Source organism: Amycolatopsis pittospori (assembly GCF_013870525.1).
GTDB lineage: Bacteria > Actinomycetota > Actinomycetes > Mycobacteriales > Pseudonocardiaceae > Amycolatopsis > Amycolatopsis pittospori.
On record NZ_JACBXD010000018.1, the window covers coordinates 1 to 56190 of the forward strand.

Sequence of the window (56190 nt, forward strand, 5' to 3'; positions counted from 1 at the left end):
TCGGCGGCGCCGAACCAGGCCGCGGGGCCGGGCTGCGCCCGCGAGAAGACCGGCTACCCGCAGGTGGACGTGAAGAACGCGATCATCGGCTTCTCCCAGTCGGAGAAGGAGGCGAACCCGTTCCGGATCGCCGAGACCCAGTCCATCAAGGACGAAGCCACGAAACTCGGTATCCCGGCGGACAAGCTGCTGGTCACCAACGCACAGAGCGATCTCAACAAGCAGGTCAGCGACATCAAGTCGTTGCTGGACCGGGGCGCGCAGCTGCTCATCGTGGCGCCGCTGAACTCCGACGGCCTCCAGCCCGCCCTCGACGCGGCGAAGGCCAAGAAGGTCCCGGTCATCACGATCGACCGCAAGGTGACCTCGCAGCCGTGTGCCGATTACCTCACCTTCATCGGGTCGAACTTCGTCGAGCAGGGCAAGCGCGCGGCGCAGGAGATGGTGAAGGCGACCGGTGGCAGCGGCAAGGTCGCGATCCTGCTCGGCGCCTCGGGCAACAACGTGACCACGGACCGCACCAAGGGTTTCAAGGACGAGATCGCCGCGACCACGGGCATCCAGATCGTCGCCGAGCAGACCGGTGAGTTCGACCGCTCCAAGGGCCAGGCGGTGATGGAGCAGCTGATCCAGAGCAACCCCGAGATCACCGCCGTCTACGCGGAGAACGACGAGATGGGCATCGGCGCGGTCACCGCGCTGAAGGCCGCGGGCAAGGTACCGGGCAAGGACGTGAAGGTCGTGTCGATCGACGGCACCCGCAACGCCGTCCAGCTGATCGCCGACGGCAGCTACAACGCGGTGATCGAGTCCAACCCGCGCTTCGGTCCGCTCGCCTTCTCGACGCTGCAGGACTTCGCCGCCGGCAAGGAGATCCCGCCGACCGTGGTGATCTCCGACGACCAGTATGACTCGGCGAACGCCGCGCAGAAGCTCGGGAACGCGTACTGACGATGGAATCGGTTCTCGAGGTCGAAGGCGTGACGAAGACGTTCGCCGGGGTGCGCGCGCTCGACGACGTGTCGTTCGCGCTGCGACCGGGCGAGGTGCACGCGCTGGTGGGGGAGAACGGCGCCGGGAAGTCGACGCTGATCAAGGTGCTCACCGGCGTGCACCGGCCCGATTCCGGCACGATCCACGCGCGGGGCGCGATCTCCACGATCTACCAGGAGGTCAACCTCATCCCGCTGATGAGCGTGGCGAGCAACGTGTACCTCGGCCGCGAGCCGAGGACCCGGTTCGGCTTCGTCGACTGGGCGCGGATGAACTCCGACGCCGCGGCGTTGCTGGCGGACTACGGGATCGAAGCCGACGTCCGCCGTCCACTCGGGACACTCGGCGTCGGCGCCCAGCAGATGGTCGCGCTGGCCCGCGCGGTTTCGGTCGACGCCGACGTCGTGATCATGGACGAGCCGACGTCCTCTTTGGAACCGCGTGAGGTCGAGACGCTGTTCGAGGTCATCGGCAGGCTGCACGAACGCGGGATCGCGATCGTGTACGTCAGTCACCGGATGGACGAGCTGTACCGGATCTGCGACCGCGTGACGGTGCTGCGGGACGGCAAGCGGGTCCACACCGGACCGCTGGCCGACCTGCCGCGGCTGGAACTGGTGTCGATGATGCTCGGCCGCAGTGTCGGCGACATCCGATCCCACGGTGCGACGGCGTTCGAGGGAGACCACGAGGCGGGCCGGGAACCGGTGCTGCGCGCCGAGAACCTCACCAGCGGGAACCGGCTCGCCGACGTCTCGGTGTCGATCAAACCCGGCGAGATCGTCGGTCTGGCCGGGCTGCTCGGCTCCGGGCGGACCGAGACCGCGCGGGCGATCGTCGGCGATCTCCCGCTGTCCGGCGGGACCGTGCTCGTCGGCGGAAAGGCGGTCCCGCAAGGGAATGTGGCGGCCGCGATGCGCGCGGGCGTCAGCATGCTCGCCGAGGACCGCAAAACCGAAGGCATCATCCCGCATCTTTCGGTGCGGGAGAACATCGTGCTCGCCGCGTTGCCGAAGCTGTCGCGCTTCGGTCTGGTCAGCCGTGCCCGGCAGGACCGGATCGTCGAGACCTTCATCGAACGGCTGCGCATCAAGGTGTCCAGCCCCGATCAGAGGGTCGCCGAGCTTTCCGGCGGGAATCAGCAGAAGGTGCTGCTCGCCCGGTGGCTGTGCACGGAACCCAAGGTGCTGCTGCTCGACGAGCCGACGCGGGGCATCGACGTCGGCGCCAAGGCGGAGGTACAGGCGCTGATCGACGAACTCGCCCGTGACGGGCTGGCCGTCCTGCTGATCTCGTCGGAGATGGAGGAACTCCTCGACGGCGCGGACCGGCTCGTGGTGCTCAAGGACGGCGCGGTGGTCGGGGAACTGGCGGGGGAGAACCTGACCCAGGATCACGTGCTGGCCGCGATCGCTTCGGGCGGGAGCGGGGAATGACCAGCACCCAGCGGAGAACAGAGGAACCGGGAACCACCATGACGGACACGGCGAAGACGGTGGACCGGACCAGGGTGGCGCGGTGGCTGCAGGAGTACGGCGTGTACGTCGCCGTCGTCGCGCTGGTGTTGTTCAACATCGCGTTCACGGCGAACTTCCTGACCGTGGGGAACTTCCGCACCCAGCTCATCCAGGCGGCGCCGGTGCTGGTGGTCGCGCTCGGGATGGCGCTGGTGATCGGCACCGAGGGAGTCGACCTCTCGGTGGGTGCGGTGATGGCGTTGTCGGCCGCGCTCATCCCGCTCTACCTGGGAGCCGGGACGCTGCCCGCGGTCGCCATCGCCCTCGCGGCGGGCCTGGCGGCAGGAGCGCTCAACGGCGTTCTCGTGGCGAAAATCGGCATTCAACCGATCGTCGCCACCCTCGCGTTACTCGTCGGCGGGCGCGGTCTCGCACTCGTGCTCGCCGACAGCCAGCTCGTCCAGCTGCACGACGAGACGTTCCTGGCGCTCGGCACCGGCGAGGTGCTGGGGATCCCGGTGAGCGTGCTCATCGCGGCCGTCCTGGCCGTGCTGATGGCGGCGCTGGTCGGGAAGACGGCGTTCGGCAGGCGGCTGGTCGCGATCGGCGGCAATCGCCGGGCGAGCGTGCTGGCCGGATTGCCGGTCACCCGCGTCCTCATCGGCGTCTACGCGATCTGCGGGCTGCTCGCCGCACTCGCCGGGGTGCTTTCGACCGCTCGCCTCGGCGCCGGCGACCCCGCGGACGCGGGACTGCTGATGGAACTGTCCGCGATCACCGCGGTCGTGGTCGGCGGGACCCCGCTGACCGGCGGGCGCGTCCGCATCCTCGGCACGGTGATGGGCGTCCTGCTCATGCAGCTGGTGCGCGCCACGCTGATCAAGCACAACCTGCCGGATTCGACCGCGCAGATGATCCAGGCCGCGATCATCGTCGGCGCGGTGTACGTCGCACGGGAACGGAGCAGCCGATGACCGCGGCGCCCACCTTGGCCGGGCAGGACTCCACCCGGCGCGAGCTGATGACCGGAGTGCTGCAGAAACAGGGCGCGGCGATCGCGCTGGTGCTCATGGTCGCGGTGGCGTGGCTGTTGTTCCCGCGCTTCGGCAGCCTCGACAACCTGCGTGACATCGCGTTGCAGAGCTCGTTCCTCGCGATCATCGCACTCGGGATGACGTTCGTGATCATCACCGGCGGCATCGATCTCTCGGTGGGGTCGGTCTACGCGCTCGGCGGTGTCCTCGCGGCCTACGGGTCGCAATGGGGTTTCCTCGTCGCGCTGCTGCTCCCGCTGGCGGTGTGCGGGCTGATCGGGCTGATCAACGGCCTTCTCGTGGCGAAGACCGGGATGGCGCCGTTCATCGTCACGCTGGCGACACTGCTGTTCGCGCGAGGTCTGCTCCTGGCGATCACCAGCGAGGGCGCGACGACGTACAAGATCCCCGAGGGCGAGGCGTTCGTCGAACTCGGACGCGGCACGATGTTCGGCTTCGGCTATCCGGTGTTCATCGCGGCGGCCCTCTGCCTGATCGGCGGGCTGCTGCTGCGGCGGACCCGGTTCGGGCAGTCGGTGTTCGCGACCGGCGGTTCGGAGCAGTCCGCGAAGCTGATGGGACTGCCGGTGGCGCGCACCAAGGTCACCGTCTACGTCATGAGCGGTGTCCTGTCCGGGCTCGCGGGTGCGCTCACCGCGGCCTACCTGCAATCCGGTGTCACGGTGATCGGTGTCGGCCTCGAATTGGACGCCATCTCCGTCGTCGTCATCGGAGGCACCCTGCTGACCGGCGGGATGGGCACGATTCTCGGAACGGTCATCGGCGTGGGCATCCGAACGGTCATCCAGAACGTCATCAACCAGATAGGAACTCTCGACAGCAACTACCAGTCGGTGGTCAGCGGCGCGTTCCTGCTGGTGGTCGTTGTTCTGCAGCGGTCGCTGGCCCGTACGACCACCCGGAGATAGGGAGATCGCATGCACCGAAGAACCGCACGCGTCCTGAGCGTCGTGGCCGGTCTGCTGGCCGCCGCGACGACACTCGTCCCCGTCGCCCAAGCCGCGCCCGTTCCGCTCCCGACCCCGTGGACGGACCAGGTCTCGCCGTCGAACGCGCTGCCCGAGTACCCGCGCCCGCAACTGGTGCGCTCGGAATGGCTGAACCTCAACGGCACCTGGGGATTCACCGGCGCGCCGAACCTGAACTCGCCACCGATCGGCAGACCGCTGAGCGAGAACGTCCTCGTGCCCTACCCGATCGAGTCGATGCTTTCGGGGGTGAAACGGCACGAGGACAACATGTTCTACCGCCGGACCTTCACCGTCCCGTCCACTTGGGACGGACGCCGGGTCAAGCTCAACTTCGGCGCCGTCACCTGGGAGACCCGGGTCTGGGTCAACGGGACGTCCATCGGGAGCCATACCGGCGGTTTCGACGCCTTCTCGTTCGACATCACCCCGGCGCTGAAGGCAGGGGAGAACGAGATCGTCGTCGGCGTCGCATCGCCTGTCGACGGCAGCCGGTATCCGGTCGGGAAGCAGCGCAAGGTACCCGAGGGCATCTTCTACACGGCGGCGTCCGGGATCTGGCAGACCGTCTGGCTCGAACCCGTCCGGGCCGAGCACATCACGCGGCTCGACACCACACCCGACGTCCCCGGTGGCGCGCTCGACCTCGTCGTCCAGGGCACGGCCGGGCAACAGGCCACCGCCGAGGTCCTTTCCGGCGGTCAGGTGGTCGGTACCGCGACCGGTGCCGTGGGCTCGCATCTGCGCGTGCCGGTCCCGAACGCGCGGCTGTGGTCTCCGGACGACCCGTTCCTCTACGACCTGCGGGTGCGGCTGCCCGGAGGCGACGTCGTCACCGGGTACTTCGGCATGCGCTCGCTGGGCAAGGCGATGGTCGGTGGCGTGATGAGGCCGCTGCTCAACGGGAAGTTCGTCTTCCAGCTGGGCACGCTGGATCAGGGTTACTGGCCGGACGGCATCTACACCGCGCCCACCGACGAGGCCCTGCGGTTCGACCTGGAACGCCAGAAGGCGCTGGGCTTCAACATGGTCCGCAAGCACATCAAGGTCGAGCCGGCGCGGTGGTTCTACCACGCCGACCGGCTCGGGCTGATGGTGTGGCAGGACATGCCCGCGCTGAACTCGGTCGACGAGGTCCCCAATGGACACGCGAACTTCGAGTCCGAACTGCGACGGATGATCGACCAGCACAAGGGGATCACGTCGATCGTGCAGTGGGTCCCGTTCAACGAGGGCTGGGGCGAGTACGAGGCCGGGCGCATCGTCGACCTGGTCCGCTCGATCGACAACACGCGGCTGATCAACCACAACTCCGGTTCCAACTGCTGTGTGTCCGATCCGGACCCGGGCAACGGTGACGTGATCGACGACCACGCCTACCAGGTTTCGACCGGGACGCGGCCACCGGATGCCCGCCGGGTCGCGGTGCTGGGCGAGTACGGCGGCCTCGGCAGACAGGTCGTCGGGCACGAATGGGAACCGGGCGAGGGATTCGCGTACGGCGCGCTGTACCCGGACGAGACGTCGCTGACCAACCGGTACGTCGAGATCACCAAGCAGGTCGGGCGGTTCGTGCACGGGCGTGGTCTCTCCGCGTCGGTCTACACCGAGCCGTACGACGTGGAGAACGAGGTCAACGGCTTCTACACCTACGACCGTCGCGTGCTGAAGATGACCGAGGCGCGGGTGCGCGAGATCAACCAGCGGGTGCTCGCCATGGCCAAGGGCACCGAGGTCGGCAAGGGCGAACTGGTGTCGCTGCGGGTCACCACGGCCGGGTACACCGACCGGTACCTGCGGCATCAGGACTCCTTCGTCCGCACCGACGTCCTCGGCGAAGGCAGTGCGGACGTCGCCAAACTGGACGCGACGTTCTGGGCCCGGCAGGGGCTCGCGGACGCGTCGTGCCTGTCGTTCGAGTCGAGGAACTACCCCGGGCAGTTCCTGCGGCACGCGTCGTCGCGCATCCGCAAGGACGCGAACGACGGCTCGGCCCAGTTCGCGGGCGACGCGACCTTCTGCGCGCGGGAAGGCGCCGGGGGCACGGCACTGGAGTCGTTCAACCAGCGGGGCGCCTACATCCGCCACTACGCCGAGACCGTCTATCTCGCACGCAGTGGCGGAACGAACCCGTGGGACACCGCGGCCGGCTTCGCGGCGGACACCACGTGGGCGGCTTCGGGTCCGCTGTGGCGCAGTGGCGCCGACCTGCCGCTGAACCAGGCGCGGTCGTTCAAGGTGACCACGCCCGGCTTCACCGACCGCTACCTGCGGCACCGTGACGGCCTCGCCCGGACCGACGTCGTGAACGCGTCGAGCCCGGCGTTGCTGAAGGCGGACGCCACGTTCGTCGTCCGGCGTGGGCTGGCGGATCCGTCGTGCTACTCGCTGGAGGCACGGAACTATCCGGGCAATTTCCTGCGGCACGCGGACTTCCGGGTGCGCCTCGGCGGAGTCGAGAACACCGACCTGTTCCGGAAGGACGCGACGTTCTGCGCCCAGCCCGGATCCGGCGGGGTACGGCTGGCGTCGGTGAACGAACTGGGCACGAACATGCGGCACTACCAAGAGGAGGTGTTCGTCGCCGCGAGCGGCGGCGGCCACCCCTTCGACAATCCGGTGTCGTACGACCAGGACGTGAGCTGGGCGGTCTCGGGGGCTTGGACTCCGTAACCGGCTCGTGAGTGGTAAGGATGGTTAGGGCCAACCGTGTCTTAGGTACCTACGGTCGGGCGGGTTGGCGTGGCCGGACGGACGTCACCGAGTGTCGTCCGTCTGATCACGGGCGTCGTCCGTCCGATCACATGTGCCGTCCACCCAGTCACGCGAAAGCACCGACCCGGCCCGGCTGGTCGTGAGTGGTGAAGGCGGTGAGAGCCAACCCGGGTCTTGGGTACCCACTGGGTTCTGGCTGCGGCGGGTCGTAGGTCCGGTCCGTGAAGGCCTCCTTCCCTACCCTGAAAGTAGGCAAGGAGGCCTTCACGGACTTCTGGGTCGTCAACGTGCACCAGCAGCGCGGGTGGCCAGGGCGCCGCGCCGTAGTCGGTCAAGGGGCTCGTGAGTGGTAAGGATGGTTAGAACCGTCCTTACCACTCACGAGGAGTCACGCCACGCCCGGTAACCTTGCCCCCATGACCGGCCCGGACGTACCTCTCTCCTTCAAGCTCGCGTACGTCCCCGGCGTGACGCCCTCGAAGTGGGTGCGGATCTGGAACGAGCGTTCGCCCGGCGTCCCGCTCGAACTCGGCCAGACGACCGCCGCCGAGGCCGCAGCGCTGGTGCGGGACCGCGAGGTGGACGCCGTCCTGCTGAGGCTTCCGATCGACCGCGAGGGCCTGCACGCGATCCCGCTGTACACCGAGACGACCGTGGTCGTCGTGCCCAAGGACCATCTGGTCGCCGCGGCCGACGAGGTCTCGGCCGACGACATCGCCGACGAAGTGGTGCTGCATCCGCTCGACGACACGCTCGACTGGACGCTGCCACCGGGGAAACCCGCGCTCGAGCGGCCCGCCACCACGGCGGACGCCATCGAACTGGTCGCCGCCGGTGTCGGACTGCTCGTCGTCCCGCAGTCCTTGGCGCGACTGCACCACCGGCGTGACCTGACCTACCGGCCGATCTCCGGCGTTCCGGAGTCCGGTGTCGCGCTGTCCTGGCCGGAGGACGAGACCACCGATCTGATGGAACAGTTCATCGGGATCGTCCGGGGCCGGACCGTCAACAGCACGCGCGGGCGGCAGCAGGCCCCGGAAAAGCAGGCGAAAGAGAAGCAGGCCAAGGACAAGAAGCCCAAACGCCCCGAGTCCGGTGGCCGAAAGCCACCGGCGGGCGGCCGGGCAGGTCAGCGAGGCGCCCCCAAACGAGGGAAACCCCGCCGCCGGGGCTAGGTGCCGTCCGCCTGATCACGCGTGCCGTCCGCCTGATCACGCGTGCCGTCCATCTGAACACGAGTGTCGTCCCTTGGCGACCATCGGACCGACGAGACCTAGGACCGCTCCGAACCGGTAAGCCGTGATCAGACGGACGCCTCACGTGATCAGACGGACGCCTCACGTGATCAGATGGACGGCATGCGTGATCAGACGGACGGCACGGGCTAGTCGGTGTCGGTGCGAGCGGCCTTGACGCGAGCCTCTTCCTTACGGACCTCGGCCTGGGTCTCGCGCTCCCGCTGCAGCCAGTCGGGGTTGTCGGTCTTGACCGCGTCGATCTGCTCGGTGGTGAGGGCGTCGGTGATCCCGCCACGCGCCAGCCCGCTGATGGAGATGCCCAGTTTCGCCGCGATGACCGGGCGCGGGTGCGGCCCGTTGCGGCGCAGGTCGCGAAGCCACTCGGGCGGCTCGGTCTGCAGCGCGTTCAGCTCGTCGCGGGAGACGACACCCTCCTGGAACTCCGCCGGGGTGGCTTCGAGGTACACACCCAGCTTCTTCGCCGCTGTCGCGGGCTTCATCGTTTGAGGGGTCTTCTGCGACGTCATTGCCTCAGGGTAACGCCCTGTGATCAGGCGCCCTTGGCGGGCAGCGTGACGACGCCGAGCCCGGTCAGCACCCCGGCGACGGCGACCGCGGCGACGACCACCCACGCGATCGGATGCCCGAGGTTGAGCGTCCAGTAGGTGCCGACCCGCCGGTGCACCAGTAGCGCCGGGTCGTTCCGGTTCAGGTAGACCATCCCGGCCGCGTACCAGTAGCGGTCGTCGTCACGTTGTTCGTACCGGGTTTCGGGGCCTTCGCTCGACGGTGACAGCCGATGTCCGGCGTCACCGTTCCGGACGGCGAAGACGGTCCATGCGAGGAACGCGGTGACGAGTGGGAGGTAGCCGACGATCGTGATCGGCACCGTCGTCTCGAAGACGCCCCAGAGCTGCAGCGAAACGATCAGCAGGGTCGCGTTGACACAGCCGGCGGAGATCAGCAGGAGGCTGACCACGCCGTGCAGATATTCCCGATACCGCCGGGCCGACGAGGCGGGCCTCGCGGCGTCGATCTCGGGACGGGCCCGAGGGATCGCGACTGCCAGAAGTCCGAGCATCAAGACGACCAGGACCTGGGCGAAGACCGTCGAAAAGCTCTCGAATTCCCCGAACAGGCCGACGATCGCGGTGACCGCCGCCAGCACCATCGCGGGTACCAGAAGAATCCACTGTGGACGGACCGGATCGGAACGCAGCGAAGTGTCCGCGACGACCGCTTGCCGCGTTCCGGCGTACCAGTCGCCGTCCCGTCTCGCCGCGACGATCGACCGGTGCGCCAGGCTCCCGAGCAGCGAATAGACCACCACGAGCGCGACCAGGACGACGTCGTGTGTCGTCCAGCCGAAGAGGACGGCCGCGCAGGCGATGAGGGCGGTCGTCACGACACCGCGGTCGTAGCGGCGGCGCACCAGGGCGATGACGGGTTCGCCGACCCGGCCCGCCGGAATCCGGACGCCGAACGGGAGCGTCGGTCTGGCCAGCGCGGGCGCGGAGCAGAACACGGCGGCGATGAAGCCGACGAGCGCGAGCTGCAGCCAGACCGGAGCGCTCACGGTCGCGTTCCGCTCTTCACCGCGAACGAGCCGAGCACCGTCTCGCAGCGGCCGGTCACCTCGCGTGGTTCCAGGCCGAGCACGACGGCTTCGGCGAGCAGCGTGCGCAGTCGCTCCTGCCACTCGTCCGCGTAGCCGTCCTCGGCGGGGCCGGAGGTCGTGTCCCGCCGGACGACGGCACCGGTCTTGCGGTTGATCCGGATGAATCCCTGGTTCCGAAGCAGGTCGTAGGCCTTGTTGACGGTGTGGAAGTTGATCCCGAGATCGGCGCCGAGATGCCTGGTGGAGGGCAGGGCGCTGCCTTCGGCCAGCGCCCCGTCCGCGATCGCTTCGACGATCCGATCGCGGATCTGCTGGTAGATCGGCACCTCGCTGTCGAGGTCGAGTGTCAGCAACACGCCTCAAGGATATCTGCTATACATTTGCTATAACAACTACATCAGCTAGAAGACGGGGAAGGTGGTCGTGATGGCGAGGCTGGACATGGTCGGTGGCGAGGTCCGGGTGAGGTTCTCGGCGTGGGAGCGACTGGCCGTATGGCGTGAGGACGTCGTCGTGCCGCCTGCGGCGATCCGGGCCGTCGAGTACGTCGAATCGCCGGTCGGGCGAGCGCGTGGCGGCCGGGCCGGGGTGCTGGTCAGCGGTGTGCTGAAGGTGGGTTTCTGGGGGCTGGGGACTGGGGTCCGTCAACTGGTGTCGGTTCGCAGGGGAGTCCCGGCGGTCCGTGTCGAGGTCGATCGAGCCGCCTCGGGGCTGCACTTCGACGAGTTGCTGATCAGTACGCCGAACGCGGTCGAGGTCGCCGACGCGCTGGCCGTCCGCGTCTAGAGATAGTCGAAGAACCGGTCCCACCACGACGGTGGCCGGTCCGGCGGGTAGAGGGCGTCGAAACCGCTGATCCCGGTGTACTTCGTCCACAGCGGATGTTCGGAGACGGGCAGGTAGCCGAGTGCTTCCAGCTCGTCTTCGACCCGTCTTCGGTCCTGCGGCCGGAAGAGCTCGCGTTCCTCGTCTTCGTCGTAGCTGCCCGGGTTTCCCAGTGTCACCGCGACAAGGCCGCCGAAATTGCTGACCGTGACGGTCAGATGGGCCGGCCCCGCGGTCGCGCTCGCCGGGATCTCGATCCTGCCGAGGTGGCTGGCGTCCTGGACGTGGCGGTCGACCCGGCACGAACAGCCGAACCGTTGTTCCAGCCGGACGGCCAGCCGCTCGAACCGCGCCCTCGCGGCAGGTCCGTCGAAGTCGTGCGGGGTCTCCCAGTGACCCGGTTCGTCGAGTTCCCGCAGCATGGCCCAGGTCTGCTGTTCGTCGAGGGGCATCGTCGCCTCCCGGCCTCGGTGGTCTAGTCCACTTATCGAATTGACCTTAACCATCCGGATCCCGCTCGGACAATGGTGGGACGAATGTTGGCCAGAAGAATTTTCCCGAGGGCCGGGTAGCGCCTGCGCTACCCGGGATCCGGCAGACAGCCCTGCTGATCTTCGAGCCCGATTCCACCATCGTCGTAGGTGTTGATCCGGTCGACGAAGGAGTGCGAATGACGAGCAAGACACGCAGGGGCGTCGTGGTCCTCACCGTGGCGGGGCTGCTGGGCGCCGCGTGGACCACCACGGCGGACGCGGCGCCATCGCGGGGATCCGAGCTGCAGAAGGGGCTCGACTCGTTGGTGAGTCAGGAAAAGTTCCCGGCCGCGCTGGCGTCGGTGACCGGCAGGGGACGGACGACGTCGCTGGTGGCGGGGTCGTCGCGCATCGATCGCCAGGTCCCCGTCCCGCGTGACGGCACCGTCCGGGCCGGCAGCAACACGAAGACGTTCACCGCGGTCGTGGTGCTGCAACTGGTGGCCGAGGGCAAGGTGGAACTGGACGCCCCGATCGAGAGGTACCTGCCCGGCATCGTGCGAGGTGAGGGCATCGACGCCACCAAGATCACCGTCCGGCACCTGCTGCAGCACACCAGCGGGCTGCCGAACTACAGCGAATACCTCGGACTGCAGGATTTCGAGAAGGTGCAGCACCGGTACGTCCCGAACCACGAACTACTCGCCGCGGCGCTGAGCCACCCGGCGAAGTTCGCCCCCGGCACCAAATGGGAGTACAACAACACCGGCTACCTGCTGGCGGGCATGATGATCGAGAAGGTGACCGGACGCCCGATCCACGAGCAGATCACCGACCGCGTGATCAAGAAGGCCGGTCTGCGGAACACCTACTGGCCGCAGGTGGGCGATCAGACCATCCAGGGACGGCATCCGCAGGGATACGCGATCGGGAACGCCGCCACCGGCAAGGTGATCGACGCGACCGAAATGGACCCGTCCTGGGGAGGCGCCGCCGGTCAGCTGATCTCGACGCCCAGCGACCTGGGGAAGGTCTTCCGCGTCCTGCTCGACGGCAAGCTGGTGCCCGCCGCGCAGCTCGCCGAAATGCGGAAGACCGTCGACGCGCCCTTGTTCCCGGGGACGAAATACGGTCTCGGGCTGATGAGCAATCCGCTCAGCTGCGGCGGGGTGTACTGGGGACACGGTGGGGACATCCACGGATTCGAAACGCGCGGCGGGGCAACGGAAGACGGTCGCGCCGTCGGGCTCGCGGTGACCGCGATGCCGGGAACGTTCGGCGATGCCGAGCGCGGCGCCAAGGCCGTCATGGCCACTGTGGACACCGCCTTCTGCAAGTGACCTGAAAGGACAGTGCTCGGCTCGTATGGGCCACCCGCGGAAGTACATGCAGGCCCCCTTCCTTGCGTCTAGCGCAAGGAAGGAGGCCGCCATGTACTTGGCAGGGGGCCCGTACGGGCTACAGCTTCTCGATGGCGGTCTTGAACTCGGCCAGCGCGGCCCGATAGAAGCGGGGACCGTACGAGACCCTGGCCACGCCGATTTCCCGGAGCGTGGCCAGATCCAGTTCGTCACCGGTGTTCCCGTTGACCGGGCACCCGAGTTCCGTGACCAGCGCGGCGAGATCGTCCCGGCGCCGTACGCCGATCGGGTAGACGCAGTCCGCCCCGGCGTCCCGGTAGAGCCGTCCGCGCCGGATCGTTTCGGCGAGCCGGTCCTGTTCGGCGACGCCGCGGTCACCGAGGAAGGTGTCGACGCGGGCGTTGATCACGATCGGGACGCCCGCGTCCGTCGCCGCGGCCCGGATGTCGGCGAGCCGCTGGGCGTGCTGGTCCGCGTCCACCAGCCCGCCTGCGCGGTGATCGGTGTCCTCCAGGTTGCAGCCGACGGCGCCGGTCTCCAGCAGCTGGCTCACGAATTCCCCCGGAGCCAGGCCGTAGCCGGCCTCCGCGTCCACGGTGACCGGCACCGAAACCGCGTGGGCGACCCGGCCGGCCGCCGCGAACATCTCCTGCCACGGCGCGCGTTCGCCGTCGGGGAAGCCGAGCATGGCCGAGACCGCGGCGCTGGCGGTGGCGATCGCCGGATAGCCCGCCTCCGCCACGACCTGGGCGCTCGCCGCGTCCCAGACGTTCGGCAGGACCAGCAGGTCTCCGCTGTGCAGGCCGCGGAGCGTTTCGGCTCGCGCCTTGAGGTCGGTCATCGGTCTCCTCCTCGATCGGTACCGGACAGGGCGGGTGCCCGCGGTGCTCCGGCCGGTCGTCTGCCGGGCATGCCCAGTGCGTCCAGCATGCCGGTGAACGCGACAACGGCGGCCATCGCCGCGGTGAAGCCGTCACTGACCAGCCGGCAGCGAGTTGTCGAGACGTCGGCCCCTTCTTCGCGTGGTCTCCACGAATGGAGGGACACCGTCGCCGCCGGAAACCGTCGGTCACCCGAACTCGCGGAAAACCGCTTTCCGGCGTGTTCCTCCACTGGCTACACTCGCCGCGCATCGAGCCGTACGAAGAAGGGACAGGACAGTGCGTCATCGCTACGCCGTCGTCGTCCCCTCGGCTCGGTACGAGGTGATCCTGGTGTCTCCGGGTACCCGGTGCGCGCCGCGCGGCTCGCACCGGAACCCGTGACGAACGCCTGACCCTTCGCGCGCCTTTTCCGTTGTCCACAGCGGAAGGGCGCCTGCTCGCGTTCGCCGGAATCGCGCCGTCCGAGTTTCCGGAGATCATCCTCGAAAGGACCGTGCCATGCGCGCCGTCCCGCTGTCCGCCGTCCGCAATCTGGGCATCCTCGCCCACGTCGACGCGGGTAAGACCACCCTCACCGAACGGATCCTGTACGTCACCGGCACCACTTACAAACGAGGTGAGGTCCACGACGGCACGACCGTGACCGACTTCGATTCCCAGGAGCGCGACCGTGGCATCACCATTTTCGCCGCCGCGGTCAGCTGTTCGTGGGACGGCCACCGCGTCAACCTGATCGACACCCCCGGCCATGTCGACTTCGCCGACGAGGTCGAGCGGTCGCTGCGCGTCCTCGACGGCGCGATCGCGGTGTTCGACGGCGTCGCCGGGGTCGAACCGCAGAGCGAATCGGTATGGCGGCAGGCCGACCGGCACGGCGTGCCGCGGATCGCGTTCGTGAACAAACTCGACCGCGCGGGCGCCGATCTGGACGCGGCCGTCGAGTCCATCCGGAACCGGCTGCATCCGCGAACACTGGTCGTCCAGCTGCCGATCGGGGCGGAAGACGGCTTCGTCGGTGTCGTCGACCTGCTCCGGATGCGGGCGCTGGTCTGGGCCGACGGTGCCGAAACGGCCGTCGCAGGGCCGATTCCGGAGTCCCTTGTGGACGAAGCGAACCGGCGCCGACGGCTGCTCGAAGAGGCCGTGGCGGAACTCCATCCGGCCGCGCTGGAGGAGTTCTGCGAGTCGTCGACGGTTTCGGCGGAGACGCTGCGCTCGGCGCTGCGCGAGTTGACCCGGACCGGGGACGGCCTCGTGGTGCTGTGCGGTTCGGCCTACCGCAACCGCGGTGTCGAGCCGCTGCTGGAGGCCGTGGTGGCCTACTTGCCCTCGCCGTCGGACGTTCCGCCGGTGCGTGGTGAGTACGAAGGAACGGAACAGGAACGACCCGCCGATCCGTCGGCACCGTTCTCGGCGCTGGTGTTCAAGGTGACCGCGACCGCCACCGGGCGGCTGACCTACCTGCGGGTCTATTCGGGCACGATCAGGACTTCGGAGGCGGTGGTGGACGTGGATACCGGTCGTACCGAACGCGTCGGCCGCATCCTGCGGGTCCAGGCGGACCGGCATACGCGGGTGGACAGCGCGGTGGCGGGCGACATCGCCGCGGTGGTCGGGCTGAAGTCGGCCCGTGCCGGCACGACGCTGTGCACCCCGTCGGCCCCGCTCCTGCTCGAACCGCCGGTCGCCGCGGATCCGGTCGTTTCGGTCGCCGTGGAAGCCCGCACGGGCACGGACGCCGAACGGCTGATGTCGGCGCTGACGCGGCTGGTCGAGGAGGATCCTTCGCTGGTGATCCGGACCGATCGCGAAACCGGTCAGACCCTGCTTTCGGGGATGGGCGAGCTGCATCTGGAGGTGGCGGTGGAGAAGATCCGCCGCGATCACGGGCTGGACGTCGGTGTCGGGCGGCCTCGGGTCGCTTACCGGGAGACGGTCGCCCGCGGGGTGTCCGGCTTCGTCTACCGGCATGTCAAACAGGACGGCGGCGCCGGGCAGTTCGCTCACGTCGTCGTCGACACGGAACCACTGGAGGAGGGAGAGTTCGAGTTCCGGTCCACTGTGGTCGGTGGCCGGGTTCCGCAGGAGTACGTCCGCGCTGTCGAAGCGGGTTGTCGTGACGCGCTGGCCGAAGGGCCTCTCGGCGGACATCCGGTGACCGGCGTGCGGGTGACGCTGACCGACGGTGTCACCCATTCGAAGGACTCGTCGGATATGGCGTTCCGCACGGCCGGCCGGTTCGCGCTCCGTGAGGCGTTGCGTGCCGGTGCGATGACGCTGCTGGAGCCGGTCGTCGAGGTCACGGTCACCGTGCCCGAAAGCGCCATCGGCGTGGTGCTCGGCGACCTCGCCGCCCGGCGGGGACGGGTGCTGGGCTCGACGATGCGGGCGGGCACGACGGTGGTCTCCGCGACCGTGCCGCTGGCCGAACTGTTCGGCTACGCGACCCGGCTGCGCAGCCGGACGCAGGGCCGGGGCACGTTCACCGCCCGGCCGACCGGCTACGCGCCGGCACCGGAGGTGCGGGCTGTCGGGTAGTACGACGATGGCCCGCCCACGAAACCGTGGGCGGGCCATTGCTCCGACCGCTGTCACCCGGTTATCGGGCGCCGGACGACAATGGCCTTCAGCCGGTCACGCCGGGTGCGGCGGACGGCAGTTCTGCCGCGGCAGTGCGTGCGAACCGTTGGTGTACACGCCGTCCGCGATCGTGTCCTCCATGATCGAGCGGTTGTCCGCCGGACGCGCCCACTGGTAGCAGAGGTGCTGCGCGAAATACCCGCCCGGAGCTTCGAAGGTGTCGAAGTGACAGACGCCGTCGGTCTCGATGCAGTAGCGGATGAACGGGATGCCACCGAAATCGGTGCGGCCCGGACCGAACGAGACGTAGCCGCCGAACGGCGACGGCGCCCCGGTGCCCGGCGGGAGCACCGCGCTGATCCCGCGTCCCGGAGGACCGACGGGCTGCATCGGGTCCGCGAAGATCTTCGCGGAGAACCGGGACTTGTCCACGCCCAGGTTCCCGTCGGCGATGTCGTTCAGCACCCGGTTCGCGACCAGCGCGCCCTGGGAATAGCCGACGACGGTGAACTCCGCGCCCGGATTCTCGGCGAAAGAGCTCTGCACCACGCGACGGGCTTCTTCGTGCCCGCGTGCGACGCTCTGGTCCATCGGCGTCTGGTCGCAGTTCGGCAGCCCCGCGGCACCGGCCGGGTAGTGGACCACCTTCCGGATCCCGCCCCGCAACCAGGCGTCGTTGTACACGGTCGCGGCGCCGTCGCAGGTGCCGCCGATGAGGATGTAGTAGCGCGCCTGGTCGGCTTGGGCCGCCGGCGCGACGGCGCCGATCAGCCCGGTGGCCAGTGCGGCCGCCAGCAGAACCCCCCTGAGTTTCTTCACATTCTCGTCCCTTCCATTCGACTACGGTGCGTGTCGGAACGTTAGGGATGCGTCATGAAATTTTGATGAAACCCGCCGTGGGGGCCAACGCGCTGGGCCGAACGCCTCAGTTGTGGGAGAGCACGTTCACCACGTGGCCGTCGGGGTCGCGGACGAAGAACCGCCGCACACCCCACGCTTCGTCGGTCAGGTCGTGCACGATCTCCGCGCCGGACGCCTTCGCCTCCGCGTACGCCGCGTCGACGTCGTCGACCTGGATCGAAGCCACCGGCACTACGGGACCGGTCTCGTCATGCGTCATCAGGCTCAGCTGTACGCCGGGCCGGGCCGGATCCGCCAGCGTCACGATCCAGCCGTGATCCATCACCACCTCGAAGCCGAGCACCCGCTCGTAGAAGGCTTTCGCCTGCTCCAGCGACTTGCTTTCCAGATTCGGAACCACCCGCTTGATCGCCATGCGCCGATCCTGGCACAGGGGTCCGACGGTTCCAGGGCAGCAGCAGCGGCGTCGCCAGGAGGAGCAAGCCGGCGATCCCCACCGCGGCACGCGGTCCGGTGAAGGCGGCGAGCAGTCCCCACAGCGCCGTCAGGCAGGCCGTGGTGAGTTTTCCGGCGATCGACCAGGCCGAAAGCGTGCGCGCCGCGCGGTCGAGGGACACCTGTTCGAGCCTGCTGGTGGCGAGCACCGGGTTGAACACGCCGATGCAGGTGATCAGGGCGAATTCGACGACCACGACCAGCACGATCCCCGACACCCCGGGGTGGATGAAGACCAGCCCGACCGGCCAGCAGACGCGCACCGTACCGGCCACGAGCAGGACGCGGTCCCGGCCGTATCCGGCGACGATCGACCGGGACAGCCGCGACCCGAGCAGCCCGCCGAGGCAGGGGATGGCGAACGCGAGCGCGTACTCCCACGGGGCGAACCCGAGTTGGCCGAGCATCAGGACGGCGAACAGCGGCGCGGTGGCCATGATCAGGCCGTTGACCACGAGCGTGTTGAAGAACAAAGGGCGCAGCAACGGATGGGTGAGAATGAAACGCCACCCTTCACGCAGGTCCCGGCCGCTCAGCCGAGGACCTTCCGGCCGCTCGGGCCGGGGCTCGGAACCGCCGATGGCCCGGATCCCGGCCGCGGAGAGCAGGTAGCTGACCGCGTCGGCGGCGATCGTCGTCACCGGTCCGAAGAGGCCGACGGCGAAGCCGCCGAGCGGCGGCCCGAGCACGGTCGCGGTCCAGGTCGTGGACTCGAACCTGGCGTTCGCGACGAGCAGGTCTTCCTTTGGCAGCAGCGTTTTCAGGAAGGCGCCACTCGCGGCGAGGAACGTGATGTCCGCCGCGGCGACGATCACCGACACGACGAGAAGCTGGCCGAAGCCGAGCCATCCCAGCGCGTACGCCACCGGGATGGTGAGCAGCGCCGCGCAGCGGACCAGGTCCATCGCGATCATCACCGGCCGTTTGCGGCGGAACTCCACCCACGGCCCGAGCGGCAGCGCGACCACGGCACCGACCACGAGACCGGTCGCCGCCAGCAGCGAGACCTCGGTCGTCCCGGCACCCAGCACGACGATCGCGATCAGGCTGAACGCGTCGAACGCGAACCTCGTCCCGAAGGCGCTCGCCGCGTACGCCGCCCAAAGCCATCCGAATCGTCGCCCCAGCGACCGCCCGCCCACCGCGAGATCAAAGCAAGCCGCCGCCCCGAAGTCGAACAACGGGTCGTTGCCGGTCCACAACCACGCGTTGTATGTCCGGTTACCGGTCTCGGCGCCGTGACTCGCGTACTCGGGCCCGTGACTCGCGTGCCTGGACCCCGCACTCGGGTGTGCGGCATCCGAGCACGCGAGATCCGTCTCTGCGCACGGGAGATCCGGTTACAGGTCGCCGAGCGCGGTGACCGGCGATTCGACGCAGTCGGCGACGAACCGCAGGAAGCCGCCCGCGGTGCCGCCGTCGCACACCCGATGGTCGAACGCCAGCGTCAGCTCGCAGATCTTCCGGGGGACGAGCGCACCGTCGACCACCCAGGCGCGGTCGATGATCCGGCCGATGCCGAGGATCGCCGCCTCCGGGTGGTTGATGATGGCGGCGGAACCGTCCACCCCGAACACGCCGTAGTTGTTCACCGTGAACGTGCCGCCCGCGGGGCCCGGTTTGCCTTCCCGTGCCTGGGTGGCCCGTTCGCCGATCGCCGCCGAAAGCTCCCTTGTGGACAGTGAGCCCGCGTCGCGGACGACCGGCACGACGAGCCCTCGGTCGGTCTGAGCGGCGAACCCGAGGTTGATGTCGCGCAGCTGGACGATCTCGTCGCCTTCGACCCGCGAGTTCAGTTCGGGGAACTTCTTCAGACCCGCGACGGCGAACCGGGCGATCAGGCCGAGAAGACTTACCGGGCGATCCGGTGCGGAAGCGTTGAGAGACTTGCGGGCGGCGACGAGTCCGGTCGCGTCGACGTCGACCCACACCGTGGCTTCGGGGATCTGGCGCCGCGAGGTCGTCAGCTTGTCGGCGACGGCTTTGCGGAGCCCGGTCAGCGGGATCCGCGTCTCGCCCTCGCGCGGCTCGGGAACGGTGAGCGCCGCTTCGACGTCGGCACGCCGGATCAGGCCGCCGGGGCCGCTCCCGGCCAGCTTCGAGAGGTCGATCCTGTTGTCGGCGGCCATCTTGCGCACGAACGGCGAGATCACGCCCGGTGCTTTCGGCGGCTTCCCGGGAGCGGTGACGACGGTGCGCGTCCGGCGACGGCGTGTCGTGGCCGTGGTCCCGTAGCCGATGAGGACGTTGCCGCTGCCCTCACTCGCCGTCGTCACGCCGGGTTCGGCGAAGCCGGGGCCGATGGTGAGCAGGGGAGCGCCGACCGGCAGCGACTGGCCGGGTTCGCCGTGAAGACGGGTGACGACGCCGGCGAACGGCACGGGTACCTCGACCGCGGCTTTCGCGGTCTCGACCTCGACGACGGGCTGATCGACGCCGACGGTGTCGCCTTCCGCGACGAGCCAGTTGACGATCGAGGCCTCGGTCAGTCCTTCGCCGAGGTCCGGGAGCAGGAAGTCAGGCACCGGCCACCACCGGTTCGTCGTTCCACTGCAGCCGGGCGATGGTGTCCAGGATCCGGTCGACGTCCGGAAGCTGATGGCGCTCCAGTTTCGGCGGCGGGTAAGGGATGTCGAGTCCGGTGACGCGCAGAACGGGCGCGTGCAGCTGGTGGAAGCACTGCTCGGTGACCCGCGCGACCACTTCGGCGCCGTAACCGCCGAACCCGGCGGCCTCGTGGACGACGACCGCGCGTCCGGTGCGGCGCACCGAGGCGGTGACGGTCTCGTCGTCGAACGGGTTCAGCGAACGGAGGTCGACCACCTCGACGTCCCAGCCCTCGGCGGTCGCGGCTTCGGCGGTCTCCATCGCCGTCGCGAGCATCGGGCCGTAGGCGATCAGTGTGACGTCCTTGCCTTCGCGGCGTACGACCGCGCGATCCATGGCGGCGCCGTCGCGGGTGAACGAGACGGACTCCTTGGACCAGTAGCGGCACTTGGGTTCGAGGAAGATGACCGGATCCGGCGAGTCGATCGAGTCGCGCAGCAGGTCATAGGCGTCCTGCGGGGTGCCGGGCGTGACGACGCGCAGGCCGGGCGTGTGGGTGTAGTACGCCTCGCTCGAATCGCAGTGGTGCTCGACGCCGCCGATCCCGCCGGCGTAGGGAATGCGGATGACCATCGGCAGCGAAAGCGCGCCGCGAGTGCGGTTGCGCAGTTTCGCGACATGCGAGGTGATCTGCTCGAAAGCGGGGTAGGCGAAGGCGTCGAACTGCATTTCGACCACCGGCCGGAAGCCGCCCATCGCCATCCCGACCGCGAAGCCGACGATGCCGGACTCGGCCAGGGGAGTGTCGAAGCACCGCTCCTCGCCGAAGTCGGCGGTGATGCCGTCGGTCACCCGGAAGACGCCACCGAGCGGGCCGACGTCCTCACCGAAGATCAGTACGCGGTCGTCGTCCTTGACGGCGTCGCGCAGGGCGGCGTTGAGCGCCTGGGCCATCGAGATCTCGGTCATCAGGCCTCCAGTGCTTCGAGTTCGGCGGCGACCTGGGCGCGCTGGGCGGCCAGATGGCGGGTCGGCTCGGCGTAGACGTGCTCGAACAGGGAGAGCGGGTCAGGCTCGACGTCGGCGTTGAGGGTGTCGCGCACTCCGGCCGCGAAGGACTCGGCTTCGGCGCGGAACCGCTCGATGTCCTGTTCGGACACCAGGTTCCGGCTCGTGAGGTAGGTCTCGAGACGCCGGACCGGGTCGGCCGCGCGCCACTTCTCGACCTCGGCGGCGTCGCGGTAGCGGGTGGCGTCGTCGGCGTTGGTGTGCGCGTCGATCCGGTAGGTGTGGGCCTCGACCAGCACCGGCCCGAGTCCGGCGCGGGCATGCGCGACGGCGTCGTCCAGGACCGACAGCACGGCGACCGCGTCGTTGCCGTCGACCTGCTCCGACTGGACGCCGTAACCGACGCCCTTGTACGCCAGCGCGGGCGCGGCGCTCTGCTTCTCGAACGGCACCGAGATCGCGAAACCGTTGTTCTGCACGAAAAAGACGGCGGGCGCCTTGAAGACGGCCGCGAAGTTGAGTGCCTCGTGGAAGTCACCCTCGCTCGTGGCGCCGTCGCCGATGAGCGCGAACGCGACGGCCTCTTCGCCGCGGCGCCGCATCGCGTGCGCGAGCCCGGCTGCGTGGAGGGTCTGCGTGGCCAGCGGCGTGCACTGGGGAGCGACGCGGGTCTTGGCGGGGTCGTACCCGCAGTGCGCGTCGCCGCGGAGCAGCGTCAGGATCTCGCCCGGTTCGAGGCCGCGGGCGACCAGCGCGACCGAGTCGCGGTAGGTGGGGAAGAGCCAGTCGGCGTCGGTGAGGGCGAGCGCGCTCGCGACCTGGCAGGCCTCCTGACCGGCGCTCGACGGGTAGACCGCGAGACGGCCCTGTTTGGTCAGCGCGGTCGCCTGGACGTCGAACCGGCGTCCGAGCACCATCAGCCGGTAGGCCTCGACGAGACGTTCCGCGGGCGGCTCGGTGTAACCGCCGTGCTCGTCGACGCGCGTGCCGTCCTCGGCGAGGAACCGCACCGGCACCGGGGACGGCAGCAACGCGTCGGCAGGTGTCTCCCGCGACATGGCGCAACACCACCTTTCACAGACATATGATGCTGAGATGGTGGTTTCCGGAGTCCGTGTGTTCAAGAGGCAGGCGAAATGAGCGACAAACGGTCTTCGGGATCGGTTCAGCAGCGCCAGACGTCCACAAGTGGCGTGGCTCACGGACCGGATCCGGGACGAACGGTCCTTGCTCTCGACGACATCGACCGCGCCATCCTCGCCGAGCTTTCCGCCGACGGCAGGCTCGCCGTCCGCGCACTGGCCGAACGGCTGCACATCTCGCGCACGAACGCTTACGCCCGACTGGAACGGCTGATGTCCGAAGGCGTCATCACCGGCTTCGGCGCTCGGATCGATCCGCGGCGAGCAGGACTGGGGACCAGCGCGTACATCCTGATCACCGTCGAGCAGACGTCATGGCGCACGATGTCCGCCGAACTGCGGGAGATCCCGTACGTCGAACACGTGTCACTCGTCGGCGGCGACTTCGACATCCTGCTGCTGGTGCGGACGCCCGACAACGCGTCGCTGAGCGACGTCGTCCTGGAACGCCTGCAAGCCCTGGACGGCGTGCGCTCCACGCGGACCTGGCTGATCTTCGAGGAGCAGGCCGGCGCGGCTTCCGGTGCCCGCGTTTAGTCCCCTACTTGCGATGCTGCCAGGTCGGGACCGTGGTCCGTGAAGGCCTCCTTCCCTACCCTGACAGTAGGGAAGGAGGCCTTCACGGACCGGGACCACACCTCGGTGACCCCAGTCGCTCCACCGGTTACAACGACGGCGCGTGGCCTTGCTCGTTACTGGGAAGGCGTGAAGATCCGCGACCCAGCCACCGCAGGTACCTGGAGCGCTCTCGGCTCTGATCCGAATCGCCACTCGCGACCGCCCCGGGCGACTGGTGGCGTGAGCTGAATGGTCTATTCCATCGGACAGATCGGTGAACAAACCTGGCTGTGGCGTTGGAAAATCTCATACCCTCCCAGTCGGACCGAAGGGAGCTGACCTGATGCGGTGGACCTGGGTGCGTGCGATGGTGGCCGTCGTGGTCGCCACGACGAGTGTCGCGATCGTCCCGATGAGTCAAGCGACCGCCGTCGAAGCTCCAGCGGCCGGGCGGTCCGCGATCTACGGCGGGGGACCGTTCTATCAGGACGGACAGGCGGTCATGGACGTCCTGCGCTCTTCCGGGTTCACCACGGTCATCTTGTGGAGCATCCACGTCCACGACAACGGCGACCTCTATTACAACGACCACCTCGTGGTGTCGGGCGGCCAGTACGTCGGCGACGCCGGATGGCCGGCCCGGCTCCGGACGCTGAAACAGGCTCCGACGTCGGTCGACCGCATCGAGGTCTCGGTGGGCGCCTGGGGCACGCCGGACTGGGAAGCCATCGACAACCTGATCACGCGCGACGGCACCGGCAGCGGGACCATCCTGTACCGCAACTTCCTGGCGTTGAAAAACGCCACCGGAGCGGACGCGATCAACAACGACGACGAGTCGCATTACGACGTCGACTCCACCGTCACCTTCGCGCGGATGGCGAACGCCATGGGGTATCGCAACTTCACGCTCGCGCCGTACACGGCCGTCTCGTACTGGCAGGGCGTGAAGAACGGGCTCGGCGGCCTGGTCGACCGTGTGTACCTCCAGGCGTACGCGGGTGGAAGCGGCAACAACCCGGCGACGTGGTCGCAGTCGCTCGGCATGCCGGTCGATCCTGGCCTGTGGAGCAAGAACGGCTCCGGCTGCTCGTCGGGCGACTCGCCTTCGCAGGTGGAGAGCCGCATGCGGTCGTGGAAGTCGTCCGCGGGCATCCCTGGCGGGTTCATGTGGCTCTACGACGACATCAAGAAGTGTTCGGCGCAGGGCACGGCCGCCGACTACGCCCGGGCGATCAACACCGCCACCACGAGCTGACCAGCCGCGCCGGAACGTCCCGGACGACGCGTACGCCCTCCCTGTAGGCGTCGTCCGGGACGTTTGTAACGCCTTCCGCGGTCGCGCCGAATACAGGCGGGTTCGATGGCCGAGGCGGAGGAAACGTGGCGCGTGTTCTGCTCCTGATCTCGGCTGCCGTCGTGTTCTTCTTCGGGGCGATGGGCTGCGCGGCGCCGGAGACGCCCGCGCGTCCGACGGTCACGGTGACGGCGAGTGCGCAGCCGGCGTCGACCGTCCCCGGTAGTGCGCGGGCGACCACGACGGTCGTCGCCACCTCGACCTCCGTGGCGCCGACGACGACAAAGGCGCCGGTCACGACCAAGTCCAAGGACGAGCGGACCCTGGCCGAACAGAGAAAGGCGGCCTGCCGCAAAGATGAGAACCAGTGCTACGAACCGGGGACGAACACGAAGTGCTCGACAGGTGGCTGCGTCGACGCGGCGCGCGGAATGACTCAGCGGGACGTCGAAACGGAGCGCGACAGATGGCTGCGAGAGCATCCGGGGTGGTGCGCCGCCGGCGAGACGGGCGCGGTGGCTCCCTGTTGACGGGGCAAGCCCATTCGGGTGATAACGGTTCGGCATTCGATGTATCTGACGTGCCACCCATTGACACCTCCCTGCGATCGCGGCGACCGGGTGGAGGAGTGCGGTGACGGTGGAGGGCGCGGGTCAGGACTACCTGACGCGACAGGTCGGGGCGTTGCTCGAAGCGATTCGCGAGGAGGGGCCGGTCGGTGAAGGCAGACGGAGTTTCCGCCTGGCCGGGCATCTCGCCGCGGAGGGCGGTTTCCATCTCGGCGACATCATGGCGGCGACGGCGCAGTTGCTCGCGGTGCACGCCTGGAACAACGGTTATCTCGGAGCGGCCGAGCTGCTGACCCGCCGCATGCGGGACTTCGGCGCGGAGTCGGTCGAGTTGGTGCGTTATCTCGTGCGGCTGGAGACGGGCTGTGAGCAGGGCTGGCTCCCGCACGCAGATCGCGACGAACTGATCGCCTACGCCCGGCGCGTCCAGCGTGCGGACATCGAGGAGCGTGCGCAGGCGATCGAGCCGTCGTTGCCCGGGGTCACCGACCCCGAGCGTCCGGATCGGATGGCCAGTGAGTCGTGAGATAGTGCTCGGGATCCGCGAGGACGCCTCGGATCACCGATCCGGCGGCGCCGCGCACCGCGGCACCGGTGCCGAGCGGCGAACGCACGATCCGCACGGGCGACCACGCCGTGCTGGGCACGCGGCGTTCCAGCTCGACGAGGAGCGGCTCACGCAGCCAGGGTTCGAGCCGGGCGTAGGTTCCGCCCAGCACCACGGCGGGGACGTCCATCAGATTGACCACAGTGGACAGTCCGACGCCTAGGTGACCCGCCGCGGTGGCGACCGCGGTCAACGCCGCGTCCGTTCCCGATTCCAACGCGGCCACCAGATCGTCCACCGTCTCCGCGCCGGAAACCCGCAGGATCTCCTCCTGGCCCGCCATTCGTTCGAGGCAGCCGTTCGCGCCGCACGAACACGGCGGGCCGTCCGGTGCCACGGGCAGATGGCCGATCTCGCCGCCCGCGCCGCGGACGCCTTCGAACAGGGCCCGGTCGAGCACGATCCCCGCGCCGATCCCGATTTCCCCGGATACGTGGACGAAGTCGGGTAACGCGCTGCCGTGCCAGAGCTCGGCGAGCGCGGCGAAATTGGCTTCGTTGCCGACGGTGAACTCTTCGCCGAGGCGGTCCGCCAGGTCGACGTCGCGCCAGCCCAGGTTGGGCGCGAGTCGCACGAGGCCGGACTCGACCAGGCCCGGAACCGCGATCCCGACCCCGCAGACGGACACGCCCAGCGCCTCCGCCTCCTGACGGGCTTTGCGCAGGAACGCCGATACACGCTGGAAAACACGTGGGGTCCGGTTGTCGGCGTACCGGACTTCCTCGGCACGGACGGCGCCGGTCAGGTCGACCAGGCAGGACGCCAGGTAGTCCACGCCGATCTCGATGCCGAGTCCGTGCGGGCCGGTGGGGGAGAGCGACACGACGGTGCCGCGGCGTCCCGGGCCGACGCGTTGTTCCGGTTCGCCTTCGGCCACCAGGTCCGCGGCGATCAGTCTATCGACCACGCTCGACACGGTGGCTTTCGTGAGCCCGGTCGTGGCGGAAAGTCCCGCGCGTGAGGTCCCTGGGCCGTCCGCGATCGCGCCCAGGACGAGGGCGGCGTTGTGCTGTCGCACGGTGTGCTGTCCCGCCGGACGCGTGCCGATCATCGCGCGATTGTATTCGTTCGATGCCTGAACGAAAGCCTTGACCCGGCCGGGGCGCGTGGATAAGTTCAGGCATCAAACTAATTCGTGGAGGCGTGATGGCTCAGGCACCGACGCGTGCGGACAAGTTCAGCTTCGGGCTGTGGACCGTGGGCTGGCAGGCGAACGACATGTTCGGTTCGGCCAGCCGGGCCCCACTCGACCCGGTCGAGGCCGTGCACCGCCTCTCCGACCTCGGCGCCTGGGGGATCACCTTCCACGATGACGACCTCATCCCGTTCGGCTCGGCCGACGCCGAACGCGCGCAGGTCCTGAAGCGATTCCAGGGCGCGCTCGCCGAGACCGGCCTCGTCGTCCCGATGGTGACCACGAACCTGTTCAGCCACCCCGTCTTCAAGGACGGCGGCCTCACCAGCAACGATCGCGACGTCCGGCGCTACGCCCTGCGGAAGGTGCTGCGGAACCTCGACCTCGCCGCCGAACTCGGCGCGTCGACCTTCGTGCTCTGGGGTGGCCGCGAAGGCAGCGAGACCGACGCCGCCAAGGACGTCCGCGCGGCGATGGACCGGTACCGCGAGGGCATCGACTTCCTCGCCCAGTACGTGATCGACCAGGGCTACGGCCTCCGGCTCGCCCTCGAACCGAAGCCGAACGAGCCGCGCGGCGACATCCTGCTGCCGACCGTCGGCCACGCGCTCGCGTTCATCTCGACACTGCAGAACCACGAGATCGTCGGCGTGAACCCGGAGGTCGGCCACGAGCAGATGGCCGGGCTCAACATCGTCCACGGCATCGGCCAGGCGCTGTGGCAGGGCAAACTGTTCCACATCGACCTCAACGGCCAGCGCGGTCCGCGGTTCGACCAGGACCTCGTGTTCGGCCACGGCGACGTGCTGTCGTCGTTCTTCCTCGTCGACCTGCTGGAGCACGGCGGCTACGACGGGCCGCGCCACTTCGACTACAAGCCCCTGCGCACGGAGAACATGGACGGCGTCTGGGCCAGCGCCGAGGCCAATATGGCCAGCTACCTGCTGTTCGCCGAACGCGCCCGCGCTTTCCGTGCCGACCCCGAGGTACAGGCCGCGCTGGAAGCCGCCCTCGTCCCGGAGCTGGCGACGCCGACGCTGAACGAGGGCGAAACCGCCGCCGACCTGCTGGCCGACCGGTCGGCGTTCGAGGACTTCGACCCGGACAAGGCGGCGGAACGCGGTTACGGCTTCGTCCGCCTGTCGCAGCTCGCCCTCGAACACCTCGCGGGGGCGCGCTGACTCAGAACTTGTCGACGTCGATGATCGCCTTCGCGAAGTCTTCCGGTGCTTCCTGCGGCACGTTGTGCCCGATCCCGTTCAGGACGCGGTGCTCGTACTTGCCGGAGAACTTCGACCGGTAGGCCTTGCCGTCGGTGTTGACACCGTCGAAGTCGCTGCCGATCGTGATGGTGGGCACCGAAACCGCGGGTCCCTGCGCGAGTTTCTGTTCCAGGGCTTCGAGTTTCGGGTCACCGTCGGCGAGGCTGAGCCGCCAGCGGTAGTTGTGGATCACGATGGCCACGTGGTCCGGGTTGTCGAAGCAGGTGGCCGAACGGTCGTAGGTCGCGTCGTCGAAGGACCAATTCGGCGACGCGATCTTCCAGATCAGCTTGTTGAAGTCGTGGCGGTTCTTCTCGTAGCCGAGAATGCCGCGGTCGGTGGCGAAGTAGTACTGGTACCACCAACCGAGTTCGGCGGCGGGCGGCAGCGGCTGCTTGTTCGTCTCCCGGTTGGTCACGAGGTAGCCGCTCACCGAAACCAAGGCCTTGCAGCGTTCGGGCCAGAGCGCGGCGATGATCACGGCCGTGCGCGCGCCCCAGTCGAAGCCGCCGAACACGGCCTTGTCGATCTTCAGGGCGTCCAGTAGCGCGACGATGTCGGCCGCGATCGCGGACTGCTGGCCGTTGCGGAAGGTGTCCTTCGACAGGAACCGCGTCGGCCCGTAGCCCCGCAGGAACGGCACGATCACCCGGTACCCGGCCGCGACCAGGCGCGGGGTGACGTCGACATAGCTGTGGATGTCGTAGGGCCAGCCGTGCAGGAGTACGACGACGGGCCCGCCGGCCGGGCCCGCCTCGGCATACCCGATGCTCAGCTCACCGGCGTCGATCTGCTTCAGCGGGCCGAACGAGATGTTCCCGCCGGTCGTCGCAGGTGTCGCGGTCGCCGCCGCCGGTGCGGCCGCGGGCTGGGACGAGCAGCCCGCCAGCGTGGCGCCCGCCCCTGCGGCGATGACGGCCTGCGCGAACCTTCTCCTGGTGAGCATCCTGATTCCTCCCGCGAAACGCCTGGTACGGGACGAAGTTAGGGGCTTGACGAAGAGCGCGGCGACCGTCGGACGACGTCATCTGTGTAAGTCGCCCGGGCTAGGCGACTTCCGGTTGGAGGTCGAGGAACGCCGCTTCGAGCCGCCGGATCCGTGCCCAGAACTCGGCTTCCCGGCCGGGCTCGAGGACGCCGAGATGCCCGCCGGGGACGACGCGGCCGACGAACGGACCGGAGGTCCACACCCGCCACCCGCCGGTGGCGTCGTCGCCCGAGGCGAACGCCGGGTCGTCGGTGCCGCGGATCGCCGCGATCGGGCACGCGAGACGCGACCGCACGGGCCCGCGATAGGTGTTCAGCAACTGGAGATCGCCGAGCAGGAGGTCCAGCGCGTACTCCCAGCTTTCGGGGGAGTCGCGGTAGCCGGCGACCGGGGTGAGACCGGTGCGGCCGAACACCCGCCCCATGGCCGACGCGCTCGCTTTGGCGTTCTTGTCCGGCGAGCGTCGTTGCGGCGCGCACGCGTCCACCACGATCAGGGCGGCAGGGGCGACGCCGAGCCGCTGCGCCGTTTCGAGCGCGACGAAGGCGCCCATTCCGAAGCCGATCGCCACGGTCCTGGAGAACCAGTCCCGTTTCGTTTCGCCGGCGAGGTGTGTGGCCAGGTCTTCGACGGTCTTCGCGGGAGACTCCACGAGCCGTTCCCCGTGTCCTGGGTATTCGACGCCCCAGACGTCCGCCCCGGCCGCGTCGGCGAGCGGATCGAAGGTCCGCATCGTGCCTCCGGCAGGCGGAAACAGCAGGTAACCGGGCCCGCGTCTGTCCGAAGTGGACAGTAAGGTGAGCGCAGCCGTCATGATCCGAAAGATACGCGCGGTTAACCCGAACGGGGTAACGGTTTGGGATGATCAAGATCAAATCACCCAGCCGGGGGAGGTTCGCCCGAAAGGTCACCCGCCATGTCGTATCCGGCGCACCTCGTTCGACGTCCTGATAAGAGCCGGAAGGAGAAAGCGATGAACACCACGACACTGGCCTCGACCACGCGGCTGAACCCGGTGAGCCGCACCCTGCCGGTTCTGCTGACGATGGAGGACGACGCCGAAGACGTCGGCCGCCTGGCGCCGGACGACCGCCTGACCTGTCACGTGCACGGACGCTGGATCCACCAGTGCGTGGCGTCCCCGACGCACGTCAACCCGGTCACCCGGCACCGCTGGTGCCGCCCGTGCGGTACGGCGCTGACCGTCTCCGTCGACGAACTGTCCGGTGACGTCACGATGTACTGCCCTCGGTGCGGTCACGGCGAAAGCGCCGCCTCGGCACGGCTGATCACCGCCTGCCGGGCGAGCCTGGCCGCCGCGCGCGCCCGGAAGGTCTTCGAGGCGGCCTAGGCTCGGACTATTTGTTCCGCCAGGTCACGGCGCGTGAATCGGCGCTTTCGTACGGCTGGGTGGTGTACGCCAGCGAGGTGATCGGGTCGGACGCGACGCCGAAGTGCAGGCGGCAGGCCTCGAACACTGCTCCCTTGGCCGAGAAGTCCTTCGGCGCGAAGTTCTGGTCTTCGCAGCCAGTGACGTCGCTGTCGCCCATACCGAGGAGGGAACCCGGCCAGCCGCCGCTCTTGGTCTTGGCGGTCAGGATCGGCGCGGTCACTTCGGCGAGATTGGTGCCGTCGATATTCGTCAGCTTCTCACGGACGAAGAAGAAATTCTTGCCGCGCAGCTTTGCCTTGTCCTCGTCCTTGAGAGGCAGGCCATCGATGTCGGCATCGGGTGCCTTGACCGATTCCACGGTGACGGTCAGCCCGACGACGCCCTTGGCGTAGCGGCTGTAGAACGGGATGATCGCCTGCTCGCCGAACTTCAGCTTCGTACCCGGCTTGACCGTCTGGTCGGTGACCTCCAGCGTCGGAGTGGTGGTCAGGTACGGCATTTCGGTGCTCGTCGGCGCGGTCGACGACGGCGCCTCGCCGGACGTCGTGCTCCCCGCGGCCTTGACCTGGCCGGACGTGTCGGGTGTCGTGCACCCTGCCAGCGCGGCGCCGATCATGACGGCGAAAACGGCATGACGAACTCTCGGACGTGTGGGCACGACCGATCTCCCCTCGAGATGTGAACGCGTGGATTTCCCCCGTTGATCACTCTAGACAACGAGCGTTCACCCGATCGGCGGAGGTAGGTTGCGGGACATGACCCAGGTTTCGACGCCTGCCGAGGCGGCCACGAGTTTCACCGGACGAGCCGTCGCCGAGCAACGCGGGCTGTCGGACACCGTGACCGAAGTCGTCCTGGACAGCGGGGACACCGTCGTCGTCAAACGGGGGCATACCCGGAACGCGGCGGCCGCGGAAGCGGCGGGACTGCGCTGGCTGGCCGAGGCAGGCGCGGTGCGGGTTCCCGAGGTCCGCGGTAACGACGGTGACTGGCTGGTCACCGAACTGGTCGGTGGTGGACGTCCGACGCATCACGCGGCGGAACGTCTGGGCCGGGGACTGGCGGCGTTGCACGCTTCAGGGGCGCCCGCGTTCGGCGCGGCGCCGCCCGACGGTCCTGCCGAAGCGTGGATCGGCCTCGCCCCGATGGAGAACGCGACGGGGGAGGACTGGCCGCGGTGGTATGCCGAGTACCGGGTCGTGCCCTACGTCCGCCGTGCCGTCGACGAAGGCACTCTGGACGCCGAGGAGGCCGCCGTCATCGAGAAGGCCTGTGCGCGGCTTCCGGAAGTTGCCGGGCCGGCGGAACCCCCGGCGCGCCTGCACGGCGATCTGTGGAACGGCAACGTGTTGTGGGGTGCCGTCGACGCGTGGCTGATCGACCCGGCCGCGCACGGCGGTCATCGGGAGACCGACCTGGCCATGCTGCAGTTGTTCGGCTGCCCGCTGCACGATCGCGTGCTGGCCGCCTACCAGGAGGTCACGCCGCTCGCCGACGGCTGGGCCGAGCGGACCGGGGCGCACCAGCTGTTCCCGCTCCTCGTCCACACCGTCCTTTTCGGACGGACCTACGCCGGACAGGCGGTGGCCGCCGCGAGGGCGGTCGGCTAGGCCGTGCCGTCCACCTGATCACGCGTGCCGTCCCTCTGGTCACGCGCGCCGTCCACCTGATCACGGGTGCGCGCAAGACTTATCGGGTCGGGCTCGGGACATAGGGGTGGGCGGTGTGCGTCGAAGGACGGCACGTGTGATCAGGCGGACGGCACGTGTGATCAGGCGGACGGCACGCGTGATCAGACGGACGGCACACGTGTTTTAGCGCGCGACACGGTCTAGCCATTCGGCGAGCAGCGCGTGCTCGGCCGGGGTCAGCGCGTCCACCGGGTCCTTTTCCAGTGCGGCTTTGAGTGCGACCGCGCGGCTGGGGATGTCCGAAGCGCCGTCATCGGCGGAATCGGTGGTGATCGTCCCGATGACGTGCTCGCGGGCGGCGCTGATCAGGTCGAGGTCGCGTTGCTCGGGCGGGCTCGCGATGAGCGAGAGGATCACGCCCATCCCGGTCGCGTGCACCAGTTGCGCCGCTCGTTCCACCGGCACGCGCAGGCGGCCCGCCGCGGCGATGCGTTCGACGATGCGGCGGAGCATCCCGTCCGCCTCCTTGCGGGCTTCACGGACGCGAGGCTCGCCGTACATGAGCAGGTAGAACGCCGGCTGGGACAGCCCGAAGTCGAGGTGCAGATCCCAGCCGCGCCGCAGATCCTCGACCGGGTCGTCGCTTTCCCCGAGCGCGTGCTTCCCGGCGAGATAGCTCTCGAAACCGTAGGCCGCGACGGCGTCGAGCAGACCGTCCTTGTCTCCGAAGAGGCGGTAGAGGGTCGGAGCCTGGACGCCCGCGGCCGCGCTGACCGCTCGTGTCGAGAGCGCGTCGCGTCCGCCCTCCACCAGCAGATCGGCGGCCGCGCGGACCAGCCGGTCCTTCGTCGTCAACGTCACGGATCGACGATAACACCTTCTAGGTAGCGCTGGTTCGATATCGCTGATACGGTTTTTATGTTAGCGACGGAAACACCTGATGGGAGTGCACCATGACACGCGTTGCGATCGTTACCGGCGGTTCGCGGGGTATCGGCCGGGAGAGTGCCGAACGACTGGCGTCCGACGGCTTCGCGGTCGTCGTCGTGTACGGCGGCAACAAGGACGAGGCGCAGGCCGCGGTCGACACGATCACCGCGAAGGGCGGTCAGGCGATCGCCGCCCAAGCCGACGTCGCCGACGAAAACGCCGTGGCGACCGTTTTCGACACGGCGGAGAAGACCTTCGGCGGCGTCGACGTCGTGGTCCACGCGGCCGGGACGATGTATCTCGCGCCGGTGGCCGAACTGGACCTCGACCGGCTCGACCGCCTGCACCGCACCAACATCCGCGGCACCTTCGTGGTCGACCAGCAGGCCGCCCGCCGGGTCCGCGACGGCGGCGCGATCATCAACTTCTCCACCTCGGTGCTCGGGCTGGCGTTGCCGGGGTATGCCGCCTACGCCGCTACCAAGGGCGCGGTGGAGGCGATCACGCTGGTGCTGGCCCGCGAACTGCGCGGCCGCGACATCACCGTGAACGCGGTCGCCCCCGGTCCGACGGCGACGGCGTTGTTCCTCGACGGCAAGGACGAGAAGACCATCGCGGGCATGGCCGCCCAGCCGCCGCTCGAACGCCTCGGGACCCCGGGCGACATCGCCGAGGTCGTCTCGTTCCTGGCCGGCCCGGCCCGCTGGGTCAACGGCCAGGTCCTCCGCGCCAACGGCGGAATCGTCTGAGTTTCGCCGACGGCGGCCATCCGGCCGGTCGTGCCAGTATCGATCACATGACTTCGGTTCCCGTAAACGCCTACGACGGTTTCGCGGAGGCCTACACGGCCGAGAACGAGACCAGCCTCAACAACGCCTACTACGAGCGTCCCGCGACCCTGGCGCTCGCCGGGGACGTGGCGGGCAGGCGGATCCTCGACGCCGGCTGCGGATCGGGCCCGCTCTTCGCGGCCTTGCGTGACCAAGGCGCCGTCGTGAGCGGCATCGACGCCAGCGCGGGGATGCTGGAGCACGCCAAGCGGCGGCTCGGCGCCGACGCGGACCTGCGGGTCGCCGACCTCGCCGACCCGCTGCCGTTCCCCGACGACACGTTCGACGACGTCATCGCGTCCCTGGTGCTGCACTATCTCCAGGACTGGGGGCCGACGCTCGCCGAGATGCGTCGCGTGCTGAAGACCGGCGGCAGGCTCATCGCCTCGGTCAACCACCCCACGGCCGACTACTGCATCGAGCGGATGGCCGGGCGCAGGCCCGACTACTTCGAGATCTACAACGCGACCTTCGAGTTCGAACTGCGTGGGCAGACCGCCAGGATGAGCTTCTGGAACCGGCCGCTGCACGCGATGACCGACGCGTTCACGGCGGCCGGCTTCCGGATCTCCGCCATCGGCGAACCCCAGCCCGTGCCGGCCGCCCGTGAACTGTTCCCCGAGGACTTCCCCTTGCTCGCGACCGCTCCGAGCTTCCTGTTCTTCGTCCTCGAAGCCGCCTGATCACCCAGGCCGGTTCCGCTCGTCATCGCGGGACATCGCCTGACGGCCCCGTTCACGCACCTGCTGGAAGGTGGCCTGAGCCTGTTGTGAGAGCTGCTGGACCTGTGGCGCCTGCCAGGCCTGCCTGGCGAACGTCATCCCGCCGTCGAACGCGCGCTGCTGGAACTCGCGCGCCTGCCGCAGTTGTTCCGTCCAGGTCTTGGGGACCACGACCGAACCGGTCCGCCGGTCGTGCCAGCAGGTCTTGCCGTCCGGCGATCCCCGCAGCAGACCGCATTCCACCGCCGAGAAGATCAGGAGCGAGATCCCGGCCAGCGCGAGCAGCACGCTCAGCTGGAGGACCGCCGCGACCAGCAGCACCCACCCGAGTCCCGGCGCCAGCACCGTGATCGCGGTCCGGGCGCACACCTGGCCGAAGTTCAGCTTGCCGCCGTCGGCTCGGCGCACAGTGAGGGCGAACGCGGCTTTCCCGAGAGTGCGTCCCCAAGTCCGTACGAGGACCACTTCGTAGACCATGATCAGGAGGACCTGCGCAGCCAGTGTCAGGGCGATCCACAGGACGACGTCGCCCCACAGGTCGCCTACTTCCTCGCCGGCGGCATCGCCGAGTGCGCCCCATTCGCCGAAGGCGGCCTTGAAAAGTCCTTTGCCCGCCAAGGTGAAGCCGTGTTTGCCCGCTTCGGCCTGGATCCTCTCGACGGTCAGGAACCAGAGCGGCGCGGTGACCAGCCATGGCACCAGCCAGTCGATCCACCGCGCGCCCCAGCGGCGGGCCGATGTCGGAGACGGCAGGGGACGGGGTGGCGGGAGCACGTTTCCCGGAGGCTGGATCATCGGCCCGCCCCCGGCCGGATCCGGCGGTCCCACAACGGGTTCTTGATCGCGTCCCACCACAACGACGCGGCGACGACGCCGGCCGCGATCTCCACGGGCTCGAATTTGACGACCACGCTCAGTCCGTTGATCTCCACGACGGTTTCGAGCAGACAGGCCAATCCGGCGACCGCCGCGGACCAGTGGCTGCGGAGCAGAAGGGCCAGCAGGCAGACGACGGCGACGATCGACGCGTCGGCGACGAGCATGGTGAGGGTGGCGATGGCGGCCTTGACCAGGAGGACGCGGAGCATCGCGAACTCGTCCCGCTCTTCGGGCTCGAGTTTGCGCGGCCGTGATTCCCTGGGGTACAGGGAAAGATGGAAGCGCTCGTCGAACTTGTCGAGTATGGCCGGGTACGCGGCTCCCCAGATCAGGAACACCAGGAAGCCGACGAGGACCAGCCCGGTGTGGCCGTCCTCGACGGCCTTGTACTTCCCGAGGAAGAACGCCGGGACCAGTGCCGCCAGACCGGCGACCACCATCAACGCGGTGGAGACCGTGGCGAGCCCGTGGAACCGGGTCGACAGAAGAAGCACCAGCGGCGCACCGATCACGAAAGCGCCGTAGACGAGGCCGGTGCTGAGGAACCAGAAGGCGAGGATCGCCGTGGTGAGCCAGAAAACGGCATAGAGCAGCCATCTGCCCAAGGCGTTCTCGACCACCTCCGGGACGCCTTCTTCGATCATCTTGTCCATGGAACGTGCCCCCTCGTGCAAGAATTGCATTCTGCATGGACGGTAGTGACTCGCGTCACGTAGTGCAAGAGTTGCATTGTGTAGTTTTTGCGTCGATGGGAGATCGAGTGGCAGGGGCGTCTGACGCGGTGGAGGACCGCCGCCGGTTCGGTGGCGAACTTCGGCAACTTCGGGAGAAGGCGGGCAGAACGCTCGACGAGGCCGCGGCGCGGCTGGAGTGCTCGTCCGCGAAGGTCAGCCGGATCGAGACGGGCCAGGTCGCGGTCCGGCCGCTGGATCTGCGGGAGCTGCTGGACTTCTACCAGGTGACCGGTGCCCGCCGGGCCGCCATGCTCGCGGTGTCGCGTCAGCGCGGCAAACGGCCGGAGTTCGACGGCGTCATCTACGACGGCTACAACCTCTACCTCGGGTACGAGGAGGAGGCCGGCGAGATCCGCGAGTACCAGCCGTACTGGATCCCTGGCCTGTTGCAGACCCGGGAGTACGCGCTCGCCCTGTCCCTCGCCGCCGGTTCGACGTCCGAGGTCGCCGAGCGCCGGGTCGGGCTGCGGATGGATCGCCAGGCGCTCCTCCGGCGGGAGGACCCGCCGCGTCTGTCGGTCGTCGTCGACGAGGCGGCGCTGCGCCGTCCGGTGCCCGAACCGGGTCTGATGGCCGCGCAGTTGCGGTACCTGGCCGAGGCGGCGGGGGACCCGCACGTTTCCGTGCGGGTCCTGCCGTCGTCCGCCGGGATGCACCCGGCCCAGGCGGGCGGGTTCATCATCCTGGGCTTCCCGCTGCCCGACGATCCGAAGGTCGTCTACACCGACGACTTGACCGAAGGACGGCTGACCCAGGAACCCGACCGCGTGGCGGTGTACGTCTCGGCGTTCGAGCGGGTCCAGGCGCTGGCGCTGGAACCCGCGGAATCGGTGGAATTGATTCACGACGTGGCGGGGTCGCATTCCTGACCGTCCGGGGTCCCAGCACAATGGCGGACGAAAGCCGACCAGTTCGCGGGATCGACGACGAACGCGGGTCCGGGATCCTTGGCGTCCCGGACACCGACCCCCGTTTCCAGGAAGGCGACTTCCACACAGGTCGGGCCGCCTCCGCAGCGACTGCTCTTGAACCACGCCGCGCCGGTGAGATCGTGTGTCACAGGAGTTCCTTCCTCATTTGTTTCGCCGGATGAGGAAAGATCGTGGAATGTCGCCCCGTCGCGACGTCGGGAAAGTTCGTCGCGACAGCGCACACTGTGTGGACCAGCGAAGACGCGGCCCCGGACACGGGCTCCGCGAGATGTCGCTAATCTACGTCCGCACGGTCGCACAGCGCTGAGGGGACAGGGGAGCGCTATGGAAGCCCGGAGCGGCGATTCCGGTGACATCGCCGATGTCGAAGAGCTCGGCGCGCTGATCAAACGGCTCCGGGACGAACGGAGTCTCACCCAGGACAACGTCGCGGGCCGCGCGGCGAAACACGGGCTCAGGGTCAGGCGTGAACGAATTTCGGAAATCGAGAACGGCAGGCGCGAACCGCCGACGCAAAGCGAGCTGCGGGCCATTCTTCTCGGCCTGGGACAAACCGAAGAAACGGTGAAGCGACTGCAGGGTGTCCTCGCCCGGTCGGCCACAGTGCCGGTGGTGGGCGGCGACGTCGTGGAACTCGCCTTCGGTGACCCCGTGCAAGCGCCGCCGCCGGTGCTTCCCCGTCGGTTCGGCTTCGGGCATCGGCTCGTGTTGTTGCTCTCCGGTGCGATCGTCGGCGTGCTGGTCGCGACCGCGGTCGCCGGGGTGTGGCCGTGGACGCTCATCACCTACGAGGCCGACCTCCAGGTGAACGTCGGACGCCCGAACCCGGCCGACGCCGCCGGCGTGTGCCCTCAGCGGAGCACCGACGTCCGCGACCATCGCGACGACACCGCCGGGTCGATCTGGTACCGCGAGTGCGCGGACTACCTGGAGATCTGGGTGACCGACCATATGAAGGACGGCCGGTGCGTCTGGGCGATCGTGCACTGGAGCAACGGCGTCACCGACACGTCGAACCGGGCCTGTCCGGCGGGCAAGATGGAGTTCTCGAAGATCGCCAGGTACGGGCCGGACTTCTGGATGGAACTCGTCGCCAGGGCAACCTGACGACCCGCGTTCAGTCCTCTGCTTGCGATCCTTGCGCGTGCAACTACCGCAACGAGAGGACTGAACGCGAAACCTCTTGCCGAAGGTCAGACGACGGTCTCGTCGGAGTCCTCGGCCTCGGCCGAGTCGTCCGACTCCTCGATCTTCTACTTCAGCTGGAACTCGACCTCTTCCTCGCCGTCGCCTCGCTCGTGCTCGATCGAGAACTGCGCGCGGGCCGGGACGCGGAAGCGTTCCCCGGCGATCTGGATGCGGAACGAGGTCTCCGACTCGAGCGCGTCGGCGAGACGGCGCAGTTTCGCGACGACGTCGGCGGTGGAATAGACGCGCTCGACGTCTCGGGGAGCGGTTCCGGTCACGGTTTCCTCCAGTGTCCGACACCCGGCCGGGCGTCCGTGCCCTCATTCAATCGTGTGATCGTCGCGGGCCGTCGCCGGGGTCACAGCGGTCACAACGTCCGTGCGAGGCGGAAACCGACGTCGTCGACGCGGAACGTCGGGTGGCTGCGGCGCCGCACCGACGCCCGGCAACTCCAGTGCTCGTCGAACCAGCCACCGCCCCGCAGGACCCGGTACTCGCCGTACACCTCGGCGTCGTAGACGTCCCAGCACCATTCCCAGACGTTGCCCAGCATGTCGTGCAGGCCCCAAGCGTTGGGCGCCTTCCCGCCGACCTCGTGCACCGACTCCGCCGAGTTCTCGCGGTACCAAGCGACTTCATCGAGCGGGCCGTAGCGGGGGCCGGTCGTGCCGGCCCGGCAGGCGTGCTCCCATTCCGCCTCGGACGGCAGGCGGAATCCGTTCGCGGCGACGTCCCACTTGACGTCTTCGTCCACCTCGTAGGCCGGGGTCAGGCCTTCGCGTTCGGACAGGGCGTTGCAGAACCGGATAGCGTCCAGCCACGAGACGTCGACGCGGGGGAAGCGGCTCGTCTCGCTCGCGGTGACCGGCACCGGCGCGAGCAGGAAGGACGCGATGCCGACCGTCCAGCTCCGCTCCGTCCGCCGGTCCGAAAGCGTCACTTCGCCCGCCGGGATGGTGATCATCTCCATGGTCGGGCCGATGCTACCCAGACCGCCGGTACGCCATGATGAGCGCGTGCCCCTGCTCATCGAGCCAGTGCTGCCCGCCGGGACCTTCCGGGCCGAGCCCCAGCCGTGCCTGATCGTCGACGACAGACTCCTGCTCCGGCCTTGGTGTGCCGACGACGTGGAGGCCGTCGAAGCCGCCTTCGCGTGCCCGGCCGTCCAGCGCTGGCACGTCCGTCGCATCGACGGCGAAGACGAGGCGCAGACGTGGATCGAAGGCTGGGACCGGCGCTGGGCGGCCGAGACGGACGCGAGCTGGGCGGTGGTCGACGCTCGCGACGACCGCGTCGTCGGACAGGTCGGCCTCCGCACCATCTCGCTCTTCGAGGCTTCGGCACAGCTGTCCTACTGGGTCCTCCCTTCCGACAGGGGCGCCGGGATCGCGTCCGGCGCGGTGGCGGCGTTGACGCGGTGGGCGTTCGGAACCGTCCGGCTGAACAGGCTGTCCCTCCTGCATTCCACCGCGAACGCCGCCTCGTGCCGCGTCGCGGACAAGGCCGGGTACGGCCTCGAAGGAACCTTGCGGTCTTCGATGCTGCACGCGGACGGCTGGCACGACGTCCACGTGCACGCTCGGCTCAAGAGCGACTCGTCACCTTCACCGGCCGAACAGCCAAGAGGGCCAGTGCGGCGATCGCCGCACTGATCCAGACGGCGTAACGGTATTCGTCCGTCGCCTCGGTGACGAGACCGGCGAGCACCGGTCCCAGGAACGCGCCCGCGTTGAGCGCGACCGTGGCGAACGAACCACCGAGCGTCGGCGCGCCGGGCGCCACGTGCATGACCCGGGCCACGAGCGCGGACCCGCAGCCGAACGACAGTCCACCTTGGACGGTCGTCACGACGAAGAGCGCGATCGGATGCGCACCGGTCGTCGCCAGCAGCGCCCAGCCGACGGGCAATGCGCACAACGCGAGCACCAGGCCACGCCGGAGTTCGCCGTCACCGGTGCGGCCGGCCACGGTGACCCCGAGGAACGCGCCGACACCGAAAGCCGCGAGCAGACCGGAGACCGCACCGCTGGGAAGGCGTGCGACGTCCGTCGCGATGACGGCGAGGAAGGCGAACGTCGCGAAGGTCGCTCCGTTGACCAAGGCGGCGAGGACCATCGCCTGCCGTACTGAGCGCTCCTTCAGTTCACGGGTCTCCCGCCGGATCGAGATCTCGTGCCGTCCGGGCGCGTCGGCCGGAGCCGAGCGGAACACCAGCACCAGCGCGGGCAGGCACAACACGGCGACCGCCCAGAAAGCCGATCGCCAGCCGGCGAGATCGCCGAGCACCGATCCGGCGGGTACGCCGGCGACACACGACAGCGTCACACCCGACAGCAGAACAGCGGTCGCCCGTGACTGCTTTCCAGGCGCAGCCAAGGAGACCGCGACGGGCATCGCGACGGCGAGGAATCCGGCGTTGACGATCGCCGCGACGATCCTGGTGCCGAACAGCACCGGGAAACTCGTGGTGAGCGCACCGATCACGTGCACCACCACGAACGCGGTCAGGAATCCGGCCAGCGCCCGGCGGCGTGGCCAGCGTGCGCTGAGCACGGCCATGGCGGGGGCGCCGACGATCATTCCGACGGCGTAAGCGGACGTCAGCGCGGCGGCCGCGCCGACCGAGACCGACAGGTCACCGGCGATCCCCGGCACGAGACCGGAGGCCATGAATTCGGAGGTGCCTTGCGCGAAGACGGCAAGGCCGAGGACGTAGACGAACAGGGGCAACGGACGACTCCCAGACAGAAGGTGAGCAGGAGGAGCCGTGCGCGGGACAGGGGAGAACCCGGCCGGGCGCACGGAAAAGCGCTCCGGTCACCGGGAAGCGAGAGGGGCCGATGCCTAACGGCCGGACACGACGACTCGCCGCCGGACGACCGGCGGCTGGGTTCTGTCGGACTCGGGGCTCGTCACGGGAACGCACACTACACAGCGATACCGCCAAGCCTCAACTCCGATCGACCGCGGAGAGCTGGCAAATGGCGGAACGGGTAATGCCGGTCACCGAAGAAAACCGCGTTCGTTCCGCGTACCGGAACGCTTTCGTTGCCCCCTTGATTGAAGCCGAGTAATGCACTCTGACCTGCGGTTTTCGTGATTGTTTCGGTACTGGGAACCGAACTTCGAATCCGTTAACCTCGACTTCATGATTCCCACAGTTGTCTGGGGTACAGGCAACATCGGCCGTGCTTCCATCCGGGCCGTCGACGCGCATCCGGCCCTGGAACTCGCCGGTGTGCTCGTGCACGATCCCGCGAAGGTCGGCCGTGACGCGGCCGCGCTCGCGGGTGTCGACGGTGAACTGGGTGTGGCGGCGACCGATGACGTCGAAGCGATTCTGGCGGCGGGTCCGCGGGCGGTGGTGTACGCGGCGTCCGGTGACATCCGGCCCGCCGACGCGCTGGCCGACATCGTCCGCGCGATCCGGGCGGGGGCGGTGGTGGTGACGCCGGCGCTCTACGCGCTCTACGACCAGCGCAACGCGCCCGACGAACTGCGGGAGCCCGTGCTCACCGCGATCGCCGAGGGCGGTGGTTCCCTGTTCGTCTCCGGCGTCGACCCCGGCTGGGGCAACGACATCCTGCCGTTGCTGATCAGCGGGCTCGGCACCACCGTGGACGCGGTCCGCTGCCAGGAGATCTTCGACTACTCCACCTACGACCAGCCGGATTCGGTGCGTTATCTGGTCGGCATGGGACAGCCGATGGACTACCAGCCGCCGATGCTGGCACCGTCGGTCCCGACCATGGTGTGGGGCGGGCAGGTACGGCTGATCGCGCGTGGTCTCGGCGTCGACCTCGACGACATCCGCGAGACGCTGGACCGGCGTCCGCTCGAAGAAACCGTGACCACACGGGCGATGGGCGAGTTCGAGGCGGGGACGCAGGGTGCTGTCCGGTTCGAGGTCCAGGGCATTGTGGACGGCGAACCCCGCATCGTCATCGAACACGTCACCCGCATCCACGCGTCGTGCGCGCCGGACTGGCCCACACCGCCCAATGGTGACGGGGCGCACCGGGTGATCATCGAAGGTCGCCCGAGGATCGAGGTCTCCGTCGAGGCCACCGACGAAGGCGAGAACCGGTCCGCGGGCGGCAACGCGACCGCGGTCGGCAGGCTGGTCGGCGCCATCGACTGGCTCGTGGACGCCAAACCCGGGCTCTACGACGCACTGGACGTCCCGTTGCGACCGGCCACCGGCAAGCTCGGAAGGAGCGCGCGATGAACATCGACATCCCCGAGGGCAAGGACCCGATCGGCTACGTATGGGGCGAGATGGTGCCCGGCATCGGCGTCGCGGCGTCCCAGCTCTCCCTGGCGGTCTACTCCCATACGACGCTCGGCCTGCGCGAGTTCGAGGCCGCGCGGCTGCGGATCGCGCAGATCAACGGCTGCGTCTTCTGCCTGGACTGGCGGACCGATCGCGACGGCGAGAAGGTCGAGGAGGGGTTCGCCGACGCGGTGACCGAGTGGCGGACCACGGAGGCGTTCGACGAACGGACCCGGCTGGCCGCCGAGTACGCCGAACGCTACGCGCTCGACCACCACGGCATCGACGACGAATTCTGGAAGCGGATGGGCGAGTTCTACAGCCAGCGCGAAATCGTGGAACTGAGTATGAGCATCGGGTCTTGGCTCGCCTTCGGGCGGCTGAACCACGTATTGGGGATCGACACGGTCTGCGTACTGCCGAAGATATGAGAAAGGGCCGGGGCACGCGCCCCGGCCCCTTATTTGATCGTCGTCACAAATCGGTGGCGACGATCTTTTCGATGTTCCGTTCCGCCAGCGCGGTAATGGTGACGAACGGGTTCACCGACGTATTACCCGGAATCAGCGCACCGTCGATCACATAAAGGCCCGGGTACCCGTTGAGCCGTCCGTAGTTGTCGGTCGCCTTGCCCAGCACCGCGCCACCGAGCGGGTGGTAGGTGAGATGGTCGCCCCAGATCTTGTAGACGCCGAAGAGGTCGGTCCGGTAGATCGTCCCTTCCTTCGCATTGATCTTGTCGAAGATCGTCTTCGCCATGTCGATCGACGGTTGTTTCCACGCGGTCTGCCAGTTGAGGTCGACCTTGTTCGCGCCCGCGTTCCAGGAGAACGTGCCGCGGTTGGGGTTCTTGGTGATCGACAGGTAGAACGACGCGAAGGTCTCGATCCCGGTCGGCAGCGGCGCGACCTCGGCGAACGCGCCGCCCGCCGCCCAGTTGTCGATCCCGGCGGTGGGGATGGACGACTGCAGCGCACCCGTGGCGTCCCACATGTGGTTGGCCCGGCCGCACATGACGTTCCCGTTGTCGCCCCAGCCTTTGCCGACCTCGTTGCCGAGGTTGGGCAGCGCGCCGGTGGCCTTGAGCTTGACCAGCAGCTTGCTCGTGCCGACGCTGCCGGCGGCGAAGAAGACCTTGTCCGAGGTCACGGATTTGGTCGCGGTCACCGCGCCGCTGGTGTCGAGCTGCTCCATCACCACCGTGTATCCGCCGCCGGACGCCGGCGTGACCGAGGTGACGCGGTGCAGGGGCGAGATCGTCACCCGCCCGGTCGCGCGGATGCGCGGAAGATACGTCTGCTGCAACGACTTCTTGCCGGCGTTGTTGCCGTAGAGGATCTCACCCGCCAGCGCGGACTTCGGGACGGTGCCCGCCTGCTCCTTCTTCATGTAGTCCCAGTCGTACACGTCCGGGACGAACAGGAACGGGAAACCCGATCGCTGTGCGTGTTTCCGGCCGACCCGCGCGTACTGGTAGCACTCGGCGGTCTCGAACCAGTTCTGGTCGATGGTGGCGACACCGAGGCCGGCGTTGGCGCGCGGGTAGTAGGTGCCGTACATCTCGTCGGCGTTGACCGTGGGCAGGACCGTGCCGAAGTTCTCGCGCTTGGGTGTCACCGCCATCCCGCCGTTGACCAGCGAACCACCGCCGACACCGCGGCCCTGGTAGACGGTGATCCCGGCGAACTCCTCGGCGTCGAGGATGCCGGTGTAGCGCGGGACGTCCTTGTCGATCGGGAAACCGAGGAAGTTGCTCAGCGGCTGTTTGGTCCTGGTCCGCAGCCAGAACGAGCGATAGTCCGGGGTCGTGGTGTTGGCGAAGATCTTGCCGTCCGTGCCCGGGGTGTCCCAGGACATCCCCAGTTCGACGAGATGGACGTCGACGCCCGCCTCGGCGAGCCGGAGCGCGGCGACGCAGCCGCCGTAGCCGGAACCGATGACGAGTGCCGGGATGCGCGCCGCGTCGGCGATCGAGTTCGCGGCGGGTTTGTTCTCTTGACCGGCGAATGCTGTCCCACTCAGGGCGGCGGCCCCCAAGATAGAACTCGTTCCTGTGATGAATAGGCGGCGCGACAATTGGCCAGAACTGCTATTGCGCATGGGTTCGTCGCTCATGTGATCATCCTCACCGTTGAGGCATTTAGAACAAGTTATACCTACGGTCTCGGCGGGTGGCAATAAAGGCGGCGATTCTTTTCTTCAGTCTCCGGCCAGGTAGGCGGGCGTCCGGCGCGCGGATGGGCCACTATGTACGGCTGTGGAGTCCACTCGAGTTGATCGCTGGCTGTGGGCCGTCCGGCTGACGAAAACGCGTCCGGACGCCGCCGCGGCGTGCCGTGGCGGGCATGTCCGCGTGAACGGCAAACCCGCCAAGCCCGCCACCACGGTCGTCGCCGGCGACGAGGTGCGCGCCCGGGTCCACGACACCACGCGGATCTTGGAAGTGACGCGGGTGATCCAGAAGCGCGTCGGGGCCGCCGACGCGGCGACCTGCTTCATCGACCGGACACCCGCACCTCCTCCCGAGTCCGCGATCCCGGTGGCGCGGCGCGAGCGAGGTGCGGGACGGCCGACCAAACGGGAGCGGCGCGTGCTCGATCGCTTCCGCTCGGGGGAGAGCTAGGGCGTGTTTCACAAGTCGGGTTCGCGGTCTTCGCGCCCAGGCGGCCCCTGACGGCACGGGCGGATACGCCCGAGTACGACCCGGTACGAGGGCGATCCGCCCGCACCGCCAGGAACCACCTGGATCACGAAGCCCATCGAACAGACTTATGAAACACGCCCTAGCCGCCGGATCTCGCGTGCCCAAAGCCGGATCTCGGGTGCTTGGAGGCGGATCTCGCGTGATCGGAGACCGTTCACCGAGTGCGGCTTCCAGGCACGCAAGATCCGTCCCTGAGCACGCGAGTGCGGTGTCTGGTCACGCGAGTTCCGCCTTCGTCGGCGAGGTGTCGACACTCAGTATGTTCACATATATGGACGTTATTCACATCCGTTGACGGGTGACAGGAACGTGAACTATAAAGACTGGGTCCGGGTGTACACGCCGCAACACCTTCCGTCAGTCCGTCACGGAGGTTTCGGGTGTCCCGAAAAAGTCCTCTTCGTCGTGCCGTCCTAGCGGCGGTCTCCGCCGTGGTCGCCACCACCGCCCTGCTGCAGCTACCGCCCGGCGCGGCGGACGCGGCACCGGGGCCGGGGCCGGGGGCGCTGACCGGCCTCGACACCGGAGCGGCCAACCGCCGCGCACCGGTCGCGGGGCTCTACGACTGGTCCAGGGCCGGATATCGGGGCGGTGCCGCACTTCCCGGCTCCGCCGAAGTGAATCCCAGCGCCACCTGCCAGGTCACCGCGGCCGAGCTGGCGAGCCAGTACAACGTCAAGCCGGACGACGGCGCCGACGACACCAACGGGATCCAGGCGGCGATCGACGGGATCAAGAGCGCCTGCTCGCCGTCCGGGAGTTACACCAAGCTGAGCACGATCACCTTCGCCGCCGGGCGTTTCGACGTCACGCACGAGATCCACGTCGACGCCGACTACCTGATCCTGCGCGGCGCCGGCAAGGACGCGACGAAGTTCGTCTACCGGCCCGACGCGAACACCTTGTACGACACCCTCACCCCGGACGGTTCGGACTGGGACGAGGACGGGATGACGTCGGGCGCGGGCAAGGGTGGCTGGCTGTGGCCGGGGCGCGGGTTGTTCCGCGTCCAGTCCCGGGGAGTGCACTCGTCCTACGCGAGCGATTACGCGTCGGCGCCCGCCAATCGCAAGGACATCTTCGAGGGCACGGTCAACGTCCATTGGAAGGCCGGCGTGAAGCTGCGGGGCAAGCCGGGCGACACCGCTTTCGCCGCGCGGATGGGGGACCGGGTCGTCCACCTGGCGAGCAGCGGTGCGCTCACGTCGCTCGCCGCGGGCAACCTGGTCAACATCCGGGCGGCCAACTCGCTGAAGTTCTACGAACAGCAGCAGGCGACCCCGACCACGTTCCCGTTGCTGAACATGCACATGCGCGCCCAGATCCTCACGATCGCGGCACTGGACACGTCCGCGCGCACCATCACCCTCGACAAGCCGCTCGAGTACGACGTCCCGGTCACGTCCACTTCGGACGGTTCCGCTCCGATCGACGGCGCCACGTACGACTCGAAGGCTTCCCCGCTGGTCGACCCGGTCCTCGGCGTCGGGTTCGAGAATCTCGGCTTCACCCAGGACATGCCGGGCTTGAACCCGGCCGAGGCGAACAACAACTACGGCAACATGGCGCCCGCGGCCGAGATGCACGGGATCGTCTTCAAGTGGGCGGCGAACTCGTGGGTGCGCGGGATCCGCGCGGACATGACCGGGTCGCATCCGATCGTCACGGAGGAGGCGAAGAACCTCCAGATCGTCGACAACGAACTCAACGGCTCGTGGAACAAGGGCAAGGGTGGCAACGGCTACTTCCGCGGCTCTCGCGTCTGGGACTCGCTCTACGCCGGGAACACTTCGACCCTGTTGCGGCACTTCACCTTCCAGTGGTCCGCCTCGGGCAACGTGGTGATCGGCAACTCGTTCGACTCCGATCTGAACCTTCACGGCGGCTGGGAGCGCAACAACCTCTTCGAGCTCAACACGGTGAAGGTCTCGTACGCGCACCGTTCGGGGAACTGCCGGGCCAACTGCGGCGAGGAGGGCGGCGGCGGACCCGACGACTCGAACTGGTTCCCGATCTGGTGGGGCGCGGGCAAGAAGGCCGTCAAGTGGTCGGGTGCTTCCGGCTACCGCAACGTGTTCTTCAACAACGCCATGACCAAGCAGGCGACGGACGGCGGACCGTATAACGACTTCTACGCCGACCGGCACCGCGTCTACGTCTTCGGCTGGGACGGCACCGCGTACAAGCACCTCGACATCGGCGGCACGCCGATCACCGACTGGGCGAAGAACGAGCAGCGGGATTACACCGGTGGCCACGGGGTCGACGCGACCAAGACCGACGCCGCGTCGTCACTGTTCCTGAAGTCCGTCGACGGCACTCCGCCGTCGTCGTCGACGGGGCAGACCGGCACGCCGACGTCCACGACACCGACAACCACCACGAGTACACCTGACCCCGGTGCGTGCCTGACCGCGACGTTCGCACGGAAGTCGGTGTGGGACAGCGGTTACGGCGGCGGGTTCACCGTCACCAACACCTGCTCGGCGGCGGTGGGCTCGTGGGCCGTCGAGTTCGACCTGCCCGCCGGGACCACGATCAGCGGTTCGTGGAGCTCGGTGCTGACCAAGGCCGGGCAGCACTACCGATTCGGGAACGCGACGCACAACGGAAGCGTCAAACCCGGTGCGACGGCGAGCTTCGGCTTCAACGCCGCCGGTCAGGGGCTCCCGGTCGCCTGCACGATCGCCGGATCACAGTGCGGAGGCACGGAATGACGAGGAAACGACTGCTCGCCGCGATCGCGGCCACGGTGTCGGCGGCCGGCCTGTTCGGCGCCGTCGTCACCGCGGAGGCGGCCGCGCCCAGCCTGTCCGCCACCTTCGCCCAGAGTTCGGCGTGGGACAGCGGTTACGGCGGTAAGTACACGATCGCCAACTCCGGCGACGCGAACAGCGCACAGTGGACGATCGAGTTCGATCTCCCCGCCGGGACGACGATCACCACGTCGTGGAGTTCCGTGCTGACCAGGGCCGGGCAGCACTACAAGGTCTCGAACGCGGACTTCAACGGCACGATCAAACCGGGCGCCACGGCGAGCTTCGGGTTCAACACCAGCGGTCTCGGTGTCCCGTCCGGGTGCACGGTCAACGGAAGTCCCTGCGGGGGAGGAGTCCCGACCACCACGAGCCCACCGACGACGACTACGACCGCCACGACCAGCAAGCCGCCGACGTCCGCCACCGTCCCACCCGGAGACGTCGTCGACGTCGGCACCGCGGCCGAACTGCAGGCGGCGCTGGCGGCGGCCGCCCCTGGTCAGACCATCCGGCTGGCCGCCGGGACCTACCGAGGCTCCTTCGTGGCCACGAAACCCGGCACGGCGAGCGCGCCGATCACGGTCACCGGGCCGGCCACGGCGGTCCTGATCAACGACGGCCCGTCGGGCACCGCGCCCTCGTGCCCCGCACCGACGGCGGGCTGGGACTCCGGATACGGGCTCTGGCTGTACGGCGCGCCTTACTGGCACCTCGACGGTTTCACCGTGCAGGAGTCGAAGAAGGGGATCGTCGCGGACGACTCCCACCACACCGTCATCGACGGCGTCCGCGTGCATCGGATCGACGAGGAGGGCGTCCACTTCCGCCGTTCCTCGGCCGACAGCGTCATCCGTGATTCGACGATCAGCCACACCGGCCTCGTGCAGGCGGGTTACGGCGAGGGCGTCTACCTCGGGTCGGCGAACTCGAATTGGGGGTGTCACGGGAACTCCGGCGGCGTCGACCGCAGCGACCGGATCCAGGTGCTCGGCAACCACATCGGACCGTACGTCGCGGCGGAATCCATCGACGTCAAGGAAGGCACCACCGACGGCGTCATCCGCGGCAACACCTTCGACGGCCAAGGCATCAGTGGGGAGAACTCGGCCGATTCCTGGGTCGACGTCAAGGGAACCGGCTACGTCATCGAGGACAACACCGGCACCTTCGCCTCACCAGGGACGTTCGTGAACGGCTACGAGACGCACAACCCCGGCACTACGCCGTCCTTCCTGAACGGCTGCGGGAACGTGTGGCGGAACAACAGGTCCGATCTGGGCGGCGTCGGCCAGTACGCCGTCAAGATCACGTCGACGTCGAAATGCGCGGAACGACCCAACGTCGTCTACGCGTCCAACACCGTGTCGAGGGCGGTGAACGGGCTGACCAACATCCCGGTCACCCCCTGACGGACGCCGGTGGCGGGAGCGGCGCGGCTCCCGTCACCGGCAGGTCAGTCGCGGATCGCGGCGATCGCGACGGTGGCATAGCGCACGGTGAACCGGCCGCCCAGCCGGTCGATCGCCGCGCCGACCTCGGCGAGGATTTCCTGCCGCGGCCCGGGGTCGACCCACGTCAGCGAGCCGAACGTCGGGATCTGGTCCAACCATTCGTCCCGTGTGTACACCCGTTCCCAGTCGTAGCGGCTTCGCTCCGGCTCGCCGAAGCCGCCTGCTTCACGGAGGCCGTCGGCTGCCTTGGCGAGGATCGGCCCGTACGGGTCGGAGGACTGCTTCGGCACGTTCTTGAGGTCGATCGGGGAATCGGGCACGTGTCGGCGGTACGCGTCCGTCAGCGCGCCTGTGACCGCTTCGGGTGGTTCGGGCACGTGCCAGAACGCGGCCCAGAGGCCGCCCGGTCGCAGTACTTCGGCGGCCTTGGCAGCGCCCACGACCGGATCCACCCAATGCCAGGCCTGCCCGGAAACGAGCAGGTCGAACCGGCGCCCGACGGGCTCCCAGTCTTCGAAGGTCGCGGTTTCGACGTCGACGCCGCTCGTGCGGGCGAATTCGGCCATCCGGGGATCCGGCTCGACGCCCAGCACAAGGCAGCCCGCCTTCTGGAGCTGACGCGCTTCGATGCCGGTGCCGACACCGACGTCGAGGGTGACCCGCCCGGGGGCGGACGCGACGAGGTGATCGATGAGTTCCGGGGGATAGGCGGGCCTGGTCCGGTCGTAACGTCCGGCGTCCACGCCGAAGGATTCCGCGGCCTGTCGATGACGGTGAGGCTCACGCCCCGACGGTAGAGTGGGCATGCGCCCACCATAAGTGGGCATGTGCCCACTCGTCAACGCAAGGGAGTCGTATGCCCACCGGGGTAGCCCTGCGCGAAGTACGCGCGCAGCTGTTCGACGCCGCCGAGCGAGTCCTGCTGCGGGATGGGCCGAGCGGGCTCACCAGCCGCGCGGTCACCACGGAGGCGGACTGCGCGAAAGGCGTGCTGCACCGGCATTTCGCCGACTTCGACGCGTTCCTGGCCGAGTTCGTGCTGGACCGCGTCGAGAAAATGGACGAGAAGGCGGCCACCCTGAAGGACGCCGCCGGAACCGGCGACGTCGTCGAAAACCTGACCGAAACGCTGATCGCGGTGTTCGAGTCGGTCGCGGTCGCGATCGTCCCGCTCGTGATCTTCCGCGACGAACTGCGCGCCCGGTTACGCCGAGAATGGCCCGCCGGGGTCCCGGTGCTGACGCAGGCGGCGGTGATGATCGGCGGCTACCTCGCTGCCGAACGCGATCTCGGCAGGCTGGCCACGGACGCCGACGTCGACACGCTCGCGGCCACCCTCATCGGTGGCACGCACCTGCTGTTCGCCGATCGCACCGGTGCCGCGCCGGACGCGGCACAGGTGCGGAAGACGGTCACCGCCGTCGTCGGCTCCGGGGTCAGGCCTGCGCGGCCGTGACGGTGTGCAGCAGCAGCAACGACGTCGTGACCGGGCCGACGCCACCGGGAACCGGCGTGATCGAACCGGCGATCGCCTCGACCGCGGCCTGATCGACGTCGCCGACGAGGCCGCCTTCGGGCGTCGGGTTGGTGCCGACGTCGATCACCACGGCACCCGGCTTGACGTGGTCCGCGCCGATGAAGTGCGCACGGCCGACCGCGACCACCAGGACGTCCGCCGTCTTGGTGACCGCGGCGAGGTCCTTGGTGCGCGAGTGGCAGACGGTCACCGTCGCGTTCTCGGCGAGCAGCAGCAACGCGGCGGGCTTGCCGACCACGGTCGAGCGGCCCACGACGGCGACCTGGGCGCCGGAGAGGGCGACCTGCTCGCGCTTCAGGATCTCCAGTACCGCGGCGGCGGTGGCGGGCGCGTAGGTCGGCAGGCCCGCGGTGAGGCGGCCGAGGCTGACCGGGTTGGCGCCGTCGACGTCCTTGCGCGGGTCGATGTGCGCGCCGACGTCGTCGAGCGTGACGCCCTCGGGCAGCGGCGTCTGGCAGATGATGCCGTGGACCGACGGGTCCGCGGACAGCTTGTCGAGTTCCCGGGTGACGTCCTCGCCGCTCGGCTTCTCCAGCTGCACCACGCGGCAGTCGACGCCGACCTTCTTGGCGGCGCGTTCGATGGAGCGGACGTACCAGGCCGTGGCGTCGTCGTCGGTCGGCACGAGCACGGCCAGCGTCGGGGCGGTGCCCGCCTCGCGCAGCTTGGCGGCGGTCTCGGTGACCTCGGCGGTGATGGCGGCGGCGATCGCGCGCCCGTCGATCAGCGTCATCGGGCGATCCTTTCGCGGACCTGGGTGACGAGGGCGTCGGCGCGCCCGGCGGCGGGGGTGTACTCGGCGAGGCGGGCCTCGGTCTCCTTGCGGAGCTGCTCGTCGGACATCGACGCGAGGTTGACCTCGACGTTGACCACGGCCGATTCGAGTGCGGACTTGGCGGAGGAGGCCGCGACCGCGATGTCGGAGATGACGTTGGTGTTGGCGCCTTCGAGGATCGAGGCGGCGACATCGATGACGTCGGCCGCGAGGGCCGCCGTACGCAGCGGGACGTCGGCGGCGCCGACCAGGGCGGTCTGGATCGCGGCGCTGCGGGCCTGCTTCTCCTCGTCGGTCGACTTGGGGAGCTTGTACGCGGCGACCACCGCGTCGAAGGCGGCCGCGTCGTCGGCGGCGAGGCCGAGAGCGCGCTCACGGAGGTCCTCGGCGGTGCCGAGCGCCTCGGTCATGGCCGCTTCGTGCTCGGCGTACTTCGGCTTGCCGATGGTCAGGTTGCACACCATGGAGACCAGGGCGGCGCCCACCGCGGCGTTCATCGCGGCCGCCGCGCCACCACCGGGCGTCGAGGCCTTCGAAGCCAGCTCGTCGAGCCACTGACCGACCGGTTGAGCCTCCACGCGATGTTCCCTTCCCGCTGGTTTTGCCGTCGCGCCGAAGCCTACCCGGGGGTTCCCGGGCAGCCTGAAGGCCACCTTTCGCCGATGATCAAGATCGGCGGAAGGTGGCCTTCGGATCAGCGGATCACGCCCGCTGGTATTCCTCCCAAGTGAGCTTCGGCGAGACGGCGGGGCCGTCGTCCGAGCCGCGGCCGGCGAGGCCGTTGTACCCGAGGTAGTAGTCACCGGCCTGGTGCTGCGCACCGGACGAGAGGTCCGGATCGGACAGCGCGATGGCGTGGATGTGGTAGGCGAAGCCCTGGGCCGGGGTCCGGACCCAAGCGGCGAAGCCGACCTGACGCAGCTTCCGCGCGACGTCGGTCCTCGTCGCCGAAGACATCCCTTCCACGCCGATGTCCAGCGCGCCGCCGCCGTCGTGCGTACCGGCCGAAGCGCCGACGCCGCCGGGGTTGTACGACCCCTGGGTGATGGTGAGCTGCCTGCCGAGCAGACCCTCCGCCTTGACGAGCATCGCCTTGGTCCGGGTGTTCATCGTCTTGCCGTGGTAGGTCAGGCGGCTACCCGCCGAGACCGCCGCGGTGACGGTGTACCGGTCGGCGCCCAGCTTCTCCAGCGACGTCTTGCCCGGCAGCCCGGACGCGTCGATCCCGGTGTACCCCAGCGACTTCTGGTAGCTGGAGTAGGCCGTGATCGTCGACGTGCCGAAGTGGCCGTCGACGTACTGCTGGTCGAGCAGCCCTTTCGCGGCCAGCGCCTGCTCGACGAGCAGCACGCTGTCCTTGGCGCCCGGCGTCAGGGCACTGTCGGCCCGGCGCGGATCGATCTGCGCGGCCTTGAGCACCGCTTCCATACTGGCCGCGGGCAACGCGGCCACGGTCACTTCGGCGCTGGCCGGTGCGGCCACGCCGAAGGAGAACGCGGTCGCTGTCGCGAGCACGGCTACCTTGGTCAACAATTCCTGCCTCCTGGACGAACCGACGTTTGTCCGGCCAGCATGATCAGCACGAATACAAGGGCCGTACAAACGAAGTTTTCTCAGGTATCGGCCGGGCCGGCGAACCAGGTGACCACTTCGGACAGAGCCCGGCAATCGGGATCGTCGAGGTGTTTCGCGACTTCTTCTTCGAGCGGACGGAGCCTGTCCCTGGTCCGGGTGGATTCGAGCGTCCCGGCGGTTTCGAGGGCTTCGATTCCGACGGCCAGCGCTTGATCGGTGTCCCGGTCCAGGAGATGCCCGATCGCCAGCATGATGAGACACAGCGACCGGCTGCGCCGCATTTCCGGCCCATAGGCCCCGACCGCGTAGGTCAGCGTCGAGATCGCCAGGCCGACGTGCCGTCCGCCGTGGCACAAAGCGAGATCCGTGTGGATCGAACCGGCCATCGCGGAAACGTCGATCGCGGTGAAGAACCTCGCCCAATCGGGTGGCTCCACGTCACCCTTTTCAGCGAATTCGTCGCGGGCCCGATCGAGCAGTCCGACGGCGAGGTCCGCTTCGCCCTTCTTGGCATGGGCCCAGCCCTCGTTCGCGCTCAAGATGCTCGCGGCCAGCTTCGATCCCGACCGTGCCGCCGCCCGCCTGCCGAGCCGGAATTGGGTCAGCGCCTCGTCGGGAGCACCGTGGTGGAGATGTACCCGGCCCCGGCGGTAATGGATGTTCGCAGCCAATTCGTGGTCGCCGCCGTCGGCCGCGAAACCCAGCGCGAGCGCGAGATGGTGGTGCGCGCCGACCACCCGGCCGCTGTCGAAACAGGTCCATCCGGCGAGGTTGTGCAAATCGGCGACGGCGGAGAAAAGTCTCGGCCGCACCGCATCGGAGATCGACATTCCGAGCAACCGGTGCCCGTGGTGAAGTCGCGCCATGACGGCTTCGCGGCACATTCCGCCACCGCATCGGTAATCGACCGCGCGCAAGGCCTTGGTCTGCTTTTCCAGCGCCTCGACATCGTGGCTTTCCACCTGGGTGCGGAGACGGCGACCGCCGGCTTCAGGATCTGTCATGGTCGTTTACCCCTGACGTAACCCCAGAGCGATATCCCTGATTCAAAGCGTAACGCGACACGCGTGGCCGCGCACGGGTGTCGTTCCGGCGAGAACGGGTGGAAGCTGATATGACTTCCCGTGGACGCCGAAAGGTCGAGACCCCCATGGTGCTGAGTACTTCGCCACGCTCCCGAGCCCATCTCAGGCTGGTCTCACCGGCGGACGCGGGCACCGCGCCCCGATATGGCGGGGACGCCGACCGGCGGCTGGCCGCGATCCTCGCCGCCGAGGACGTGGCCGAGGAACACGGGCTGAGCGCGCATATCCGGACCACTTGCTACGTGCATCGATGCTGGGTGCACCAATGCATCTCCGATCCGCTGCACGTCCTGGTCGTGACCGGGCACCGCTGGTGTCGCCGGTGCGATCGCACGGTCGAGGTCGAAGTCGACGAGGCCGCCCCAGGGTCGGTCGAGCTCCACTGCGACGGCTGTGGCGTCCCGCCGGACACGGTCGCGAACCGGGAAGTGCTCCAGTCGTGCCGGACCAGCCTGAGTGCCATGCACGGCGGGGAAGCGTCGACGCTGTACGTCGTTCCCGACAGCTGATAATCACGCCGGATGGGCCGGACGGCGGAACCGCGTGGGCGGATCGGCCGAGTCCGGTGCTCCGTCGGCACCAGTCAGTGGTTTGGACCATCACTGTTACCGAAGCGTGATCTGGACATAACGCACGGACGGTTACTTTGTTGTGGCGCGCAACGAATTGCAACGCCCGTGAATTTCCAACGCCGGAGGTGTCACGACGTGAACCGGACCTTTGTGCAGCCCAAACGGCGGAAAGGGGTCCGCGGCGCGCTCGCCCTCGGCCTTTCCGCCCTGCTGATCGCCGCCGGACTCGGCGGGGCCACGGCTTCGGCCGTGGACTACAGCCAGACCGCCGCCTCGCTGAACGCGACGCAGGCGCAGTTCTCCTTCACGCCGGCGACGACCGCGCTGTACGTCGACATCCACTACACCGGCGTGCCCGGGCAGGGACAGCAGAACGTCCGCATGGTCAACAGCGGCGGGACCTGGCGGCACACCGTCGGTTCGCTGAGCGCCGGCACGGTGCTCGACTACTGGTTCACCTACGAGAAGAGCGGGCCGCAGTACGACACGCCGCACTTCGGCTACACGCACGGGGGCAGCGGCACGACGGTCGCCACGCCGACGTTCGACCCGCCCGGCGGGAGCTATCCCAGCGCCCGCACGGTGACGCTGTCGAGTGCGACCGCCGGCGCGACCATCCGGTACACAGTGGACGGTTCCACACCGACCGCGTCGTCCACTGTGTACTCCGGTCCCATCACGGTCTCGTCGTCGTCCACGATCTCCGCGATCGCGCTCAAATCCGGCTCGACGACCTCCCCGGTGGCGTCCGCGAGTTACACGATCGGGACGACGCAGGCGACCTGTCCGGTCCAGTCCGAGGTCCCGGACTTCGGGCCGAACGTGCGGATCTTCGACCCGGGCATGTCGGCGCAGTCGATCCAGACCCGGTTGGACGCGGACTTCAACCAGCAGAAGGACACGCTGACCGCGCAGTTCACCGAGCGCCGGTACGCGCACCTGTTCAAGCCCGGTGTGTACAACGGGATCCACGACGACGTCGGCTACTACACCTCTGTCGCCGGTCTCGGGCAGAACCCGGGCGATGTCGTGATCAACGGTGACGTGACCGTCGACGCCTTCAACGAGTCGGACAAGGGTGTGGCGCTGCAGAACTTCTGGCGCTCGACGGAGAACCTCGCCGTCGTCCCGAGCAGCGGCGCGACCCGCTGGGCCGTCGCGCAGGCCGCGCCGTTCCGCCGGATGGACATCCGCGGCGGGCTGAACCTCTTCCCGGCCAGCTACGGCTTCGCCAGTGGTGGTTACACGGCCGACAGCAAGGTTTCCGGCAAGACCGCGTCGATCTCGCAGCAGCAGTGGTACACCCGTGACAGCAGCTACGGCAGCTGGGAGGGCGGCGTCTGGAACATGGTCTTCTCCGGGACGAACGGTGCCCCGGCGAACACCTTCCCGAATCCGCCGGAGACGACGCTCGGCACCACGCCGGTGTCGCGCGACGTGCCGTACCTCTACATCGACGGTTCCGGCAAGTATCGGGTGTTCCAGCCTTCCTTGCGCACGAACGCTTCCGGGCCGAGCTGGGCCAACGGCGGCACGCCGGGCACGTCTCTGCCGATGAGTCAGTTCTACGTCGTCAAGGCGGGA

57 protein-coding genes (1 of these 57 only partly in view) are annotated in these 56190 nt (G+C 68.6%); 29 read left to right on the top strand and 28 right to left on the bottom strand.

From position 1 onward, the window contains the following. The 6 genes from H5J31_RS12805 to H5J31_RS12830 form a co-directional block, all read left to right on the top strand. On the top strand, positions 1 to 951 hold a 951-nt coding region (locus H5J31_RS12805; protein ID WP_181772748.1), incomplete at its 5' end, for an ABC transporter substrate-binding protein. 2 nt (positions 952 to 953) lie between these two features. Continuing rightward, entirely contained in the window at positions 954 to 2429 is a 1476-nt protein-coding gene (locus tag H5J31_RS12810) for a sugar ABC transporter ATP-binding protein (RefSeq protein ID WP_181772749.1), read from the top strand. Positions 2430 to 2467: 38 nt separating this feature from the next. After that, positions 2468 to 3424 (top strand): ABC transporter permease, encoded by a 957-nt coding sequence (locus H5J31_RS12815; protein WP_181772843.1) that lies wholly within the window; start codon positions 2468 to 2470, stop codon positions 3422 to 3424. Next, a complete protein-coding gene (locus H5J31_RS12820) occupies positions 3421 to 4413 on the top strand; it encodes an ABC transporter permease (RefSeq protein WP_181772750.1) in 993 nt (330 codons plus the stop codon). The genes H5J31_RS12815 and H5J31_RS12820 overlap by 4 nt, the downstream gene beginning before the upstream one ends. A 9-nt stretch (positions 4414 to 4422) precedes the next feature. Beyond that, complete coding sequence (locus H5J31_RS12825; RefSeq protein WP_181772751.1) at positions 4423 to 7146, top strand: AbfB domain-containing protein; 2724 nt, start codon at positions 4423 to 4425, stop codon at positions 7144 to 7146. Positions 7147 to 7604: 458 nt separating this feature from the next. Next, a complete protein-coding gene (locus H5J31_RS12830; protein WP_181772752.1) occupies positions 7605 to 8363 on the top strand; it encodes a LysR family substrate-binding domain-containing protein in 759 nt (252 codons plus the stop codon). A gap of 209 nt (positions 8364 to 8572) precedes the next feature. On the opposite strand, the gene H5J31_RS12835 is transcribed toward H5J31_RS12830, so the two are convergent. The 3 genes from H5J31_RS12835 to H5J31_RS12845 are packed head-to-tail and all read right to left on the bottom strand — an operon-like array spanning position 8573 to position 10400. Beyond that, complete coding sequence (locus H5J31_RS12835) at positions 8573 to 8926, bottom strand: DUF5997 family protein (protein ID WP_207897976.1); 354 nt, start codon at positions 8924 to 8926, stop codon at positions 8573 to 8575. A 50-nt stretch (positions 8927 to 8976) separates the two neighbouring features. After that, positions 8977 to 10002 carry a DUF1648 domain-containing protein gene (locus tag H5J31_RS12840; protein WP_181772754.1) on the bottom strand — a complete coding sequence of 342 codons (1026 nt, stop codon included), beginning with the start codon at positions 10000 to 10002 and terminating at the stop codon, positions 8977 to 8979. Continuing rightward, positions 9999 to 10400, bottom strand: coding sequence for a GntR family transcriptional regulator (locus tag H5J31_RS12845; RefSeq protein WP_181772755.1), 402 nt, complete (start codon positions 10398 to 10400; stop codon positions 9999 to 10001). The genes H5J31_RS12840 and H5J31_RS12845 overlap by 4 nt, the downstream gene beginning before the upstream one ends. A gap of 70 nt (positions 10401 to 10470) precedes the next feature. Here H5J31_RS12845 and H5J31_RS12850 point away from each other — a divergent pair, with 70 nt between their 5' ends. Beyond that, positions 10471 to 10830, top strand: coding sequence for a hypothetical protein (locus H5J31_RS12850; protein ID WP_181772756.1), 360 nt, complete (start codon positions 10471 to 10473; stop codon positions 10828 to 10830). Here H5J31_RS12850 and H5J31_RS12855 read toward each other — a convergent pair. Continuing rightward, positions 10827 to 11321 (bottom strand): hypothetical protein, encoded by a 495-nt coding sequence (locus H5J31_RS12855; RefSeq protein WP_181772757.1) that lies wholly within the window; start codon positions 11319 to 11321, stop codon positions 10827 to 10829. The genes H5J31_RS12850 and H5J31_RS12855 overlap by 4 nt on opposite strands. Before the next feature lie 218 nt (positions 11322 to 11539). Between H5J31_RS12855 and H5J31_RS12860 the strand changes: the two genes are divergently transcribed. Then, a complete protein-coding gene (locus H5J31_RS12860; protein ID WP_181772758.1) occupies positions 11540 to 12682 on the top strand; it encodes a serine hydrolase domain-containing protein in 1143 nt (380 codons plus the stop codon). Positions 12683 to 12800: 118 nt separating this feature from the next. Here H5J31_RS12860 and H5J31_RS12865 read toward each other — a convergent pair whose 3' ends face one another. Next, the gene (locus H5J31_RS12865) at positions 12801 to 13544 is read right to left on the bottom strand and encodes an isocitrate lyase/PEP mutase family protein (RefSeq protein WP_181772759.1); all 744 of its coding nucleotides are present in this window, start codon (positions 13542 to 13544) and stop codon (positions 12801 to 12803) included. 541 nt (positions 13545 to 14085) lie between these two features. Between H5J31_RS12865 and fusA the strand changes: the two genes are divergently transcribed. Then, complete coding sequence (gene fusA, locus H5J31_RS12870; RefSeq protein WP_181772760.1) at positions 14086 to 16125, top strand: elongation factor G; 2040 nt, start codon at positions 14086 to 14088, stop codon at positions 16123 to 16125. A gap of 96 nt (positions 16126 to 16221) precedes the next feature. Here fusA and H5J31_RS12875 read toward each other — a convergent pair whose 3' ends face one another. The 6 genes from H5J31_RS12875 to pdhA form a co-directional block, all read right to left on the bottom strand. Beyond that, positions 16222 to 16986 carry a PE-PPE domain-containing protein gene (locus H5J31_RS12875; RefSeq protein ID WP_328701466.1) on the bottom strand — a complete coding sequence of 255 codons (765 nt, stop codon included), beginning with the start codon at positions 16984 to 16986 and terminating at the stop codon, positions 16222 to 16224. Positions 16987 to 17092: 106 nt separating this feature from the next. Then, positions 17093 to 17350 (bottom strand): VOC family protein, encoded by a 258-nt coding sequence (locus tag H5J31_RS12880; protein ID WP_207897971.1) that lies wholly within the window; start codon positions 17348 to 17350, stop codon positions 17093 to 17095. Then, a complete protein-coding gene (locus H5J31_RS12885; protein WP_181772845.1) occupies positions 17277 to 18665 on the bottom strand; it encodes an MFS transporter in 1389 nt (462 codons plus the stop codon). The genes H5J31_RS12880 and H5J31_RS12885 overlap by 74 nt, the downstream gene beginning before the upstream one ends. Before the next feature lie 198 nt (positions 18666 to 18863). Further along, a complete protein-coding gene (locus H5J31_RS12890; RefSeq protein ID WP_181772762.1) occupies positions 18864 to 20048 on the bottom strand; it encodes a dihydrolipoamide acetyltransferase family protein in 1185 nt (394 codons plus the stop codon). Then, positions 20041 to 21039, bottom strand: a complete 999-nt coding sequence (locus H5J31_RS12895) for an alpha-ketoacid dehydrogenase subunit beta (protein WP_181772763.1) — start codon at positions 21037 to 21039, stop codon at positions 20041 to 20043. The genes H5J31_RS12890 and H5J31_RS12895 overlap by 8 nt, the downstream gene beginning before the upstream one ends. Continuing rightward, positions 21039 to 22136: a pyruvate dehydrogenase (acetyl-transferring) E1 component subunit alpha gene (pdhA, locus tag H5J31_RS12900; RefSeq protein WP_181772764.1), complete on the bottom strand. Its 1098-nt coding sequence runs from the start codon at positions 22134 to 22136 to the stop codon at positions 21039 to 21041. The genes H5J31_RS12895 and pdhA overlap by 1 nt, the downstream gene beginning before the upstream one ends. 135 nt (positions 22137 to 22271) lie before the next feature. On the opposite strand from pdhA, the gene H5J31_RS12905 reads away from it, so the two are divergent. The 4 genes from H5J31_RS12905 (at position 22272) to H5J31_RS12920 (ending at position 25170) form a co-directional block, all read left to right on the top strand. Further along, positions 22272 to 22757 carry an Lrp/AsnC family transcriptional regulator gene (locus H5J31_RS12905; protein WP_181772846.1) on the top strand — a complete coding sequence of 162 codons (486 nt, stop codon included), beginning with the start codon at positions 22272 to 22274 and terminating at the stop codon, positions 22755 to 22757. Positions 22758 to 23121: 364 nt separating this feature from the next. Then, complete coding sequence (locus H5J31_RS12910; protein WP_181772765.1) at positions 23122 to 24036, top strand: lysyl endopeptidase; 915 nt, start codon at positions 23122 to 23124, stop codon at positions 24034 to 24036. 125 nt (positions 24037 to 24161) lie between these two features. Beyond that, entirely contained in the window at positions 24162 to 24605 is a 444-nt protein-coding gene (locus tag H5J31_RS12915) for a hypothetical protein (protein WP_181772766.1), read from the top strand. A 103-nt stretch (positions 24606 to 24708) separates the two neighbouring features. Then, the gene (locus H5J31_RS12920; protein ID WP_181772767.1) at positions 24709 to 25170 is read left to right on the top strand and encodes a hypothetical protein; all 462 of its coding nucleotides are present in this window, start codon (positions 24709 to 24711) and stop codon (positions 25168 to 25170) included. On the opposite strand, the gene H5J31_RS12925 is transcribed toward H5J31_RS12920, so the two are convergent. Continuing rightward, on the bottom strand, positions 25127 to 26302 hold the full coding sequence (locus H5J31_RS12925; protein WP_181772768.1) for an ROK family transcriptional regulator: 1176 nt from the start codon (positions 26300 to 26302) through the stop codon (positions 25127 to 25129). The genes H5J31_RS12920 and H5J31_RS12925 overlap by 44 nt on opposite strands. Positions 26303 to 26397: 95 nt before the next feature. On the opposite strand from H5J31_RS12925, the gene xylA reads away from it, so the two are divergent. Further along, on the top strand, positions 26398 to 27567 hold the full coding sequence (xylA, locus tag H5J31_RS12930) for a xylose isomerase (RefSeq protein WP_181772769.1): 1170 nt from the start codon (positions 26398 to 26400) through the stop codon (positions 27565 to 27567). Between the two features lies 1 nt (position 27568). Here xylA and H5J31_RS12935 read toward each other — a convergent pair whose 3' ends face one another. Next, entirely contained in the window at positions 27569 to 28594 is a 1026-nt protein-coding gene (locus H5J31_RS12935; protein ID WP_181772770.1) for an alpha/beta fold hydrolase, read from the bottom strand. Positions 28595 to 28694: 100 nt separating this feature from the next. Beyond that, positions 28695 to 29450 carry a thioesterase II family protein gene (locus H5J31_RS12940; RefSeq protein WP_181772771.1) on the bottom strand — a complete coding sequence of 252 codons (756 nt, stop codon included), beginning with the start codon at positions 29448 to 29450 and terminating at the stop codon, positions 28695 to 28697. A gap of 159 nt (positions 29451 to 29609) precedes the next feature. Between H5J31_RS12940 and H5J31_RS12945 the strand changes: the two genes are divergently transcribed. After that, positions 29610 to 29987, top strand: a complete 378-nt coding sequence (locus H5J31_RS12945; RefSeq protein WP_181772772.1) for a hypothetical protein — start codon at positions 29610 to 29612, stop codon at positions 29985 to 29987. Between the two features lie 7 nt (positions 29988 to 29994). On the opposite strand, the gene H5J31_RS12950 is transcribed toward H5J31_RS12945, so the two are convergent. Continuing rightward, positions 29995 to 30687 carry a hypothetical protein gene (locus H5J31_RS12950; RefSeq protein ID WP_328701467.1) on the bottom strand — a complete coding sequence of 231 codons (693 nt, stop codon included), beginning with the start codon at positions 30685 to 30687 and terminating at the stop codon, positions 29995 to 29997. A 97-nt stretch (positions 30688 to 30784) separates the two neighbouring features. Between H5J31_RS12950 and H5J31_RS12955 the strand changes: the two genes are divergently transcribed. Next, positions 30785 to 31639, top strand: coding sequence for a fructosamine kinase family protein (locus H5J31_RS12955; protein WP_181772773.1), 855 nt, complete (start codon positions 30785 to 30787; stop codon positions 31637 to 31639). Positions 31640 to 31843: 204 nt separating this feature from the next. Here H5J31_RS12955 and H5J31_RS12960 read toward each other — a convergent pair whose 3' ends face one another. Then, the gene (locus tag H5J31_RS12960) at positions 31844 to 32521 is read right to left on the bottom strand and encodes a TetR/AcrR family transcriptional regulator (protein WP_181772774.1); all 678 of its coding nucleotides are present in this window, start codon (positions 32519 to 32521) and stop codon (positions 31844 to 31846) included. 92 nt (positions 32522 to 32613) lie between these two features. On the opposite strand from H5J31_RS12960, the gene H5J31_RS12965 reads away from it, so the two are divergent. Both H5J31_RS12965 and H5J31_RS12970 read left to right on the top strand, forming a co-directional pair. After that, the gene (locus tag H5J31_RS12965) at positions 32614 to 33339 is read left to right on the top strand and encodes an SDR family oxidoreductase (protein ID WP_181772775.1); all 726 of its coding nucleotides are present in this window, start codon (positions 32614 to 32616) and stop codon (positions 33337 to 33339) included. 47 nt (positions 33340 to 33386) lie between these two features. After that, positions 33387 to 34103, top strand: a complete 717-nt coding sequence (locus tag H5J31_RS12970; protein WP_181772776.1) for a class I SAM-dependent methyltransferase — start codon at positions 33387 to 33389, stop codon at positions 34101 to 34103. On the opposite strand, the gene H5J31_RS12975 is transcribed toward H5J31_RS12970, so the two are convergent. After that, on the bottom strand, positions 34104 to 34937 hold the full coding sequence (locus tag H5J31_RS12975) for an RDD family protein (protein ID WP_181772777.1): 834 nt from the start codon (positions 34935 to 34937) through the stop codon (positions 34104 to 34106). Further along, the gene (locus H5J31_RS12980) at positions 34934 to 35674 is read right to left on the bottom strand and encodes a hypothetical protein (protein ID WP_181772778.1); all 741 of its coding nucleotides are present in this window, start codon (positions 35672 to 35674) and stop codon (positions 34934 to 34936) included. Before H5J31_RS12980 ends, H5J31_RS12975 begins: the two co-directional genes overlap by 4 nt. A 107-nt stretch (positions 35675 to 35781) precedes the next feature. Here H5J31_RS12980 and H5J31_RS12985 point away from each other — a divergent pair, with 107 nt between their 5' ends. Beyond that, on the top strand, positions 35782 to 36624 hold the full coding sequence (locus H5J31_RS12985; RefSeq protein WP_328701468.1) for a helix-turn-helix domain-containing protein: 843 nt from the start codon (positions 35782 to 35784) through the stop codon (positions 36622 to 36624). Here the strand turns inward: H5J31_RS12985 and H5J31_RS40415 are convergent. Then, positions 36597 to 36815, bottom strand: a complete 219-nt coding sequence (locus H5J31_RS40415) for a DUF397 domain-containing protein (protein ID WP_328701469.1) — start codon at positions 36813 to 36815, stop codon at positions 36597 to 36599. The two genes, H5J31_RS12985 and H5J31_RS40415, sit on opposite strands and share 28 nt — an antisense overlap. A gap of 196 nt (positions 36816 to 37011) precedes the next feature. On the opposite strand from H5J31_RS40415, the gene H5J31_RS12995 reads away from it, so the two are divergent. Further along, positions 37012 to 37794, top strand: coding sequence for a helix-turn-helix domain-containing protein (locus tag H5J31_RS12995; protein WP_181772781.1), 783 nt, complete (start codon positions 37012 to 37014; stop codon positions 37792 to 37794). Positions 37795 to 37940: 146 nt separating this feature from the next. Here H5J31_RS12995 and H5J31_RS13000 read toward each other — a convergent pair whose 3' ends face one another. Together H5J31_RS13000 and H5J31_RS13005 are read right to left on the bottom strand one after the other, a co-directional pair. Continuing rightward, a complete protein-coding gene (locus tag H5J31_RS13000) occupies positions 37941 to 38153 on the bottom strand; it encodes an amphi-Trp domain-containing protein (protein WP_181772782.1) in 213 nt (70 codons plus the stop codon). Between the two features lie 89 nt (positions 38154 to 38242). Further along, positions 38243 to 38845 (bottom strand): formylglycine-generating enzyme family protein, encoded by a 603-nt coding sequence (locus tag H5J31_RS13005; RefSeq protein WP_181772783.1) that lies wholly within the window; start codon positions 38843 to 38845, stop codon positions 38243 to 38245. Positions 38846 to 38891: 46 nt separating this feature from the next. On the opposite strand from H5J31_RS13005, the gene H5J31_RS13010 reads away from it, so the two are divergent. Next, complete coding sequence (locus H5J31_RS13010) at positions 38892 to 39527, top strand: GNAT family N-acetyltransferase (protein WP_181772784.1); 636 nt, start codon at positions 38892 to 38894, stop codon at positions 39525 to 39527. Here H5J31_RS13010 and H5J31_RS13015 read toward each other — a convergent pair. Continuing rightward, positions 39460 to 40605, bottom strand: coding sequence for a Cmx/CmrA family chloramphenicol efflux MFS transporter (locus H5J31_RS13015; protein ID WP_181772785.1), 1146 nt, complete (start codon positions 40603 to 40605; stop codon positions 39460 to 39462). The two genes, H5J31_RS13010 and H5J31_RS13015, sit on opposite strands and share 68 nt — an antisense overlap. Before the next feature lie 418 nt (positions 40606 to 41023). Here H5J31_RS13015 and H5J31_RS13020 point away from each other — a divergent pair, with 418 nt between their 5' ends. Then, complete coding sequence (locus tag H5J31_RS13020; RefSeq protein ID WP_181772786.1) at positions 41024 to 42103, top strand: NAD(P)H-dependent amine dehydrogenase family protein; 1080 nt, start codon at positions 41024 to 41026, stop codon at positions 42101 to 42103. Further along, positions 42100 to 42579: a carboxymuconolactone decarboxylase family protein gene (locus H5J31_RS13025; protein WP_181772787.1), complete on the top strand. Its 480-nt coding sequence runs from the start codon at positions 42100 to 42102 to the stop codon at positions 42577 to 42579. Before H5J31_RS13020 ends, H5J31_RS13025 begins: the two co-directional genes overlap by 4 nt. Before the next feature lie 43 nt (positions 42580 to 42622). Here H5J31_RS13025 and H5J31_RS13030 read toward each other — a convergent pair whose 3' ends face one another. After that, a complete protein-coding gene (locus H5J31_RS13030; RefSeq protein WP_181772788.1) occupies positions 42623 to 44185 on the bottom strand; it encodes a GMC oxidoreductase in 1563 nt (520 codons plus the stop codon). A 220-nt stretch (positions 44186 to 44405) separates the two neighbouring features. Here H5J31_RS13030 and H5J31_RS13035 point away from each other — a divergent pair, with 220 nt between their 5' ends. The 3 genes from H5J31_RS13035 to H5J31_RS13045 all read left to right on the top strand — a co-directional run bounded on the left by H5J31_RS13035 (position 44406) and on the right by H5J31_RS13045 (position 49020). Next, positions 44406 to 44771 (top strand): RNA-binding S4 domain-containing protein, encoded by a 366-nt coding sequence (locus tag H5J31_RS13035; protein ID WP_181772789.1) that lies wholly within the window; start codon positions 44406 to 44408, stop codon positions 44769 to 44771. A gap of 512 nt (positions 44772 to 45283) precedes the next feature. Continuing rightward, the gene (locus tag H5J31_RS13040; protein ID WP_181772790.1) at positions 45284 to 47569 is read left to right on the top strand and encodes a cellulose binding domain-containing protein; all 2286 of its coding nucleotides are present in this window, start codon (positions 45284 to 45286) and stop codon (positions 47567 to 47569) included. Beyond that, on the top strand, positions 47566 to 49020 hold the full coding sequence (locus H5J31_RS13045; protein WP_181772791.1) for a cellulose binding domain-containing protein: 1455 nt from the start codon (positions 47566 to 47568) through the stop codon (positions 49018 to 49020). Before H5J31_RS13040 ends, H5J31_RS13045 begins: the two co-directional genes overlap by 4 nt. A 44-nt stretch (positions 49021 to 49064) precedes the next feature. On the opposite strand, the gene H5J31_RS13050 is transcribed toward H5J31_RS13045, so the two are convergent. Beyond that, positions 49065 to 49805 carry a class I SAM-dependent methyltransferase gene (locus H5J31_RS13050; RefSeq protein WP_328701473.1) on the bottom strand — a complete coding sequence of 247 codons (741 nt, stop codon included), beginning with the start codon at positions 49803 to 49805 and terminating at the stop codon, positions 49065 to 49067. Positions 49806 to 49918: 113 nt separating this feature from the next. Here H5J31_RS13050 and H5J31_RS13055 point away from each other — a divergent pair, with 113 nt between their 5' ends. Next, a complete protein-coding gene (locus H5J31_RS13055; RefSeq protein ID WP_181772793.1) occupies positions 49919 to 50518 on the top strand; it encodes a TetR/AcrR family transcriptional regulator in 600 nt (199 codons plus the stop codon). Here the strand turns inward: H5J31_RS13055 and H5J31_RS13060 are convergent. The 4 genes from H5J31_RS13060 to H5J31_RS13075 all read right to left on the bottom strand — a co-directional run bounded on the left by H5J31_RS13060 (position 50499) and on the right by H5J31_RS13075 (position 53953). Continuing rightward, a complete protein-coding gene (locus H5J31_RS13060) occupies positions 50499 to 51332 on the bottom strand; it encodes a bifunctional 5,10-methylenetetrahydrofolate dehydrogenase/5,10-methenyltetrahydrofolate cyclohydrolase (protein ID WP_181772794.1) in 834 nt (277 codons plus the stop codon). The two genes, H5J31_RS13055 and H5J31_RS13060, sit on opposite strands and share 20 nt — an antisense overlap. After that, positions 51329 to 51952, bottom strand: a complete 624-nt coding sequence (locus H5J31_RS13065; protein ID WP_181772795.1) for a cyclodeaminase/cyclohydrolase family protein — start codon at positions 51950 to 51952, stop codon at positions 51329 to 51331. The genes H5J31_RS13060 and H5J31_RS13065 overlap by 4 nt, the downstream gene beginning before the upstream one ends. A 124-nt stretch (positions 51953 to 52076) precedes the next feature. Then, entirely contained in the window at positions 52077 to 52907 is an 831-nt protein-coding gene (locus H5J31_RS13070; RefSeq protein ID WP_181772796.1) for a peptidoglycan-binding protein, read from the bottom strand. Positions 52908 to 52987: 80 nt separating this feature from the next. Beyond that, complete coding sequence (locus H5J31_RS13075) at positions 52988 to 53953, bottom strand: tetratricopeptide repeat protein (protein WP_181772797.1); 966 nt, start codon at positions 53951 to 53953, stop codon at positions 52988 to 52990. A gap of 110 nt (positions 53954 to 54063) precedes the next feature. Between H5J31_RS13075 and H5J31_RS13080 the strand changes: the two genes are divergently transcribed. Continuing rightward, complete coding sequence (locus H5J31_RS13080; protein ID WP_236005008.1) at positions 54064 to 54543, top strand: hypothetical protein; 480 nt, start codon at positions 54064 to 54066, stop codon at positions 54541 to 54543. 198 nt (positions 54544 to 54741) lie between these two features. After that, positions 54742 to 56190: the 5' portion of a chitobiase/beta-hexosaminidase C-terminal domain-containing protein gene (locus H5J31_RS13085; RefSeq protein WP_181772798.1), read on the top strand. The gene runs 885 nt beyond the window's last position; the window shows 1449 of its 2334 coding nt (coding positions 1–1449); the start codon lies at positions 54742 to 54744; the stop codon falls past the right edge of the window.

Excerpts from the sequence above, each read along its gene's own strand:
- H5J31_RS12810 (WP_181772749.1), top strand. The coding sequence starts at position 954 with ATGGAATCGGTTCTCGAGGTCGAAGGCGTGACGAAGACGTTCGCCGGG.
- H5J31_RS12815 (WP_181772843.1), top strand. The coding sequence starts at position 2,468 with ATGACGGACACGGCGAAGACGGTGGACCGGACCAGGGTGGCGCGGTGG.
- H5J31_RS12820 (WP_181772750.1), top strand. The coding sequence starts at position 3,421 with ATGACCGCGGCGCCCACCTTGGCCGGGCAGGACTCCACCCGGCGCGAG.
- H5J31_RS12825 (WP_181772751.1), top strand. The coding sequence starts at position 4,423 with ATGCACCGAAGAACCGCACGCGTCCTGAGCGTCGTGGCCGGTCTGCTG.
- H5J31_RS12830 (WP_181772752.1), top strand. The coding sequence starts at position 7,605 with ATGACCGGCCCGGACGTACCTCTCTCCTTCAAGCTCGCGTACGTCCCC.
- H5J31_RS12835 (WP_207897976.1), bottom strand. The coding sequence starts at position 8,926 with ATGAAGCCCGCGACAGCGGCGAAGAAGCTGGGTGTGTACCTCGAAGCC.
- H5J31_RS12850 (WP_181772756.1), top strand. The coding sequence starts at position 10,471 with ATGGCGAGGCTGGACATGGTCGGTGGCGAGGTCCGGGTGAGGTTCTCG.
- H5J31_RS12855 (WP_181772757.1), bottom strand. The coding sequence starts at position 11,321 with ATGCCCCTCGACGAACAGCAGACCTGGGCCATGCTGCGGGAACTCGAC.
- H5J31_RS12860 (WP_181772758.1), top strand. The coding sequence starts at position 11,540 with ATGACGAGCAAGACACGCAGGGGCGTCGTGGTCCTCACCGTGGCGGGG.
- H5J31_RS12865 (WP_181772759.1), bottom strand. The coding sequence starts at position 13,544 with ATGACCGACCTCAAGGCGCGAGCCGAAACGCTCCGCGGCCTGCACAGC.
- fusA (WP_181772760.1), top strand. The coding sequence starts at position 14,086 with ATGCGCGCCGTCCCGCTGTCCGCCGTCCGCAATCTGGGCATCCTCGCC.
- H5J31_RS12880 (WP_207897971.1), bottom strand. The coding sequence starts at position 17,350 with ATGGATCACGGCTGGATCGTGACGCTGGCGGATCCGGCCCGGCCCGGC.
- H5J31_RS12895 (WP_181772763.1), bottom strand. The coding sequence starts at position 21,039 with ATGACCGAGATCTCGATGGCCCAGGCGCTCAACGCCGCCCTGCGCGAC.
- pdhA (WP_181772764.1), bottom strand. The coding sequence starts at position 22,136 with ATGTCGCGGGAGACACCTGCCGACGCGTTGCTGCCGTCCCCGGTGCCG.
- H5J31_RS12910 (WP_181772765.1), top strand. The coding sequence starts at position 23,122 with ATGCGGTGGACCTGGGTGCGTGCGATGGTGGCCGTCGTGGTCGCCACG.
- H5J31_RS12925 (WP_181772768.1), bottom strand. The coding sequence starts at position 26,302 with ATGATCGGCACGCGTCCGGCGGGACAGCACACCGTGCGACAGCACAAC.
- xylA (WP_181772769.1), top strand. The coding sequence starts at position 26,398 with ATGGCTCAGGCACCGACGCGTGCGGACAAGTTCAGCTTCGGGCTGTGG.
- H5J31_RS12935 (WP_181772770.1), bottom strand. The coding sequence starts at position 28,594 with ATGCTCACCAGGAGAAGGTTCGCGCAGGCCGTCATCGCCGCAGGGGCG.
- H5J31_RS12940 (WP_181772771.1), bottom strand. The coding sequence starts at position 29,450 with ATGACGGCTGCGCTCACCTTACTGTCCACTTCGGACAGACGCGGGCCC.
- H5J31_RS12945 (WP_181772772.1), top strand. The coding sequence starts at position 29,610 with ATGAACACCACGACACTGGCCTCGACCACGCGGCTGAACCCGGTGAGC.
- H5J31_RS12955 (WP_181772773.1), top strand. The coding sequence starts at position 30,785 with ATGACCCAGGTTTCGACGCCTGCCGAGGCGGCCACGAGTTTCACCGGA.
- H5J31_RS12965 (WP_181772775.1), top strand. The coding sequence starts at position 32,614 with ATGACACGCGTTGCGATCGTTACCGGCGGTTCGCGGGGTATCGGCCGG.
- H5J31_RS12970 (WP_181772776.1), top strand. The coding sequence starts at position 33,387 with ATGACTTCGGTTCCCGTAAACGCCTACGACGGTTTCGCGGAGGCCTAC.
- H5J31_RS12975 (WP_181772777.1), bottom strand. The coding sequence starts at position 34,937 with ATGATCCAGCCTCCGGGAAACGTGCTCCCGCCACCCCGTCCCCTGCCG.
- H5J31_RS12980 (WP_181772778.1), bottom strand. The coding sequence starts at position 35,674 with ATGGACAAGATGATCGAAGAAGGCGTCCCGGAGGTGGTCGAGAACGCC.
- H5J31_RS12995 (WP_181772781.1), top strand. The coding sequence starts at position 37,012 with ATGGAAGCCCGGAGCGGCGATTCCGGTGACATCGCCGATGTCGAAGAG.
- H5J31_RS13005 (WP_181772783.1), bottom strand. The coding sequence starts at position 38,845 with ATGGAGATGATCACCATCCCGGCGGGCGAAGTGACGCTTTCGGACCGG.
- H5J31_RS13020 (WP_181772786.1), top strand. The coding sequence starts at position 41,024 with ATGATTCCCACAGTTGTCTGGGGTACAGGCAACATCGGCCGTGCTTCC.
- H5J31_RS13025 (WP_181772787.1), top strand. The coding sequence starts at position 42,100 with ATGAACATCGACATCCCCGAGGGCAAGGACCCGATCGGCTACGTATGG.
- H5J31_RS13045 (WP_181772791.1), top strand. The coding sequence starts at position 47,566 with ATGACGAGGAAACGACTGCTCGCCGCGATCGCGGCCACGGTGTCGGCG.
- H5J31_RS13055 (WP_181772793.1), top strand. The coding sequence starts at position 49,919 with ATGCCCACCGGGGTAGCCCTGCGCGAAGTACGCGCGCAGCTGTTCGAC.
- H5J31_RS13060 (WP_181772794.1), bottom strand. The coding sequence starts at position 51,332 with ATGACGCTGATCGACGGGCGCGCGATCGCCGCCGCCATCACCGCCGAG.
- H5J31_RS13075 (WP_181772797.1), bottom strand. The coding sequence starts at position 53,953 with ATGACAGATCCTGAAGCCGGCGGTCGCCGTCTCCGCACCCAGGTGGAA.
- H5J31_RS13080 (WP_236005008.1), top strand. The coding sequence starts at position 54,064 with ATGACTTCCCGTGGACGCCGAAAGGTCGAGACCCCCATGGTGCTGAGT.